The following is a 44,580-nucleotide window of genomic DNA, read 5'->3' as shown; positions in this document are numbered from 1 at the left end:
CCTCGACAATCCGTTCGGCACGAGGTTGTCACCCATGTCTTAGGTACGTTCCGTTACCTATGTGTCCGGGCTGGACACAGAGCGAAGTGGTGCCGCAAGAGGGATTCGAACCCCCGACCCCGTCATTACGAATGACGTGCTCTACCGACTGAGCTATTGCGGCGGACCGTTCGGCGACGGCCTTGTGAGGCGTGCCACCTGATATCGGGCATGGCCCCGATTGGCAAGGAAAACGCGGTTATCCAACCACGCCTTTAACTTCCCCAGCGTGACAAAAATCCCTTCCAGCCGCCCATTTGGGCCTTGGGCGGGCCGATTTGTTCCGCGAACTCGTCTACCGCGCCATCCTCGTCGATCCCGGGGTCGTCGGGGGCGCGGATGATGGGGATGACGGGCGGGATCGGGGCCGGCGTGGCCTTGGGCAGGTCGGCCCTCGAGCGGAACAAGGGGGCGGGGCCGGGAGCAGCTGATTCGGGCGGTGGCGCTGTTACGGCCGAAGCCGGGGCCAGCTCCGCATCGACGACGGCCTCGGGCGGCGGGGCGTTGTCCTGGGCGGCCGGGACCACCGGCTCGACCGGTTGCGTCTCTGCAGGTTCGGCCGGTTTCGCCTCGACCGGCTCGACCGGCTTCGGCGCCGGCGGCTCGACGGCCACCTCTTCCTTCGGCGGCTCGACCCGGCGCGCAGCCAGCATCGCCTCCTCGAACGGCGATGGCTCGATCGCGGCACCCTTGTCGGACGGTAGCGCCGCGACCGGGGTCTGCCACTGGAAGGCATCGAGCCGGCCGGAGACCGGAGAGACCGGCCGCCAGCGGTCCGAAACATAGCCGTCGGCGGTCCACACCGGATCGTGCAGCGCGCGCACCGCGCGCAGGGTCCAGGCTCGCGCCCGGCCGCTGTCGCCATGCTCGGTGCGCTCGATCTCGGCCATCAGCAGCGCGACGCGCTGCGTCGGCGTCGCAATGAACGGCTCCAGCGCGGCGCGTGCCCTGGCGAATTCGGAGGCGTCGATCGCGGCACGCGCGATCGCCAGCGCGCCCTCGATATTCCCCGGCGTCTTCGCTGCCAGCGTCTCGACGCGCACCAGGCGCTGGCGCGCGGAATCGCCGAGCCGCACATGCGCATATGCGTCGGCGAGATCGGGATGCGGCTGGGCAAGCCACGCGGTCTCGACGATGCGCATCGCGCGGCGCACCTGATGCGCCTCGCTCTCGAACCTGGCCGTCAGCGCCGCCGCCGGGATCAAGGTCGGCGCCAGCTTGATCGCTTCCATCGCGCTCTCGCGCGACAGGTCGCGATCGACGGTCTCGAGCTCCATCGCGCGCGCAGTCAGCAGTACGCCGCGCTGCCGGCGAAAGGTCGCCCTGTCGATCAGGCCCGAGCTCTGATTGTTGTCGAGGATTTTCAGCGCACCGGCCCAATCGCCCTTGGCGCAGCAGAAGCCGAGCACCGCATGCGACGCCCAGGACGACGACGGCGAGACCTTGAGCGCCTCTTCCGCCAGCATCACGGCGGCGACCGGATCGTCGGCGCGCTGCGCCTCGATGAAGAGACCGCGCAGGCCCAGGAGCCGCGTGTCCTCGCGCTCGGCCATCGCCCGGAACGCGCGCTGCGCGCCGTCGTGGTCGCCGTCGAGCTGCGCGGATTGCGCGTGCAGCAACAGCGTCAGCGGATCGCCTCCGGCATGGCGCCGCGCCACCACGGCATGGGCGCGGGCGGCCGAAGAATCACCATGACCGATCGCAAGCAGACCTTGCGTGACGGCATGGCGGCCGCGGGCATGGCGCCGCTCGCGCCGGCCGCGGCGGATATGCCCCGGCATCTTCCACAGCCCGCGCAGGATCACGCCTGCGAACATCGCGATGACGACGATGATGCCGAGCAGGAACACCGGCTGCTTGGACACCAGGTGCAAGCCGCCCCAGTTCATCACGAGGTCGCCGGGCTGATCGACCACCCAGGCCGCACCCGCCGCAGCAAGCGCGATCAACAGCAGAAACAGAATGATCCGGATCATCAAGGGACCTACTGCAAAGACTTACTGATTAACCGAGGCGAGGGTCGCCATCGCGTTGTCGGCGAATTTGCGCGACGCGCCGAGCGCGGCGCCGCGTGCATCCACCCGGTCGATCCAGGCCTGTGCAGCGGTGCGATCAGCCGGCGGCAGCGACTTCAATTCGCGCTCGGCCAGCGCAAGGTCATTATGCACGGCCGCCGACGTCATGCGCGCGACGATGCTGCCTCGATCGGTGCCCTTGGCGTCGGTCCGCTCGATGCGGATCAGCTCGGAGGCGCCGGCCTGCAGGCGATCGACGAGGCCTCCGCCTGCCGTCGCCGTCGCGGGCGGCGTCAACTTCGGCATGATCTCGACCAGCTCACGACACAGCTCGTTCGGGCTCGGCACGCCGGAGACGGCAAAGACCTCGAGCGGTTTCAGCGCGTCGGGATCATCGGAGAGCGTCTTCGCCGCTGATAGCGCGGAGGCATAGGGATCGCCATGGCGGACCGCGACGTCGAGCAGCGACGCCGCCACCACGCGGCGCAGCGGCGTGTCGTCGGCCGGCTTGGCGTCGGCCTTGACGTCGGCGATCCGGTTGTCCTGCTTTGCGATCTCGCTGCTCTGCGTCTTGACCGCGCTCTCGATCTTGTCAATACGCGCCGTGATGGCGGCCAGATCCACTGGCGCCGCACCGGCGCGGGGCGCTGCCTTGGCATCATTGACCGCGGCGGCGAGCTTGTCCGCCTGCGACCGTGTCGCGGCGAGATCGCTACGCAGCGCCCCGATCGATTTGTCGAGCGCATCGATATGCGCGGCTGCGGCGGGATCGGCGGCAGCCGGCCTGGCGAGCCTGGTCTCGAGGCCAGCGACGCGCGAGGTGAGATTATCGATCGCGGCGGCATTGGGCTGCGGCGCAGGCACGACCTGCGGCCAGCCGAGCAGCCAGCCGACGCCGATCACCAGCGCGGCGGCAACCGCGCCGGATACGGGCGCCACCACCCAGGGCGAAACCGGCCGCGGTGGCTCGGTCGCAGGTCCCGCCGAGGCGGGCTCAGGGTGCGGCTCGGGTTGGGGAGCGGCTTCGGGCGCTTCGGTATGCTCGGAGGACGTCGTCTCCTCGGCTTTCGGTGCCTCGCTGGTCTTTTGTGCCTCACTCACGACTTCGGTCGCCTCCAGATCGATGGTCGGCGGCGCGCGCTTGGGCCGGGAATCCGGCGACGGTGCTGTGTCCTCGGGCCTGTCGTCAGCCATCGCGGGGGGTCCTCAAACCAGAAGGTGGGGCATTGTAGCAGAATCGGCCCGCGTTCTTAGAGCACGTTCCAAAAAAGAGAGGGCTCGCCAACTTCATGCTCAGACGAAAGAATTAGGCCAGTCACTTCAGCACGGCGCGTGCCAGCGCGTCCAGCAGCGCCTCCTCGTCCATGGACGCCGCCACCACCACCTGGGTGGCGCCGGCGTCATGGAGCACGGAGGCTATCGACGCTGAAATGCAGCATTGCGGCAGCGCCAAGGCCGAAACCTCCAGCCCCCCGGCCCGCACCGCGTCCAGGAAAGCCCGCGCGCTGCGGCGGGAATAATGCAGCACCGCCGTGATGCCGTTCGCCATGAAGGCGTCGGAGACCTCGGGCGGGAAGCTTGTGACCGGCGCCATCCGGTAGGTTGTGTGGGTGACGACGGTCAAACCCTTCTCGCCGAGCTCACCGGCGAGATCGCGGGACAGGTCGGCGCCGGCAAGGTAGAGCAGCGTCGCGCCCTTCTTCAGCTTGCCGGCCTTGATGCGGCCGAGCACGAGATCGCGGAGCGCGCCGGCATCGCCCTTGCCCACGATCACCTTGCCGAAACCGGCGGTGCGCGCGGCGTCGGCGCTGTGCGCCCCGACCGCGAACAGCGGCAGATGCAACAGCCGCTGGCCGGCACTATCGATCGCGCGCAGCGCATTCGCACTCGTCAGGATCACCGCGTCATACTCGACGTCGTCGTCGTCATGGTACGGCAGGGGCTCGAAACGCAACATCGGGGCCAAAAGCGCGTCGAAGCCGCGCGCACGCAAGTTTGCGCGGGTTGCCTCATTGTCGGGATGCGGACGTGTGACCAGGACCGTCACGGGTCAGGGCTCCAGCTGCAGGTGAGACCTGTCTAGACGCGTTGTCTTGACGCGAACCGGTACCCACTTCGCTCGAAAACGCTCTGGCGATTGCACTTTGAGACCTCGCAATGCTACCCCGGAAGGAACATCTGATCGGAAGACCGGTTCCCGGTCCGGATCATGCTCGTAGCACAAGGGCCGAATTTGGGTAACGAACCATCGATGCTGGTGTTGGGTATAGAGACGACCTGCGACGAGACCGCCGCCGCCGTGATTGAGCGCCAGGGCGACGGCTCCGGCAAGATCCTGTCCAACGTCGTGCACTCGCAGACCGAGGAGCACGCCCGGTTCGGCGGCGTGGTGCCGGAGATCGCCGCACGCGCCCATGTCGACCTGCTCGACGGCATCATAGCTGCCGCGATGGTGCAGGCCGGAATCGGCTACGCGCAATTGTCGGCGGTCGCGGCCGCCGCGGGCCCGGGCCTGATCGGCGGCGTCATCGTCGGCCTCACCACCGCGAAGGCGATCGCGATGGTGCACGACACGCCACTGATCGCTGTGAACCATCTCGAAGCGCATGCGCTGACGCCGCGCCTCACCTGCGCGCTGGCATTCCCCTATTGCCTGTTCCTGGCCTCGGGCGGCCACACCCAGATCGTCGCGGTGGTCGGGGTCGGACAATATGTGCGGCTCGGCACCACGGTCGATGATGCGATGGGCGAGGCGTTCGACAAGGTGGCAAAGATGCTGTCGCTGCCATATCCGGGCGGGCCGCAGGTCGAGCGCGCTGCCGCGGGCGGCGATCCGGCACGGTTCGCCTTCCCGCGCCCGATGCTCGGACGTCCGGACGCCAATTTCTCGCTGTCGGGATTGAAGACGGCGGTGCGCAACGAGGCGAGCCGGCTGGAGCCGCTGGAACCGCAGGACGTCAGCGATCTCTGCGCGAGTTTTCAGGCCGCCGTGCTCGAATCGACCGCGGACCGCCTGAGCGTCGGCCTCAGACTGTTCCAGGAGCAGTTCGGCACGCCACGCGCGCTGGTCGCGGCCGGCGGGGTCGCCGCCAATCACGCCATCCGCAGCGCGTTGCAGGATGTCGCGGCGAAGGCGCAGACCACGCTGATCATCCCGCCGCCGGCGCTCTGCACCGACAATGGCGCGATGATCGCATGGGCCGGCGCCGAACGGCTGGCGATCGGACTGACCGATACGATGGAAGCCCCGCCCCGCGCCCGCTGGCTGCTCGACGCCAGCGCGAAGGCGCCGGCCGGCTACGCCAACAGCCGTGCCGGATATTGAGTTTGATCAGGATGAATATGGACCGCGGCATGCGCCCCGCTTCACCTCTCCTCGCTTGCGGGGAGAGGTCGGATTGCGGAGCAATCCGGGTGAGGGGGCACAGACCTCAATACTCGGCTCGCTCGCGGATGGAGCCCTTCACCCCATCCCTCTCCCCGCAAGAGCGGGGAGAGGGAGACTGAGAGAGCAAGCCCGATGCCCGCGCACAAGTCCGTCAGCGTGATCGGGGCCGGGGCGTGGGGCACCGCGCTGGCCGACGTCGCAGCGCGCGCCGGACGCAAGGTGACGCTGTACGCGCGCAATGCTGCCCATGCGGCACAGATCGAAGCGACGCGCGCCAATCCAAAACTGCCCGGCGTCCGGCTCGACCCCACAATCACCGTGACCTCGGATATCGCCACTGCCGCAGACGCGGAAATCATCCTGGCCGCAACGCCGGCACAGCATCTGCGCGCCGCCGTCATCCACGTCGCGCCGCATATAAAGCCTCGCACGCCCGTCATCGCCTGCGCCAAGGGGATCGAGCACGGCACGCACAGATTCATGACCGAGGTGATCGCGGAGGCTGCACCGCAATCCGTGCCCGCCATCCTGTCGGGACCGAGCTTCGCCGACGACGTCGCGCGCGGACTCCCGACCGCGGTGACGCTCGCCGCACAGGACGAGACCGTCGCGATCAGCCTGGTGCAGGCGCTCGGCTCGGCGACCTTCCGGCCCTATCACACGTCGGATGTGCGCGGTGTCGAGATCGGCGGCGCGGCGAAAAACGTGCTGGCGATCGCCGCCGGCATCGTGGTCGGTCGCGACCTCGGCGCCTCCGCGCTCGCCGCATTGACCACGCGCGGGTTCAGCGAGCTCGCGCGATTCGGCCGCGCCTGCGGCGCCCGCACCGAGACGCTGGCAGGGCTTTCGGGTCTCGGCGATCTCCTGCTCAGCTGCTCGACCGCGCAATCGCGCAATTTCGCGCTCGGCATCGCGCTCGGCCGCGGCGAGGCGGCGCCCAGCGGCAAGCTTGCCGAAGGTGCCTTCACCGCGCCGGTGCTGGTCGAGCTCGCCGCATCGAGGCAGATCGACATGCCGGTCTCAAGGGCCGTCGCAGCGATCCTCGCTCACAAGCTCACGATCGATGACGCGATCGAGGGCCTGCTGACGCGGCCGTTCAAGGCGGAAGGATGAGCATTCCAGCCACACGGTGAGCGGCCCTTCACGGCCCTGGTGCGCCGTAATAGCGTGCGGGCGCACCGCCGGATCCCGGTCTCGCGAGAAACGGATCCCAAAGGAGAAAATATGCGTCAACCGCATCGCGCCGTCCTCTCGTTCAGCCTCGCATTCGCCATCGCCGCTTCGTCGGCCGCGGTCCGCGCGCAGACGGCCGTCCCCTATGACGAACTCGCCCGGGGCGAGGCGGTGGCCAATTCCCAGGCTGGCAAGCGGGTCGCCCCGCCGAAGTCGATCGGGAATCCTGCCGATGACGTGTCTCCCGAGATGCAGGCGATCATCGGCGCGCCCTATCCGCCGCACTTCAATGCCGATCCGAAGATCGCCGGCGGAATGGAAGGAATTGATCGATCGCCGCGCCAAGCTCGCGATCGCAAATCTGCCGGCGATGAAGGCGAAGCTCGGCGTCAAGGTCGAGCAGACCAGGATCGCCGGCGTGCACTGCTTTATCGTCACGCCGAGCAAGATGCCGCTCGAGAATCGGCGGCGCCTGCTGATCCACGTTCATGGCGGCGGCTACGTGTTCGGCCCCGGCGAGGCGGCCCTGCCGGAGGCGATCATGATGGCGGGCTTCGGCGGCTTCAAGGTGATTTCGGTCGACTATCGGATGCCACCGGACTTCCCCTATCCCGCGGCGATGGACGATGCGATGGCGGTCTGGAAGGAGGTGCTGAAGTCGCACGAACGGCACAGGCTTGCGATCTTCGGCACCTCGACCGGCGGGGCGATGACGCTCGCGATGGTGTTGCGGGCAAGAGATGAGAAGCTGCCGCTGCCGGCCGCCATCGCGCCGGGCACACCATGGTCGGACATTGACAAGATCGGCGACAGCTACGCGAGCAATGAGTGGATCGACAACCAGCTGGTGACGTGGGACGGCTGGCTCGGCCGCGCAGCAAAACTCTATGCAAACGGCACGAGCCTCAGGAACCCTTACATCTCGCCGATCTACGGCGACTTCAGGGGCTTCCCTCCGACGATTTTGACGACGGGCACACGCGACCTGTTCCTCAGCAACACGGTTCGCACGCATCGCAAGTTGCGCCGCGCCGGCGTGATCGCCGATCTCAATGTCTATGAAGGACAGTCGCACGCACAGTACGAGGCCAATGTCGATGCGCCAGAGACCAGGGAAGCCTTCACCGACATCGCCAAATTCTTCGACAGGTATCTGAAGCAATAAGGTTGTTCGCCAATGCCGCGGCGACGCCCGCGCTTGTCGCGGGCATCTGCCTGCCTGTAACATCGCCGCGCAATGGACGTGCAGGAACGGGGTGAGCTGCGATGCAATACTGGCTGGTGAAATCCGAGCCGACCGTCTGGTCGTGGGATCAGCAGGTCGCCAAGGGAGCGAAGGGCGAAGCCTGGACCGGCGTGCGTAACTTCACGGCGCGGCAGAATCTCGTCAACATGAAGAAGGGCGACAAGGCATTCTTCTATCATTCCAACGAGGGCAAGGAGATCGTCGGCATCGCCGAGATCGTCAAGGAGGCCTATCCCGACCCGACCGACAAGACCGGCAAGTTCGTCTGCGTCGACATCAAGGCCGACAAGCCGTTGAAGACGCCGGTGTCGATGGCCGCAATCAAGGCCGACAAGAAGCTCGCCGACATGGCCCTGGTGAAATTTTCGCGCCTCTCGGTACAGCCGGTGACCGCGGAGGAATGGAAGTACGTCTGCAAGATGGGCGGGTTATGATGTCGTCCCGGCGAAGGCCGGGGACGGCTACAACTTACGCCCCCGCCGCCATCACCACCTGCGCCAGCAACTGCTCCCGTTTTGACTGGGTGCGGTAGCCGCCCATCGTTGCCGCGAAGCGTTCGAGGATGCCGTCCTCGAAGGCGGTGACGATGGTGTCGTGGACGTAGCTCTTGCGGCAGATCGCCGGCGTGTTGGAGAGCTGGTCGGCGGCGGCGCGGATCGCCTCCAGCACCTGGCGCTTGCGGCCGCGATGGCTGGTGGCCGGCGTGATCCGCGACAACGATTCGACGACGACCGCCGATGCCATCAGGGTTCGGAAATCCTTCAGCGAGATCTTGATGCCGGCGATCTCGCGCAGAAATGCGTTCACTGCAGTGGTCGAGGCTGATCGAACGATGCCCGAGCGGTCGTAATACTGGAACATGCGCTTGCCCGGCACGGTGCGCAGAATGCCGATCGCGCGTACCAGCTTGGCCGCGTCGCACTCCTTGCGGACGGCCTTGCCGCCCTTGGCCTTGAAGGTCAGCACCAGGCTGTCGTCTTCCAGCGTGACGTTGGACTTCAGCAGCGTGGTGGCGCCGCGGGTTCCGTTGAGACGGGCATAGGATTCATTGCCGGGACGGATCGCGGTGCGCGCGATCAGTTCGATCACCGCCGACAGCGCGAATTCGCGGGTCGGCTGCTCCTCCGACAGATAGGCCGAGACCTTTCGCCGGATCTTCGGCAGCGCGGCGACGAGCTTGGCAAGGCGATGCGCCTTGCGCTGCTCGCGGACCTTTTCCCAATCGGCATGATAGCGGTATTGCAGCCGCCCGGCGGCATCACGACCGACCGCCTGCAGATGCGAGCTCGGATCGCTGGAATAACGCACCTGGCGATAGGCCGGCGGCACCGCCATCGCGTGCAGCCGGCGGATGGTACGGGCATCGCGGATGCGCGAACCGTTGGCGCGAACGAATGAATAGTTCTTGCCGCGCTTGATGCGACGGATGGTCAGCTCGTTCTGGTCGCCGAGCCGCAGGCCCAGATCACGCGCAAGATCTTCGACCGAGGTCTTCGGGGCGGCGGACGCAAGAAATTTTGGCTTGGAAGGGGGCTGCTTCGGCCACTGACCCAGCGCCTTCGCCAAAGCGACGGCAGGATCGGCGGAAACGGGCCGCACAGCCACGATATTCTGCTGATCCGTCATCGTCGTCAGACGCCTTGTCCTACCTGTTCTTCCGGTAATGCCGTTTCTTGCGGCTTCGTTCCGGTCGGGCCGCCCGGCCTCGGCTTGGCCATTTAGGGGGTCCCGGCCGACATTGCGAGTCGCGAATCACTCGTTAAAGGTTTCTAAATACCTTTCATAGGTGCCATTCGTCCGATAACGTTGATGACAGCCTGCTTCGCTGCCGGAAATTTGAGGACCGGCGAAGCCCTTCGGGGCGGCCCGGACGTCACGATCACGGCCCCGACCAATCTTAACCGGGTCAGAACTCGTGTCCTTTCTCGCGAAGTTCCTTGATCGTCTGCTGCCGCATGTCCGCCGCCACCGGCTGGCCGAACCTCGTGGCCGGCCGGCACCGGTTGTTCCGTCAAGGCCGGCGTCTTCTCCTGGAATTTCTGCCCGACCCGGCGCTTGTGGGAACGCGATCAGCCTGCCCGGATCGTCGGGCACGAACTGGTTGGCATCGATGATCGCGACCACCTCCGACAGTTCATCGAAACGGGCCTGGAATCCGTCGGGCGACAGCGGCGTCGGCGCGTCGTGGTCGCGCTCGATGTCACTGCGGCCCTGAGCGATGGCAGGTTTGAGGCTCTTCATGATCGACGGCATCAGAGTCCTGAACTGGTCGGCGAGATGCGGGGGTCGCCACCAATTCCCGCGCAGCCGCCACGGCTTTCCGGCGATGGAGCTGGAGCAGTCGTCCGGACCCGCGCGAGCGTCGCCGTCAGCGGCATCACTACGACCAAGAGACCAGTGACCCGGAGCAGACGATGGAGCATAGGTTTCTCCAGGTCGATGCGTTGCGGCAAGCCGTCTTGTCATCGGTAAAGGCCGACGGGCCGCGCCCGATGACTCCTGCGCGACAAACGTAGCAGTCCTTTTCCCTTGCCGGGCCGGAATGCGGCAACGCATAATCGCCGATAAATGCGCAAGACGGCTTGCCGCCGCGTTGTTTGCGATCGGCAATGAGTGGAGGAAATGATGTCCGAGAAGATCTATGACGTGTCGGCCGACTGGGCCAAGCGCGCCTATGTCGATGACGCCAAATATCGCGAGATGTACGCGCACTCGGTCAAGGACCCCAACGGCTTCTGGGCCGAGCATGGCAAGCGGGTCGGCTGGATCAAGCCCTTCACCAAGGTCGAGAACGTTTCCTACGCGCCCGGCAACATCTCGATCAAATGGTTCGAGGACGGCGAGCTGAACGTCGCCTGGAACTGCATCGACCGTCATCTCGACAAGCGCGGCGACCAGACCGCGATCATCTGGGAGGGCGACGATCCCTCCGAGTCAAGGCACATCACCTACCGGCAGCTGCATGACGAAGTGTGCAAGATGGCCAACATCCTGCGCACGCGAAACGTCAAGAAGGGCGACCGGGTCACGATCTATCTGCCGATGATTCCGGAAGCCGCCTACGCGATGCTGGCCTGCGCGCGGATCGGCGCCATCCACTCGGTGGTGTTCGGCGGCTTCTCGCCCGACAGCCTCGCCCAGCGCATCAAGGACTGCGATTCGAAGGTGGTCATTACCGCCGATGAAGGCCTGCGCGGCGGCAAGAAGGTGCCGCTGAAGGCCAATGTCGACGCGGCCATTGCCAAGACCGGCGGCGTCGACTGGGTCGTGGTGGTCAAGCGCACCGGTGGCAAGATCGACATGAACCCGACGCGCGACCTCTGGTATCACGAGGCCGCGGCGATGGTGACCACGGACTGCCCGTGCGAACCGATGAATGCAGAGGATCCGCTGTTCATCCTCTACACCTCTGGCTCGACCGGAACGCCGAAGGGCGTGCTGCACACGTCCGCCGGCTATCTCGTGTTCGCGTCGATGACGCATCAATACGTCTTCGACTATCACGACGGCGACATCTACTGGTGCACCGCCGACGTCGGCTGGGTCACCGGCCACAGCTACATCCTCTATGGGCCGCTCTGTAACGGCGCGACCACGCTGATGTTCGAGGGCGTGCCGAACTATCCGGACAACTCGCGGTTCTGGAACGTCATCGACAAGCACAAGGTCAACATCTTCTACACTGCGCCGACCGCGATCCGCGCGCTGATGCAGTCCGGCGACGACCCGGTGAAGAAGACCTCGCGCAAGTCGCTGAGGCTGCTCGGCTCGGTCGGCGAGCCGATCAACCCGGAAGCCTGGGAGTGGTACCACCGCGTGGTCGGCGACGACCGCTGCCCGATCGTCGACACCTGGTGGCAGACCGAGACCGGCGGCATCCTGATCACGCCGCTGCCCGGCGCGACCAAACTCAAGCCGGGCTCGGCGACGCGGCCGTTCTTCGGCGTGGTACCCGAGATCGTCGACGCCGAGGGCAAGACTCTGGACGGCGCGACCGAGGGCAATCTGTGCATCGCCAAATCATGGCCGGGCCAGATGCGCACGGTCTATGGCGACCATGCCCGCTTCGAGCAGACCTATTTCTCGACCTACAAGAACAAGTACTTCACCGGCGACGGCTGCCGCCGCGACGCCGACGGCTACTACTGGATCACCGGCCGCGTCGACGACGTCATCAACGTCTCCGGCCATCGCATGGGTACCGCCGAGGTCGAGAGCTCGCTGGTCGCGCACGAGGCAGTCTCGGAGGCGGCGGTGGTCGGCTATCCCCACGACATCAAGGGCCAGGGCATCTACGCCTATGTCACCCTGATGAAAGGCACCGAGCCGACCGAGGCGCTGCGCAAGGAGCTGGTCGCCTGGGTCCGCAAGGACATCGGCCCGATCGCCTCGCCCGATCTGATCCAGTTCGCTCCCGGCCTGCCGAAGACCCGTTCCGGCAAGATCATGCGCCGCATCCTGCGCAAGATCGCCGAGGACGAGCCGTCGAGCCTCGGCGACACCTCGACCCTGGCTGATCCCGCCGTGGTCGACGATCTCGTCGACAACCGCCAGAACAAGAAGGGCGCGCCGGCCTAGAGCGCTCGCTACATCGAGCAGATGCAGGGCCGCGCGCGATCAACGCCGCGGCCCTCGCTTTTCACCGGCTGGCCGGTCACGGGATTGTCAGAGACGGGGCGGCTCCGCGGCGCGTTTGCGGGCCCGGTGTTGTTTTCAAGTCATTTACTTTGATCCGAACATTTTCTTTCTTCCCTCCATCAGGGCGTGTCTCCGGCCAGCGTGGAAACCATCCGGTTAAGCCGCGCGGTTAACATTGCGTGAGACCGGCAGGCCCGGCTTTTTCCGGGCGTGCACCTTCGTTTTGAAGCCCTCGCGAGGGGGCCGTTGGGCAGTGGAGAAGATTGATGTCGTTGAAGATTGCGGTGGCGTTGGCCATCGGGGCTGGTGTTTTGACATCGCAGGCCGCCGAGGCCCGGCCGGAATTGATCGGCATCCACGCGGAGAACTACTCGCCCGGCACCATCGTGGTGAAGACCAATGAACGGCGGCTCTATCTGATCCTCGATTCCGGCCACGCGATGCGGTACCCGGTCGGAGTAGGCAGGGCCGGCAAGCAGTGGGCCGGCACCACACAGATCGACGGCAAGTATCGCAACCCGGCCTGGTCGCCGCCTGCCGAGGTGAAGCACGACAAGCCCAACATGCCCGACGTGATCCCCGGTGGCTCGCCGCGCAATCCGATGGGCGTGGCCGCGATGACGCTGGCCGGCGGCGAATACGCGATCCACGGCACCAACATGCCTGGTTCGGTCGGCGGCTTCGTGTCCTATGGCTGCATCCGCATGCTGAACACCGACATCACCGACCTCTACCAGCGCGTCTCGGTCGGCACGACCGTGGTCGTGACCCGCTGATCTCTCCCTCGGAAGCGTCTTGAAAGCCGCGCAGCCGCGCGGCTTTTTTGCCGGCCGCATCAGCGCGTGACGTTGGCGCACCAGCCCAGGCGATGACCGCCATTGTAGGGTCGCGCGTGGCCGGCAGCGAGCATCGCGGCCGATACGTTGTCGGTTGTCCTGGTTCCGACATCAGCGACGATGCGTCCCTGATATTTGTCGGGACCGACATGGTAGATCGCGACATCGCCCTGGCCGAGCACCTCGCGCAGCGCTGATGTCGCGGCCTCGGCCATTTGCAGCTCCTGCGGACAGGCCGCCTTCAGCTCCGGCGCGTCGATGCCGCGCAAGCGCACGCGCGTGGTCAGGTCGGGGCCTGCCGGCAGATGCACTCGCGCGACGAAGGTGTCGCCGTCGATCGTCCTGATGACGTCGACCGGATGCCTGATTTCAGGCGCGCCGGCTTGCCTCAGGATCGTATCGGTATCTCGAGACCATCGGTCGAAGGCGTACGGCAGCCCCCAAGGCGCCCACTGCCGGATCGGCAGCATGGCGCCGATCGCGACGGCGAGAATGAACAGCCAGGGCAGCGTCCGACGTCCCTGGGATGACAGACCGAACGGCGCGCGGGCGAACATCTGCCGTCGTGGTGGACGACGAACGTTTGCTCTCTCGTAAGGAGACATCTTCGCGGAGTACGCCCGAGTCGGGCCACGCAGGCAAGTGCCTCAGAAATCCGAGGCTATGCCTTTGGTTTCCCAGTCGCCGTAGCGCGTCGGTTCCGGGCCTTTCGGCCCCTGATATTCCTTCGGCCGCGCCTCGACGTCAGCCTCGGCAGCCTTGCGGCGCGCCTCGGCCTCGGCAAGCGCGCGCTGCGCGGCCGGTGTCAGCGGCTTGCGCGGCGCAGGTTCCGCCGGCGATTTCCCAGAGATGTTATCCGACATGGCAAAACCTTCCGGCTGCGTGTCTCGTAGATTGATGTCGGCGCAGCGGCGGCATCACGATCGCAAAATCGCGCCTGGCGATTCTTACATTTGGCATATTCACATGCCAGAGGTGTTTCCAGTCAGGGCATGAGCGCCGAATGTAACTCAGCACCTTTCGAGATAACCCCGCTTCATGCCTCCTTCAAGATTTGCAGTTCCCTCAGAAGTGCCCGGTCTCGCAGCGCGCCGGATCGCGGCCGACATTCTCGACGGCGTGCTGCACAAGCATCGCACGCTCGACGACCAGCTCGATGGCGCCAGCGCCCATCCCGGCCTGAAATCGCTCGCCGACCGCGACCGCGCGCTGATGCGCCGGCTGGTGTCGACCATCCTGCGCCGTCTCGGCACGCTCGGCCATCTGCTGTCCCGCCTGCTCGACCGGGGCGTCCCCACCGACGCGCCGCGCGCGCAAAGCGCGCTGTTGATCGGCGCCGCGCAGATCCTCTGGATGGACGTGCCGGATCATGCCGCGGTCGATCTCTCGGTGCGGCTGGTGCAGTCGGACCGGCGCGCCGCCAAATATGCCGGCCTCGTCAATGCCGTGCTGCGCCGCTGCGCGCGCGAGGGCCAGGGCTTGATCGATGAGGTCAAGCTGCAAACCCTTGATCTGCCGCCCTGGATGCTGGCGCGCTGGACCGCGCATTATGGCGAGGAGACCGCGCGCGACATGGCGCTTGCCCTCGGCCACGAACCGTCGCTCGATCTCACCGTGAAGGCGGACGCGCCGCAATGGGCGAGCCGCCTGCATGGGGAAACGCTGCCGACGGGAACCGTGCGGACACTGCTGCAGGGCTCGGTGACGATGCTGCCCGGCTTCGCCGAAGGCCAGTGGTGGGTGCAGGACGCCGCCGCCGCGCTGCCCACCCGGCTGTTCGGCGACGTCAAGGACAAGGCGATCGCCGACCTCTGCGCCGCGCCCGGCGGCAAGACCGCGCAGCTTGCGCTCGCGGGTGCACGCGTCACCGCCGTCGACCGGTCGCCGGCACGGATGGCCCGGCTGCGCGACAACCTCACCCGCCTTGCGCTGCAAGCCGAAAGCGTCGTGACCGACTCAGCCGAATGGCCGGGCGCAACCGAAGGATTTGATGGCATCCTGGTCGATGCTCCCTGCACCTCGACCGGGACCATCCGCCGACATCCTGATGTCGCCTGGCTGCGGCAGGAAGCCGACATCGCGGCCCTGTCGGGGCTGCAGAAGCGGCTGCTGCAAAGGGCCGTCGCGCTGCTGAAGCCCGGCGGCACGCTGGTCTACTGCACCTGCTCGCTGGAGCCCGAGGAAGGCGAGCAGGCGATATCGGCGCTGCTGGCCGACGAACCGGGCCTCAAGCGCGTGCCGGTTGAGAAGGACGAGGTCGCGGGCCTCGAGGAGATCATCACGGCGGACGGCGATTTGCGTACCCTGCCCTGCCATCTGCCCCACGCCGACCCGCGGCTGGGCGGCCTGGACGGATTTTACGCCGCAAGGCTGGTCAAATCCGCCGGTTAGTCCTGATTTTACACTTGAATTTCAAACTCCGGCTGATTCGCTGGGTTTCAAGAGGGTGTCTTGGCCGCGTTTCCGGATTAAATAAGGATTCGTTGAACTTCTCCTCCCCACAAGGTTAGGCGTGTCGGTCGCCCGAAGCAGACGCATCTCGACGCTGATCGCTGGCCGCTTCGCGCGCAGCATGGTCGCACGCGCCAGCGGCGGCACCGTTGCGCTGTCGCGGCTGTGGCCCGGCCGTGCCGACCGGCTGATCATCGCCCCGCACGACCTTCGAACCGCCGACGCCACCCGCGCCGCCGAGATCTATGCCGGCCGATTCGTGTTCGCCGGAAAGATCGTCACCTGCCACGGCCGCTCGATCTTCGATCTCGAGCCGCCGTCGGAGGATTGGGAGGCCGCGTTGCTCGGCTTCGGCTGGCTTCGTCACCTGCGCGCCGCCGACACCGCCCTGACCCGCGCCAATGCGCGCTCGCTCGTCGACGACTGGATCTCGAACCAGGCGCGCAAGCGGCCGCTGGAACATCGGGCCGATGTGCGTGCGCGGCGCGTGATCTCGCTGTTGTCGCAGGCGCCGCTGGTGCTCGGAGACACCGACGGCAAATTCTACCGCAAATACCTGCGCGGGCTGGGGCGCGAGATCCGTTACCTGCGCTACTCCACGCTCGACAATGACGGCGTTCCACGCCTGCAGGTGCTGATCGCACTGTGCTACGCCTCGCTCTGCCTTGCCAACCAGGCGCGCAACATCAAGACGACCTCGCGAAAACTGTCCGACGAATTGCAACGCCAGATCCTGCCCGACGGCGGCCACATCTCGCGCAATCCCGGCGCGCTGGTCGAGCTGCTCAGCGATCTGCTGCCGCTGCGGCAGACCTTTGCCGCACGAAACATCCCGCCGCCGCCCGCGCTGCTGAATGCGATCGACCGCATGATGCCGATGCTGCGCTTCTTCCGTCACGGCGACGGCAGCTTTGCGCTGTTCAACGGCATGTCGACCGCGCCCTCCGACCTCGTCGCGACGCTGCTCGCCTATGACGACACCCACGGCGTGCCGATGGCGAACATGCCCCATACCGGCTTCCAGCGGATTGACGCCGGCGCCAGCACGGTGATCATCGACACCGGTCCGCCGCCGCCGCCGAGCGTCAGCCAGGACGCGCATGCCGGCTCGCTGTCGTTCGAGTTCTCCTCCGGCGTGAACCGCATCGTCGTCAATTGCGGCATGCCGAGCACCGGACGCGACAACTGGCGGCCGTTCGCCCGCACGACCGCGGCGCATTCGACGCTGACCTATCACGAGGCCTCGTCGTGCCAGTTCGTCGAGCTCTCGGCGATGAAGCGGCTGCTGCGCGGCGCGCCGATCACCAGCGGGCCCGGCAAGGTCGAAAGCCATCGTGAGGCGATCCCCGACGGTGACATGCTCACCACCTCGCACGACGGCTATCTCTCCCGCTTCGGCATCATCCATCGCCGCGTGCTGATGATCTCGCAGGACGGCACCCGCCTGGAAGGCGCGGACTCGCCGTCGCCCGCGCCCGGCGGCCGCATCAAGGGCGATGCCGATTTTGTTCTGCGCTTCCATTTGCATCCGTCGGTGAAGGCGAGCCGGCTGTCCGACGCACGCGGCGTGATGCTGGTGCTGCCCAACCGCGATGTCTGGACCTTTGAGGCTGTCGACGACAAGGTCGACCTCGAGGACAGCGTGTTCCTGGCCGGCAATGACGGCCCGCGCCGTACCTCCCAGATCGTGATCCGGCAGGACGCAAGGCAGGCTTCCTCGGTGCGCTGGAGCTTCGTCCGCTCCTCGACCTCGGCCTCGGCCACCACGGCCCGGCGCAACGCCCGGCGCGAGCCGGAACTGCCGCTGTAGGACTGCGGGCCGACTCTCGGTCCCGTCATCCTGAGGTGCGAGCGGAGCGAGCCTCAAGGTGACGGGACAGATTCCGGGGAATCGGGCCCGGGAACCGGTTTCATGCCGCACCAAACCATGCTACCCGGCTGCCTTAACAGCCAGGGAATTCCCCATATGACCGAACAGCTTCGCCGCGTGGCCCGCGCTCTGTTGTCCGTTTCCGACAAAACCGGACTGATCGATTTCGCCAAGGCCCTTTCCGATCATGGCGTCGAGCTGGTCTCGACCGGCGGAACTGCGAAGGCGATCGCCGCGGCCGGGCTCAAGGTCAAGGACGTCTCCGAGCTCACCGGGTTCCCGGAGATGATGGACGGCCGGGTCAAGACGCTGCATCCGAAGGTGCATGGCGGCCTGCTCGCGATCCGCGACAACAGGGAGCATGCGGCGGCGATGGCCTCGCACGGCATCGCGCCGATCGATCTCCTGGTCGTCAACCTCTATCCGTTCGAGGCCACCGTCGACAAAGGCGCCGGTTTCGAGGAGTGCATCGAAAACATCGACATCGGCGGCCCGGCGATGATCCGCGCCGCTGCGAAGAACCATGACGACGTCGCCGTCGTGGTCGAGGCCAACGACTACCAGGCCGTGCTCGAGGAACTCGCCGCGCACAAGGGCGCGACCTCGCTCGGCCTGCGCCGCCGGCTCGCCGCCAAGGCCTATGCGCGCACCGCGGCCTATGACGCGGCGATCTCGAACTGGTTCGCCGCACAGCTCGACACCAGGGCGCCGGACTTCCGGGCCTTCGGCGGCAGACTGATCCAGTCGCTGCGCTATGGCGAGAACCCGCACCAGACCGCGGCGTTCTACGCCTCCCCAGAAAAGCGGCCGGGCGTTGCCACCGCGCGGCAACTCCAGGGCAAGGAACTGTCCTACAACAACATCAACGACACCGACGCGGCCTACGAATGCGTCAGCGAGTTCGATCCGAAGCGCACCGCGGCCTGCGCCATCATCAAGCACGCCAATCCCTGCGGCGTCGCCGAAGGTCCGGATCTCGCCACCGCCTACGCCCGGGCACTCGCCTGCGATTCGACGTCGGCCTATGGCGGCATCATCGCGGTCAACCGCACGCTCGATGCGGATGCCGCCCGCGCCATCATCGGCATCTTCACCGAGGTGATCATCGCGCCCGATGCCACCGAAGAGGCGATCGCGATCATCGCCGGGCGGCGTAACCTGCGCCTGCTGCTGGCGGGCGGCCTGCCGAACCCGCGCGCGGTCGGCCTCACCGCCAAGACGGTGGCCGGCGGCCTTCTGGTGCAGAGCCGCGACAATGCCGTGGTCGAGGACATGAACATCAAGGTCGCGACCAAACGCGCGCCGACGGACGCCGAACTGCGCGATCTCAAATTCGCCTTCCGCGTCGCCAAGCATGTGAAGTCCAACACCATCATCTACGCCAAGGATCTCGCCACCGTCGGCATCGGCGCCGGCCAGATGAGCCGGGTCGATTCCGCGCGCATCGCTGCACGCAAGGCACAGGATGCCGCAGCCGAACTGAAGCTGGCGGAGCCGCTCACGAAGGGTTCGGTGGTCGCCTCAGACGCGTTCTTCCCGTTCGCCGACGGCATGCTCGCCTGCATCGAAGCTGGCGCCACCGCGGTGATCCAGCCCGGCGGCTCGATGCGCGATGACGAGGTGATCAAGGCCGCCGACGAGCACGGTATCGCCATGGTGTTCACCGGCGTCAGGCATTTCCGGCACTGATCTGATCGGTAGCCCGGATGGAGCGCAGCGAAATCCGGGACAGACCTCCGCCTGCACAAGACCCGGATCGCGCTTCGCTCCATCCGGGCTACACGTCGGCCGATCGCTCGCGCACCTTCCCCAGCAACACCAACCCCAGCACGAAAAACACCACCAGCACCGCCATGCCGGCCTTCTGGCTCGCGGTCGCGGCGGTGATCGCGCCGATCAGCAGCGGGCCGATGAACGACGTCACCTTCCCGGTGAGTGCAAACAGGCCGAAATACTGCGCGATGCGATCCTTCGGCGCCAGCCGGATCAGAAGCGAGCGCGAGGCGGCTTGCAGCGGGGCGCCGGTGGCGCCGATCAGGCAGCCCAGCACGATGTAAGCGCGCTCGGCCGCGCCGGCGAACAGCGGTCCTCCCGGAACCGGCGGCGCGACCGGCACGAACAGGATGGAATCCTTGTTCACGGTGAGGATCACGACGATCGCAAACAGCAGGATCAGCAGGCTCCCGGTGATCACGCGCTTCGGCCCGAGCGCATCGTCGAGCTTGCCGCCGAGCCAGCCGCCGAACGTGCCGGCAATCGCCAGGATGATCCCGAATGTGCCGATGCGGATCGTATCCCAGCCGAACGTTCCCGCGGCATAGATGCCGCCGAAGGCGAACAGCGAGACCAGTCCGTCGGTATAGATCATGTTCGCGAGCAGGAAGCGCGCGATCGACTTCTGCTTCGGCAGGCTCGCGAGTGATCGACGCAATTCGCGCAGGCCTTCGCCGAGCGCATCGCGCAACCTATGCCTAGCCGGATAGTCCGGCGTGAACAGGAACATCGGCGCCACGAAGATGATGAACCAAATCCCGGTCAGCGGCCCGGTGATGCGGTCGCCCTCATGCGTGGCTGGATCGAGGCCAAACAGCGGGGTGAAGCCGAACAGCGTGCGGCCGGTCTCGGCGTTGGCGGCGAGGAAGCCGAGCACCAGCACGAGGCTCAGGATACCGCCGACATAGCCGGTGGCCCAGCCGGTGCCTGATAGCCGACCGATCCGGTCCGGCGGCACGAGTGTCGGCATCATCGCATTGTTGAAGACGGTTGCGAATTCGACACCGACGCTCGCAATCGCATAGGCGAGCAACAGTCCAGGAATCACGTCGGGATTTCCGGGTTTGCCGATCCACATCGCGCTGGCTCCGATCACGAGCAGCACGCCAAAGCCGGCGATCCACGGCTTGCGGCGGCCGCTGGCATCGGCGATCGCGCCCAGCACGGGTGACAGGAGCGCGATCGCGAGCCCCGCGGCGGCCGTGGCAAAACCCCACAGCGCCTGCCCGCTCGCCGGATCCGACGCGACGAAGCTTGCGAAATAAGGCGCAAACACGAAGGTCGTGATCAGCGTGAAGTAAGGCTGCGCGGCCCAGTCGAAAAAAATCCAGCTGATGACCGCGGCGCGTCCCGGATAGGTCTTCGCGTCGTCCGCAGCCGTCGGTAGCGTTGCCGTCATCGCCAAAATAATCCTCACACCGCGCAACGAGCGGGCGTTTTGCCCCGCCGATCCGTTCCCATATAGCATGGGCCGGTTTTGCGCATGTCACATGCGGCGGGGGTTCGATGACACGTTCTGCAGTGATCTCGCGACGGGTGTTTGCAGCTTTGCTGGCGATCGCTCTCGTCGCGCCGGTGTTCGGCCAGGAGCAGCGCCACTTCTACACGCCGCCGGCCGCCGACGCGATCCACAGCGTTCCGGCCGAATACGGCATGGTGGTGGCGCAGGAGAAGCTTGCCGCGCAGATCGGCGCCGACATCCTGCGGCAGGGCGGCAATGCGGTCGACGCGGCGGTCGCCACCGGTTTTGCGATGGCGGTGACCTATCCGCGCGCTGGAAATATCGGCGGCGGCGGCTTCATGGTGATTCATCTTGCCGCCGATAACGCGGATGTCGCGATCGACTACCGCGAGACCGCGCCGCAGGCCGCAACGCGCGACATGTTCCTCGGCGCCGACGGCAAGCCCGATCCCGACAAGTCGCGCAACTCCGCGCTCGGCATCGGCGTGCCCGGCACGGTCGCGGGGCTATCGCTGGCGCTCGAGAAATATGGCTCCGGCAATTTCACGCTGGCGCAGATCCTCAAGCCCGCGATCGATCTGGCGCGCGGCGGCTTTGTCGTCACCGACGACACGGCGGACACGCTGCCCGACATGTATCGCCGGATGTCGCGCTGGCCGAATTCGGCCAAGACCTTTTCGCATGCCGACGGCACGCCGCTGCACGAGGGCGATCGCCTGATCCAGGGCGACCTTGCGGCGACGCTGTCGGCGATTGCCGAGCAAGGTGCGGGCGGCTTCTACCAAGGCGCGGTCGCCGAGAAGCTCGTCAGCGGCATCAGGACCGCCGGCGGGATCATCAGCCCCGACGATCTGAGATCCTATCATGCCGTGATCCGCACACCGGTGCGAGGCAGCTATCGCGGTTATGACATCGTCTCGATGCCGCAGCCCTCCTCCGGCGGAATCGTGCTGCTGGAGATCCTGAACATGCTCGAAGGGTTTCCGATGCCCGACATGAAGCAGGGCTCGGCCGCCTCGCTGCATGTCATGATCGAGGCGATGAAACGCGCCTATGCCGATCGCGCACGCTATCTCGGCGATCCCGCCTTCGTCGACGCACCGACACAATTGCTGACCGACAAGGACTACGCGGCGAAACAGCGTGCCACGATCGATCTCGCCCGCGCCACGCCGTGGACCGATGTGCAGGGCGGCCGGCAGCCGCGCGAGGGCAGCAACACCACGCATTATTCCGTCGTCGATTCCAGGGGCAATGCGGTCAGCAATACCTACACGCTCAACTTCCCCTATGGGCTCGGCCTCGTCGCCGAAGGCACCGGCGTGCTGCTCAACAACGAGCTCGACGATTTCACCGCCGCCCCCGGCGCCTCCAATGCCTTCGGCCTGGTCGGCTTCGAGGCCAATCTGCCCGGGCCGGGCAAGCGCCCGCTGTCGTCGATGGCGCCGACCATCGTGCTGAAGGACGGCAAGCCGTTGCTGGTGACTGGCACGCCGGGCGGCAGCCGCATCATATCAGCGGTGACCCAGATCATCGTCGATGTGATCGACTACAAGATGGACATCGCCGCCGCGGTGGCAGCACCGCGGATCCATCATCAATGGCTGCCCGACGAGGTCCGGATCGAGCGCGGCTTTCCCGACGACGTGCTGGCCGAGCTGAAGGCCAGGGGCCACACGCTGGTCGAGCCGCTCGGCTACTCCTCGGCCAACTCGATCCTGGTGACGCCGAACGGCCTTCTCGGCGCGCCCGACCCGCGCACGCGCGGGTCCGAAGCGTCGGGGCAGTGAACCGACCGCCGCAATTGCGCCTTTGCCCACCCTGCGGCATCGCGGTAAATTGCCAGCCTCCGCGCAAGCCCGGCCGCGGGTTTCAAAATGACCGGCAACAACTTTCCGGGGATACGCATGAGCACGGCCGAATCCAAGCCGACGATCGAGGTCGCCGCGATCGAGGACACCAGTCTCCTCGCCTTCTATCGCGACATGAATGTTCAGGAGCGGCGCACCTTCTGGGCCTGCGGCGCGGGTTGGGCGCTCGACGGCATGGATTTCATGATCTATCCGCTGGTGATCGGCAGCATCATTGCGCTGTGGAAGGTCGACGCCGGCACCGCGGGGCTCGCGGGCACCGTGACACTGCTGTCATCGGCCGTCGGCGGCTGGCTCGGCGGCTACCTCTCCGACCGCATCGGGCGGGTAAGGACGTTGCAGTTCACCATCCTCTGGTTCTCCCTGTTCTCGCTGATCTGCGCCGTCGTGCAGAATTTCGATCAGCTCCTGATCGCCCGCGCGCTGCTGGGCCTCGGCTTCGGCGGTGAATGGGCCGCAGGCGCCGTGCTGATGGGCGAAGCCATCCGGCCGCAATACCGGGGACGCGCCGTCGGCTCGGTGCAGTCGGGCTGGGCGATCGGCTGGGGCCTTGCCGTGCTGGCGCAGGCGGTGCTGTTCTCGGTCCTTCCGGCGGAGAGCGCGTGGCGCTGGATGTTCGTGATCGGCGCGCTGCCGGCGCTGCTGGTGTTCTATCTTCGCCGCTACGTCACCGAGCCCGAGATCTCGGCCGCGACATTGGCAACGCAGCGAGCCTCCGGAGTCGGACCCGCCGCGCTGTGGGAGATCTTCCATGGGCCGATCCTGAAGACCACGCTGCTGGCCTCCCTCGTCGGCACCGGCATGCAGGGCGGCTATTACGCCGTCACGTTCTGGGTGCCGCGCTTCCTCACCACAGAACGCAAGCTGTCGGTGGTCGGCTCGACCGGCTATCTCGCCACCCTGATCATCGGCTCGTTCATCGGCTATTTGGTCGGCGCCTGGCTCGCCGACCGCATCGGGCGACGCAACCTGTTCCTGATCTTCTCGCTCGGCGCCATCGCGATCGTGCTGCTCTACACCCAGCTGCCGCTGTCCAACGAGGTACTGTGGGTGCTGGGCTTCCCGCTCGGCTTCTTCGCATCCGGCTATTTCTCCGGCATGGGCGCGTTCCTCACCGAGCTCTATCCGACCCGGCTGCGCGGCTCCGGCCAGGGCTTCTGCTACAATTTCGGCCGCGGCGTCGGCGCGCTGTTTCCGTATCTGGTCGGCGCGCTTTCGACGACCACCACGCTTGCAAATGCGATCGCGATCTTCGCCGTGGCGGCCTACGGCGTGTTCTTCCTCGCCGCCTATGCGCTGCCGGAGACGCGCGGGCGCGTGCTGCATGCGGATGGTTAGGTGATGGACGAACGCTTGCTCCGCCTTGCCTCGCCACCCGGAGTACGTCCCTGACTGGAGGTTCGGGCCATGACATCCCTCAAAGCCAAGACGTTGTTCATTTCGGGTGCGAGCCGCGGCATTGGGCTAGCGATCGCGCTTCGGGCCGCGCGTGACGGGGCCAATGTCGCGATTGCGGCCAAGACGACCGAACCGCATCCGAAGCTGAAGGGCACCATCTACACCGCGGCCGACGAGGTGCGCGCCGCCGGCGGCCAGGCGCTCCCCGTGATCTGCGATATCCGCGATGAGGCCCAGGTGATGGCGGCGATCGACCAGACCGTCGCTGCATTCGGCGGGATCGATATCTGCGTCAACAATGCCAGCGCCATCAGCCTCACCACCTCGCAGGCGACCGACATGAAGCGGTACGACCTGATGATGGGCATCAACACCCGCGGCACCTTCATGGTATCGAAATATTGCATCCCGCATCTGAAGAAGGCACAGAATCCGCACATCCTGATGCTGTCGCCGCCGCTCGACATGAGGGCGAAATGGTTCGAGCACTCGACCGCGTACACCATGGCGAAGTTCGGCATGAGCATGTGCGTGCTCGGGCTTTCCGGTGAATTGAGATCCGCCGGCGTTGCTGTCAACGCGCTGTGGCCGCGCACCACGATCGCGACCGCCGCGGTCGGCAACCTGCTCGGCGGCGATGCGATGATGCGCGCGAGCCGCACGCCCGACATCATGGGCGATGCGGCCTATGCGATCTTCACGCGGCCGTCGCGCGAATTCACCGGGAACTTCTGCATCGACGACAAGGTGCTCTACGCCAACGGCGTACGCGATCTCGAGCACTATCGGGTCGACAATACGGTGCCGCTGGTGTCGGACTTCTTCGTGCCCGACGACGACGTGCCGCCGCCCGGCGTCACCGTGCAGCCGCTGCCGTCGCGCTAAAGGACGATCCGGAAAAGTGTGAAGCGGTTGTCCCTCGCGACAAACACGGAACGCGTTTGCGCGGAGACCATGCTCAAACAGGAAGCTGGAGCGGGATGACGATTCAACCTGATCTCGTCGCGCTCTAGACCGCCGCCGCATTCAGCTGGGCGCGCCAGTGCTGCACGCGCTCCTTGAGCAGCGCATCGCGCAGGTAGGCGAGCTCCTCATCCTCGATGCGCTCGAGCGTCTCGAGCGCGAAGCTCTCCTCGCCGTGCGTCGACCACGACTGCTGCAACTCGATCGCCCGGTGATTTCCCATGCGCAGCGTGAACCAGATGCGATTCCGGATCTTGTCGAGATCGAGCGCCTGCCCAACCCAGACCTCGCCGCTGGCGCGGCAGCGGATGGCGAACACCCCGGCGACGCTGGCGCGCTTCTTGTAGTCGGCGATGGCAAGCTTTCGGGTCTCGGTCCTCATCGTGGCTCCTCGGGTCGAGCCATTTATATCCGGGTGTTATTGACAAAGCAATTAAACCCGGGTAAAAAAATGTCGCCCAACGAGCCGAGCGACCGACCGTGAACCCCCCTTGCAACCCGGAATCGACCTTGGAGCCCACTTGGGGTGCCGGACGCGCCGTTGCCCAAACGCCTTTACCGTCCGACCTGGTAGGGCCCGCCCTTCTCCAGCGCCCGCGCATAGGCCGGGCGCGCATGGATGCGTGCGAGGAACGCGACGCATTTCGGATGGCCGTCCTCGAGCCCGCCTCGTGCCGCGGCGGCCTCGAGCGGGAAGCTCATCTGGATGTCGGCGCCGGTGAAGTCACTGCCGGCGAACCACTCGCTCTTGCCGAGCTCGCCTTCCCAATAGGCCATGTGCTGCTTGAGCTGCGGATTGACCAGCGCGGTGAGCGCCTGGTTCGACACCTTGCGCACCAGCGGCCGCAGCAGCGCCGGCGCGCGCTTCGGCATCAGCGTGAACAACAGCTTCAGCAGAAGCGGTGTCATCGCCGAGCCCTCGGCATAGTGCAGCCAATAGGTGTAGCGCAGCCGCTCCGGCGTATCGGCCGGCGGGATCAGCCGGCCATTGCCGTAGGTCCCGATGATGTATTCGAGAATCGCACCGGATTCCGCGATCGTGTTGCCGTTGTCGGTGATCACGGGCGACTTGCCGAGCGGATGGATCGCGAGCAGATCCTTCGGCGCGCGCATATCGGGCTGCCGCTGATAACGCACGATCTCGTAAGGCACGCCCAATTCCTCGAGCAGCCACAGCACGCGCTGCGAGCGGGAATTATTGAGGTGATGAACAGTGAGCATAGCGTCCCCTGGTGTGTCGCGGATTTGAGCGGCCGGGCAATATATCGAGCAAACGGAGAAGTCTGCAATGAACCCCGCCTATCTCGCCTTCGAGGGCGACCGCCGCATCGCCGCAGGGAGCCTCGCTGAGGTTGCCCGCGCCGCCAAGCAGCTGCTCGACAGAAGCAAGGACGCTGCGATCCTGGTGTTCAACGACCAGACCTCGACATTGGTCGATATCGATTTCCGCGGCTCGATCGACGACGTGCTGGCGCGCCTGCCCAAGCCGGAGAGGCCGGCCGACGCGGATGCACCGCCGGCGCCGCGCGGACCGGGCCGGCCCCGGCTCGGCGTCGTGGCGCGCGAGATCACCCTGCTGCCGCGGCATTGGGACTGGCTGGCGCAGCAGAAGGGCGGCGCGTCGGTTGCGATCCGCAAGCTGGTCGACGAGGCACGGCGCTCCAGCGGCGACAGGGATCGCACCCGCCTCTCCCAGGATGCCGCCTACCGCTTCATGACCACGATGGCCGGCAACCGGCCGCATTACGAGGATGCGATCCGCGCACTGTTCGCGCATGACCGGCGGCGCTTTGCGACCCTGATCGCGGACTGGCCGGCCGACATCCGCGATCATGCGATGAAGCTCGCCTATGGCGATCAGGCGGACTAGTTTTTTGAGGCGTTTTCTTCACGCGAACCGGCGTCCGCGTCGCTCGAAAACGCTCCGGTGCGCGATCCAGGCGCCTGATTTGACATCGTGCGCTTCGGCTCACATGATGAGTATCATATTCTACCCGTGGCGCCTGCAGTAGCAGGCCCATGCTGAGATCGCCGAGGGGAGAGACGTCCATGAGCCCAAATCCGCAATTCCTGTTCGATTTCGGCAGCCCCAACGCCTTCCTCAGCCATCAGGCGATCCCGGCGATCGAGCAGCGCACCGGAGTCAGGTTCGAATATGTCCCGATTCTGCTCGGCGGCATCTTCAAGGCTACGAACAACAAGTCACCGGCCGAGACGCTCGCGGGCGTCAAGAACAAGCCGGAGTTCCAGAAGATCGAGACCGAGCGCTTTCTCAAGCGCTTCAACGTCAAGCCCTACACCTGGAACCCGTTCTTCCCGGTCAACACGCTGAACCTGATGCGCGCGGCAGTCGCGGCCCAGCTCGAGGGCGTGTTCGAGAAATACATCGAGGCCGCTTTCCACCATATGTGGGTCGAGCCGAAAAAGATGGACGATCCCGAGGTGGCCGGGAAGGCGATCGCCTCATCCGGCCTCGACGCCGCAAAGCTGTTCGCCCGCGCGCAGGACCCGGACGTGAAGGCCAAGCTGGTGGCTTACACCCAGTCCGCCGTCGAGCGCGGCGCGTTCGGCTCGCCGACCTTCTTCGTCGGCAACGAGATCTTCTTCGGCAAGGAGCAGCTGCGCGAGGTCGAGGAAATGGTCTCGGGGAAGTGAGTGGCGGATTGCGAATGGCGCACTAGCTTGTCAATCGCCACTCCCGATTCAGCAATTCCTCTCAAAGCAACAAAGAAGGACCAACTCCCATGCGCGTTCTCGTGGTCGGTGCCGGCGCGATCGGCGGTTATTTCGGCGGCCGGATGCTTCAGGCCGGCCGCGACATCACCTTCCTGGTGCGGCCCCGCCGCGGCTCCGAGCTGGCGTCGGCCGGCCTCGTGATCAAGAGCCCGAACGGCGACGTCACGCTGAAGAACCCGCCGGCCGTGCAGGCCGACAAGCTGTCGGACAAGTTCGACGTCGTGTTGCTGAGCTGCAAGGCATTCGATCTCGAGGACGCGATCAGGTCCTTTGCACCGGCGGTCGGCGACAAGACCGCGATCATCCCGCTGCTCAACGGCATGCTGCACCTCGACACGCTCGACAGGAAGTTCGGCGCCGCGCACGTGCTCGGCGGGCTCTGCGCCATCGCGGCGACACTGAACGATGCGCGCGAGGTGGTGCAGCTTCAGCCGATGCAGTCGCTCGGCTTCGGCGAGCGGACCGGCGGACTCTCCGACCGGGTGCGCGCGATCGCGGACACTTTCTCCGCGATCAACGGCGCGGCCGCCAGTGATCACATCATGCAGGACATGTGGGAGAAATGGGTGTTCCTGGCCTCGCTCGCCGCGTCGACGAGCCTGATGCGAACCTCGGTCGGCAACATCCTCGCCGCGCCCGGCGGCAAGGATTTCCTGCTCGGCATCCTCGATGAATGCAGTGCGATCGCAGCGGACGCCGGTCACTCGCCCGGCGGCCCGTTCTTCCAGCGTACCCGCGGGATGCTCACCACCGAAGGCTCGCCGATGACCGCCTCGATGTTCCGTGACATCAAGGCAGGCCTGCCGGTCGAAGCCGATCACGTGATCGGCGATTTGATCGTGCGCGCCGATGCGGCGAAGATCCCGGTGCCGAAGCTGCGCACGGCGTATACGCATCTCAAGGCGTATGAAAAGCAGCGGGGGTAGCTCCGCTGTCGTCCCTCCGGGCTGCTCCGCCTCTCACAGATGCGCGAGATAATGCGCCAGCGCCGTGATCTCCTCATCGCTGAGCGGATAGGCCACGTCGGCCATCGCCGCTTGCGCACCGCCGGAGCGGGCGCCCGACTTGTAGTCATGCAGCGCCTTGACGAGATATTCCTCGCGCTGGCCGGCAATGCGGGCCACGGCCTTGGTGCCGGCGAACGTATCGGTGTGGCATGAGGCGCAGCGGCGCCCGGCTGCAGCCTGCTTGCCCTTCTCGGACAGTTCCGGATTATCGTCCTTCGGTCCCTTGAACGGCGTCAACGAAGCAAAATAGCCGCCGAGATCGCGGATGTCCTCGTTGGTGAGTTGCTCGACGATCGGCTGCATCTGTTCGTTCTTGCGCGCGCCGGCGCGGAAGAACACCAGCTGCCACTGGATGTACTGATCGAGCTGGCCGGCCAGCGAGGGGATATTCTCGGTCTGCGAGATGCCGTTCTCGCCATGGCAACCGGAGCACACCTCGGCCTTCTCCTTGACGGCGGCGTTGTCGGCGGCACGCGTTGGTGCGATCGCCAGGGCAAGCACGAGGCCAAGGACTGCACGAGAGACGGATGTGTTCAGCATGGGACGGCGCTTTCGCGATTGTTGTTGGGATGCGAACGGAGGGGACCGACCTCATAACCCCGATCGGGGATCGTGAGTTCCGGTCACTGTGCCGCGTCTGATCCGGCATCTAAAACCACGAGGCTGCGGCCGCCTGATCGGCCACCGCAGCCTCGCATTGGTTCAGCCCTTACTTCTTGCTGTAGCTGATGCGATAGATCGCACCGGCCCAGTCGTCGGCGACGAGGATCGAGCCATCCTTGTCGAGCAGGATGTCGGCGGGACGGCCGAGATAACCCTGGTCGCCCTGGATCCAGCCGTCGGCGAAGATCTCCTGCTTGGCGTTCTTGCCCTCGGGGCTCGCGGTGATGCGCACGATGCGGCCGCCCTGGTACTTATGCCGGTTCCAGGAGCCGTGCTCGGCGATCAGGATGCTGTTCTTGTACTCGGCCGGGAACTGGCTGCCGGTATAGAACTTCATCCCGAGCGGAGCCACGTGCGCGCCGAGATTGTAGACCGGCGGGGTGAACTCCGAGCACTTGTGGCCCATCGCGAACTTCGGATCCGGCAGGTCGCCCTGGTGGCAGTACGGATAGCCGAAATGTTCGCCGAGCTTGGAGATCATGTTGAGCTTGTCGCTCGGCAGATCATCGCTGATCCAGTCGCGCGCGTTTTCGGTGAACCAGTACTTGCCGGTGCGCGGATCGACGTCGCCGCCGACCGAGTTGCGCACGCCGAGTGCCCAGATCTCCGCGTTGCCGGTCTTCGGATCGACGCGGCGAATCTGCGACACGCTGGTCGGCGGGATGCCGACATTGAAGGGCGGGCCGAACGGGATGAAGAACCAGCCTTCCTTGTCGACGGCGATGTATTTCCAGCCATGCGCCGCATAGGACGGCATGTCGTCATACACCACCTTGCCGCTGCCGAGATTGTCCAGATTGGCTTCGGCGTTCTCGTACTTGATCAGCTTGTCGACGGCGATGACGTAGAGCGACCCGTCCCTGAAGGTCAGGCCGGTGGGCATATTGAGGCCCTTGAGGATCGTCTTGACCTCTTTCTTCCCGTTATTGTCCTTGATCGCGTAGACGTTGCCGAGACCGAACGAGCCGACGAACAGCGTGCCCTTGTCACCCCACGCCATCTGGCGGGCGGCGAGCACGTTCGAGGCATAGACTTCGATCTTGAAGCCCGGCGGCAGCTTGATCTTCTTCATCATCGTCGCGAGCTCGGCGTCGGAGGCGCCGGTTGGCGGACCGGACGGCGGAGCAAGACCCTTCTGCGCTTCGGTCTCGTCGCCGAGGAACCAGTCATCCGGCGGATGCGTCCAGAATTCCTTGGTGCCGGATTCGTATTTCTTCAGCGGACGGTTCTTGTCCGCCGCTTGTTGTGCGCTGGCGAAGGTGGTCCCCGCCAGGAGCGCGATCGCCGCAAACGCAAGTATCGATCGATTGAAAGCCGATTTCATCGCGTCACTCCCCTATGCAAGCCGTTGCAGCTTGCTGCCTGTTATTGATTTTGAACGCCCTGAGAGATGATTTGGCGGTCTGTGAGGTAGGTCAGACGGCAAAATGGTAGCACATCCGTCGACGGTGAGAAGCGCTGGCGTCGTGGTGCGCTGCGGTCAAAACAATTTGAAAGGAAATTCCGTGCGCGCAATGTGCTTGAGAATGAGGCAGTCGCGTTGCAGCGCAATATTCTGACGAAGTGAACGGACATGTTGCGTGCAGTTTGTGCGCACGAAGACACGGAGCATCGATTGCGCGTATTCGTCACAGGAGGGACCGGCGTGATCGGCTCGGCAGTGGTACGCGAGCTGGTCGCCCGCCGCCATCACGTCATCGGGCTGGCGCGCTCGGAGACCGCGGCGGCCCGGCTTTCCGCGCGCGGCGCCGCGTCGATGGCAGGCGACATCTCTTCACCCGAAACATGGGTCGCGCAGCTTCCCGATATCGATGCCGTGGTTCACATGGCCTGCGATCTCGCATCCGATATGGGCGCGATCGAACGGCGTCTGCTCGACAAATTGCTGCCGGCGCTGGCAGCGCAACCGGCGAAGGTGCGCTTCGTATACACCGGCGGCTGCTGGCTGTTCGGCGCAACGGGCGACGTGGTCGCGACCGAGCGGACGGGATTTGATCCGCTTCCCGCCTTTGCCTGGATGATATCGCATCTCGAACGCATCCTTGCCGCGCACGACGTCCACGGCATCGTGATCCATCCTGCCATGGTCTATGAGCCGGCCGGCGGCGTCTTCCGTCGCTTTGCGCGTGATGCGTTCGCGGAGCGCGCGGTTCGTCTCGTCGGGGGCGAGGCCGTGCGCTGGCCGCTCGTGCACAGCGAAGACCTGGCGGCGCTCTATGCGCTGGCGCTCGAACGCGCCCCGGCAGGGTCGAGCTATATCGGCGCCGCGGCCGAAGGCCGCCCGGTCGGCCAGATCGCGCGAGCCTTCGCGAGGCTGACAGGTGGACCGCAGGAGCCGATGATCGTGTCCGCCGACGCGGCTGCGGCTGAGCTCGGCGAATGGGCCAGAGGCTATGCGCTCGATCAATGCCTGAGCGGTGCGAAGGCGCGGCACGAATTGGGCTGGCAACCGAAGCATCTCGACCCCGAAGCCGAGATCGCGGCCCTCGCCTGAAAACAAAAAGCCCGCAGGGACGGCGGGCCTTCATCAGACAGTCAATTCGGCTGGCGAGAAAATCTGGAGCGGGCGAAGGGGCTCGAACCCTCGACCCCGACCTTGGCAAGGTCGTGCTCTACCACTGAGCTACACCCGCATCCGAGATGGCGGCGATCGCTCGCCGGCAACGGCAGACCTATGCCAAATGCCGTCAGTGAATGCAACACAAGAGCGCGGCCCCGAGTCGACGAAATCGCCCGGTTTCCTTAAAAAACGACGCCGAATGGGGCCGAAACCGGGCTGCGTCACGATTTCTTTGCCTGACCGGCACGGCACCGGCCTCAGGCGTCATCGCAGCGCAGCGCGATTCGAAGCGCGGCTCGGTCCAGCCCGCCAGTATCGGCACCCTGCCCCGCGGCCCGGGGAGCGATTGAAATTTGTTCGCTGACCGCCATTTAGCGAGACAGAACGGCTGAACCGGCCGGCCGGAGCGTGCTAGAACGCGCCCCAGGTTTTTGACCTCACAAGACCAGGCGAGGACGACGTGACGATAATGGAGCAGGGCGGCCCCACACCCCAGGCAGCGCCCGATCTGATCAAGGAAACGACGACCCAGACCTTCGTGAAGGACGTGATCGAGGAATCGCGCCGTCAGCCGGTCCTGATCGACTTCTGGGCGCCCTGGTGCGGTCCCTGCCGCCAGCTCACGCCGATGCTGGAAAAGGCGGTCCGCAACGCCAAGGGCCGGGTCAAGCTGGTCAAGATGAACATCGACGATCATCCGGCGATCCCCGGCCAGATGGGCATCCAGTCGATCCCGGCCGTGATCGCCTTCGTCAACGGCCAGCCGGCCGACGGCTTCATGGGCGCGGTGCCGGAGAGCCAGGTCAACGCCTTCATCGACAAGATCACCAAGGGCGTGCCTGCCGCCGGCGAGCCCAATATCGCTGAGATCCTGGCGGAGGCCGAGGCCGTGCTCGCAGAGGGCGATGCCGCCGCGGCCGCGCAGATCTATGCCGAGGTGCTGGCGCTGGACGCCACCAACATCCCGGCGCTCGCCGGCCTCGCCAAGTGCTACATCACGTCCGGCGCGGTCGAGCAGGCCAAACAGACGCTCGCGATGGTGCCGGAATCCAAGCGCGGCGACGCCGCGGTGAAGGCCGTGCAGGCCGCGATCGATCTCGCCGAGCAGGCGCAATCGGTCGGCCCGGTCGCGGAGCTGGAACAGAAAGTTGCCGCAAACCCGCTCGATCATCAGGCCCGCTTCGACCTCGCGACGGCGCTGAATGCGATGGGCAGGCGCGCTGAAGCGACCGAGCAACTGCTCGCCATCGTCAGGCGCGACCGCAAGTGGAACGACGACGGCGCGCGCAAGCAGCTGGTGCAGTTCTTCGAGGCGTGGGGCGGCACCGATGAGGCAACCGTCGAGGGGCGCAAGCGGTTGTCGACGATCCTGTTCTCCTGAAGTTCGCCCGTCACAGCAGCGGGACCGCAGATGCCGATTAATGCCGAATATCGTGGACCCGCGGAGCTCCCCGAGGTGATCCCGGTGTTTCCGCTCCCCGGCGCGCTGTTGCTGCCGCGCGGCCAGATGCCGCTCAACATCTTCGAGCCGCGTTATCTCGCGATGGTCGACGACTCGCTGCGTGACGGCCACCGCCTGATCGGGATGATCCAGCCTGACGTGACGCATTCCTCGAACGAGGCCAGGCCGGTGCTGTTCCGGATCGGCTGCGTCGGCCGCATCACGCAGCTCGCCGAGTCCGGCGACGGCCGCTACATCCTCGAACTCACCGGGGTCGCGCGCTTCAAGGTGGTCGAGGAGCTGACCGTGCTGACGCAGTACCGGCAGTGCAAGGTCGACTTCTTCTCCTTCACCGACGACTTCACCGCGCGCAAGGGCGAAGCGGCGGTCGACCGCAAGGCGCTGCTCGAGGTGCTCGCCGATTTCCTGGAAGCCAACAAGCTGAAGGTCGACTGGGAAGGCATCGAGGCTGCGCCCAACGAGGCGCTGGTCAACGCGCTGGCGATGATGTCGCCCTATGGCTCCGCCGAGAAGCAGGCGATGCTGGAGGCGCCCGACCTGAAGACCCGTGCGGAGATCCTGATCGCGATCACCGAGATGGATCTCGCCAAGAAGCGCACCAGCGGCGATCCGCCGGTGCAGTGACGGGTCTGCCTCGCACCCGGCTAGGCGCGATTGGCTACGGATCCATCATGAACCGGCGCCGGCCAGTGCGCGGCGTCCTGTTCTGCGTGCACCGGCGCGCGCCCGCCGCCTGATCATCTGCGCGACCTTGGCGCTGTCGACCGGCGGGCTGAAGTGGAAGCCCTGCGCCTCGACGCAGGCCTCGGCGCGGAGGATGTCGAGCTGCTCCCCGGTCTCGACGCCTTCGGCCGTCGTCGTCTTGCCGAGGCTGACGGCGAACCGCACCACCGCGCGCGCGATGCGCCGCGCCTCCTCGGCCGGTCCCGACAGCTCATGGACGAAGCTGCGGTCGATCTTGACCTTGTCGAACGGAAAGCGCTGCAGGAAGCTCAGTGACGAATAGCCGGTGCCGAAATCGTCGAGGGCGATCCGCACCCCGAGATCATGCAGCCGGCCGAGCGCCGCGAATACGGTCGCGCTGTCGTGCATCATCGCCGTCTCGGTCACCTCGAGCTCGAGCCGCTGCGGCGCGATCCCGCCGGCCGCCAGCGCGCGCACGATGACCGGTACCAGCTCCGGACTCCTGAACTGGGCCGGCGACAGGTTGATCGCGATCTTGAGATCGTCGGGCCAATTGGCGGCGTCCGCGCAGGCGGTTCGCAGCACCCATTCGCCGAGCGGCACGATCAGGCCGGTCTCCTCGGCAAGCGGGATGAATTTTGCCGGCGGCACCATGCCGCGCTGCGGGTGATTCCATCGCAGCAGCGCCTCGAAGCCGCTGGTCTCCCCGCTCGCGACGTCGATGAACGGCTGATAATGCAACGCGAACTCACCGTTCATCAGCGCGCTGCGCATGTCGCGCTCGAGGTTGCGCCGCGCGTGCAGCTGGTGATCGAGCTGCGGCTCGAAGAAGCGGAACAAGCCGCGGCCGCCACTCTTGGCCGAGTAGAGCGCAAGGTCGGCGCTGCGCAGGATCTCGTCCGAATCGGCGCCATCCTGCGGTGCGATCGCGATGCCGATGCTGGTCGCGGCGGTCACCTGATGATGGCCGAGATCGACCGGCCCGCTCAGCGCCTTGCCGATCTTCTCGGCGAGCAGGCTGGCGTCCGCGACCGGGTCGCTCACATAGTCGAGCACGGCGAACTCGTCGCCGCCGAGCCGCGCAACCAGCGCCGTCTCGCAGACGCACCGGCGCAGCCGTGCGGCGACCGCCTGCAGCAGCGCATCGCCCGCGGGATGTCCGAGCGTGTCGTTGACTTCCTTGAAACGATCGAGATCGAGCATCAGCACCGCGAGGCTTTGCCCGCCGCCGCGCGTGACGGACAGCGCGTGATCGAGACGTTCGCGCAGCAGCACCCGGTTCGGCAGATCGGTCAGCGCGTCATGCTGGGCCATATGGGTGATCTTGGCCTCGGAGCGGCGCTGCTCGGTGACGTCGAGGTGCGTCGCCACCCAACCGCCGCCGGCCATCGGCTGCCGAGTGACGCAGATCAGGCGTCCGTCCGCCAGCTCGTCGACCCGGCTGCTGATCTCGCTGGACGGCAGCGCATTCAGCGTCGCCAGAACCTGCGTCGCCGCGGTGGCGCTGGTGTCGCCCTTGAGCACACCGGTCGCGATGCGGTGGGTGATGATGTCGCGATGCGCCGTGCCGGGCAGCAGCAATTCGGGTGGCAACAGGTACATCTTGGCGTAGCGCTCGTTGCAGACGACGAGCCGCTTCTCCGCGTCGAACATGCAGAGGCCCTCGCCCATGTGGTTGATCGCGGTGTCCAGCCTGAGCTTCTGCTCCTGCAATTCGCGTTGCGAGACCTCGACCTGGTGGCGGGCGAGCGACAGCTGGCTGATGATCTCCTCGAAGCGGCGGGTTCGCCGCGCGAGGCGGCGGTCGGCCAGCACGCCGACCAGGCTCATCCCGAGCACCGACAGCGCGACGCCCGCGATCGCCACGGCGAGGAAGGTTGGAGAGAGCGACAGCGCCTCCGGCACCAGCGTCGGATCGGGGACGATGTCGACGGCACCCATCGCCGTGAAGTGATGCGCGACGATGGCAAGCGTCAGCAGCAGGGCGGCGGCGGATGTCGCCAGCCGGCTCTGGTAACGAACCGCGACCGCGAGCGCGGCATAGCCGAGCAGCATCCCGAATGCGATCGAGGCGACCACGAGATGCATCGCCCAGACCACATGGCCCGGCACTTCGAGCGCCCACATGCCGAGATAGTGCATGCTGGCAATCCCCGCACCGATGATGGCACCGCCAATCGGCGCTCGCCAGGGGTTGGTCTCTCCGAGGGCAAAGCCCAGTCCGCCCGAGGTCACGATCATCGCCGCGGCCAGCGACACCGCCGTCAGCGCGATGTTGTATCCGGTCGGAATACCGGGCTCGTAGGCGAGCATGGCAATGAAATGCGTCGCCCAGATTCCATAGCCGATCGCGGCGCCTGCGATCGCAATCCAGATCAGGCGAGTCCTCGCATGCACGGCCATCGCACGGTGGAAGATGTTGACCGCGGCGACGCTCGCGACGAAGCAGACGAGGCCGGCGAGCAGAACGAGCCGCCAGTCATGCTCGCCGGTCAGGCACGTAAAAACACGAAACATCTCGTCGGCCCACGATGGTTCAATCCGACGAATAGTCCGCTTGAATTGCCTTCTCGATAATTGCCTTGTCGATGAGATTCCGCAGCTTTCAGTGGCATGGTTATCCGCGCGTAAGCCGAACCCTCGTTGAAATTGATGACCCCATAAATCCCCGGCGCGTATGCACAAAGCCGTGCATAACGACGCAAACAATTCCGTCGTTGCGGCCTCAGCCGCGATTGGCCCGCACGCGATTCCGGTTCAGCCAATCGATCCATGACCGTGTGCCGCGGACGCCGCGGCTCACGACGAAACCCATGCCACGCGCAGACTTATCCGAAAGCGGCATGGGCAGGACGATGCGGCGCCGGCCCTGCGTCCTGAGATAGTCCCGCGCGATCGCGACCAAGCTCAGATCGTCCGGCCCGCCGATCTCGGCGCGCACGCCGCATCCGCCGTCGAAGGCGCAAGCGACGAGATGATCGGCGACATCGGACGTATCGACGGGATTGAGTATGGTCGTCGGCACCGGCCACGCCGGCAGCCACGACAGTCCGGCGAACAGGTTCTCGAGAAGATAATAGAACGGCATCGCGCGGACGACCGACCAAGGCAGGTTCGACCGACGTACCAGCTGCTCGCCCGCCAGCTTCACGCGGGAATAAGGCAGCGTGGCGTCTTCAAGTCCGACGATCGAGACGTGGACGAAGTGCTGCACTCCGGCATCCTGGCCGAGTGCGAGCAGCCGCGCGGTCCCGTCGACATCCACGACCGCGGGAGACTTGATGAAGTCGATCGGCCGCATGCTGCCGCGACGAGCGATCGGCGAACAGGTCGCGGCGTTGATCACGGTGTGCACCCCGCGCAATGCGTCGCGCAGCCCATCGCCGGTCGCGAGATCGCCCGTAGCCCACTGGACGCCGGGCGACGGCTGCGGCCTCCGCGTCAACACCCGCACGCGGTGCCCTGCTTCGACGAGGCGGCTGACGAGATCACGGCCAAGATGGCCCGTGCCTCCGGTGACGAGGACGAGGGACATGTCCAGTCTCCATTGATGATGACTCGATCAGGCTCCAAGCGGGACGAGCACCGTTTCGCCAGTCGCGACCGGCACCGTCTCCCCATCCTCGGTCTCCGCAAACAGCTCCGCTCGTGCAAACGCCTGTTTGCGGCCCGGCCGCACAATGGTGCCCCTGGCGACGAACCTGCGGCCAACGGCCGGCCGCAGGCAGTTCATCGAGAAATGCGATGCGGTGACGTTGCCGACGACGGTTGCCGCCGCGAAGCCGCAAGCGGTGTCGAGCAGGGCCGCGATGATGCCGGCGTGCAGATGACCGGCATATTGAGTGAGGTCATCGCGCCACGCCATGTGTAGCTCGACCTCGCCGTCGCCGGCCGCGACGACCTCGAGGCCGATCAGTCCGTTGAACGCGGCCGACGCATTGGTCGCGATCAGGCGCTGCAGATCGAATCCCGAACCTGTGGTCATGCAAGGCTCCATTTCGGTGTGCGACGGTCGAGATGGGCCCGGACGGCCTCGACGTGATTGGGCGAGCCGAGCAAAGCCTTCTGCGCCATGGTCTCGGCCTCCAGTCCGGCAGCCGCGTCGCGATCGGCGACGCGATTGAGCAGTCGCTTGGCGGCACGGATCGCATCAGGACTGCGGTCGGCGATGATGCGTGCCGTCTCCAGGGCGGCCTCACGCGGATTGTTTTCAATCCGCGTGGCAAAACCGTAGGCCAACGCGTCCTCCGCAGCGAAGATTCGTGCCGTGAAGGTCAGCTCGCGAATGATATCCTCGCGGGCGAGGTGCCGCATCAGCTGCGTGCCGGCCATGTCGGGCACCAGGCCCCAATTGGCTTCGATGATGCCAAGCCTGGCATCCGGTGCGACATATCGGATGTCGGCGCCGAGCGCGAGCTGAAAGCCGCCGCCCAACGCGACACCGTGCACCGCCGCGATGACGGGCATCGGCAGCTCGCGCCATAGCCACACCAGATGCTGTGCCCAATTGGTGATGCCGTGCGTCCGCTGGCCGAGGTCGGCGAATGGCAGGATCGATTCACCTTCGGTCGTCGCCACCAGCCGTTCCATATCGAGCCCTGCGCAAAAGGCCTTGCCTTCACCCGACAGCACCACGGCTCGTACGCGACGATCCTGCGCGAGCCGCTCGCCGATTGCCGCGATCGCCTCGAACATCGCTGGATCGAGGGCATTCAGCTTGTCCGGGCGGTTCAGCCTGACGTCGGCGACGCCATTGGCGACGCTGAACGTGATGCGGTTATCAATCATCTGGAGGCCTTCCGTTAATAGCCGGCAGCCGCGAGAGCGACGACGATGCTCATGCCGATCCAGCCGAAGTGACGTCCACGGGTGGCGATCGCATTGGCAAGCGCAGCGGCACCGAACACCACGGCGAGCGTGGCGACGATCCAGTGGCGCGCGGCAGCGTCAGTCGTCGAGGCTGCTGCGAGCAGCAGCACGCCGCCGCCGATCCAGGCGATCGTGCCGGCCTGCCAGACCAACCGGAGCAGGAGGCGCAGCCGGGGCGGCTCGACGGTGGCGCGCGCGAACACCCTGGTCTCGCCGAGCACGCCATGGATCAGGCTAATGACGATCACGATGACGCCTGCGGCTTGCAGCAAGAGATTTCCCATGGAAGTTCTCCATCTCACCGTACAGTACTGTATGGTGATATGTCGCGACGGTGGCGCCTGTCAATACACTTCTGTATGGTGGAACCGGGCACGGCGAGGAACAATGGCAGACCAGCTTTCGGCGCAGGATTGGCTTGACCAGGGCCTCACTACGCTGGCGAAGAACGGCTTCACGGCGCTGAAGGCGGAACCGCTGGCCAAGGCGCTTGGCGTGTCACGCGGCAGTTTCTACTGGCATTTCGCCGATATCGGCGCCTACCATGCCGCGATCCTCAAGCGCTGGCGCGACATCGCTGCCGAGCAGATCATCGCGGGCATCGAGGCCGCCAAGGGCGAAGACCCGGTGGCCGTGCTGCTGCGTCTGACCTTCATCAACAAGCTCGCACTGGAGCGCGCCGTGCGCAGCTGGGCCGCGCATGATTCCGCGGCGCGCGCCGCAGTGCAGGCGATCGACCGCAGGCGGCTCGATTATGTCGAGATCCTGCTGAGACGGGTCGGGCTGCCTGACGCCGTCGCGCGCGCCCGCGCGCAGATCCTCTATTGGACATTCCTCGGCTTCGCCCTGTCCGAGCAGACGTTGCCTCAGGACAGGCAGCGTGCCGTGCTCGACGAGCTGCTGCGGATGGCGACGCGACCGCCGCCATGACACCGCGTATCCGGATGTGATACACGACAGCGAGCCGGAGATTTCCATGAATTCCACGCCCGACCATCTCGAAAGCACCACCGACCCGAAGCTCCTGGAAATCCTGGTCTGCCCGATCACCAAGGGCCCGCTGGAATTCGACGCCGCACGGCAGGAGCTGATCTCGCGCTCTGCCAAGCTCGCCTATCCGATCCGGGACGGCATTCCGATCATGTTGCCGGAAGAGGCGCGGAAGATCGACTGACCCTCGGATGCGTGCGATCGCAACATGGCTGCTGTTGCTCGTCTCGCTGACGAGCGCGGCGGCCGACGAGAGCAACGTTCGCGTCGGCCCGATCGACGCGGTGCTGACGGTTCCGCCCAACGTTGCAAAGCCGCCGGTCGCGCTTCTGATCGCCGGTTCCGGATCGACCGATCATGACGGCAACGGGCCGCAGCTCAAGCCGGCGACTTTGAAGAAGCTGTCCGAGCAACTGGTCGCGCGCGGCATCGCGACGCTGCGCTACGACAAGCGCGGCGCCGGCGGCTGGAAGAAGGAGTTCGGCCGGCCGGAGGATTTTCGCTTCAGGGATCTTGTCGACGACGCCGCGTCGCTGGTCGGTTACCTGCGCGTCAGCGGCAGGTTCTCGCGCATCGCGGTGGTCGGGCACAGCGAAGGCGGCCTGGTTGCGATCCTCACCGCACAGCGCGAGCCGGTCGACCGGCTGGTGCTGCTGGTAACGGCGGCGCGCAAGCAGGGTGACCTCCTGAAGGCGCAGCTCGAAAAACAGCTGCCGCGGGACAGGTTCGAACCGATCGGCAAGGCAATCGACAGCATCATGGCCGGGCAGATCGTCGATCCGCCGCCGGTCGAGCTCGCGATCCCGCCCGCAATGCAGCCCGGCATGACGTCCGCCTTCACCGAGGATCCGATCGACCCGCTGAGGAAGATCACGGGGCCCGTGCTGGTCATCGCCGGCGGCCGCGACCATCAGCTGGTGCGGCTCGACTTCCTCGCGCTCACCACCGCCGACATCGCCGCGAAATCCCTGTGGCTGCCGGACATGAATCACGTGCTGGTCGACGTGACGGACGATGCTGACGATGTTGCCAGCTACAACCAGCCTGAGCGGCCGCTCGATCCTGACATGATCGACGCGGTGGCGAGCTTCATTGGGCAGGGTCGAGGCGATCGTGGTGAACAGTAGCCCGCTCCGGGGCAGACCATCCGCGGTCAGGCTTGAGCATGATCTATTCGGAAAACCGCTACACACTTTTCCGGATCATGCTCTAGACGCTCTTACAACGCCTCGCCCTTCAACAGCCGCGGCACCTCGCCCGACAATCCCGCGGCCTGGCGGATGAACATGCTCTTCAGCGGCGGCGTGCGATCGACCAGACCCAACCCGATGTCGCGCACGGTGCGCAGCAGGGTCGATTCGTTGGAGAACAGGAAATTCAAGGAGTTGGTGGCGAGGCCCATCGCCATCGTGTCGAAGCGGCGCCAGCGCTGATAGCGCTCGAGCACGTCGGCCTGCCCCGGATCCATGCCGAGCCGCGCCGCGTCGACCACGACTTCGGCGAGCGCCGCGACATCCCTCAGGCCCATATTGAGCCCTTGCCCTGCGATCGGATGGATCACATGCGCCGCGTCACCGATCAGCGCCAGTCGTTCGGCGATGAAGGACCGCGCCACGAAATAGCCGAGCGGAAATGCGCGTGGCTTGTCGAGCGCCTTGATCTCGCCGAGATGCAGCCCGAAGCGCTGCTCGAGCTCGGCGTGGAATTCCGCATCATCGAGCGCGACGATGCGCGTGGCATCCTTGCGCGTTTCGGTCCATACCAGCGAGGAGCGATTTCCGGTCAGCGGCAGGATCGCGAACGGGCCGGCGGGCAGGAAATGTTCCTCGGCGCGGCCATGATGCTCGCGCTCATGGCCGACGGTGACGACGATGCCGGATTGATCGTAATCCCAGCCATGGGTGGCGATGCCCGCCCGCTCGCGCAGCCTCGAGCGCGCACCGTCCGCGGCGACCAGCAGGCTCGCATCGATCACGGCGCCATCGGCGAGCGTCACGCTGACGCCGTCGGCGCCCGTATCGAAGCTCGACACCGCGGTCGCGCGCAGCTCGACGCCTTCGGCCTCCGCGCGCGCGGCGAGCGCGTCGATCAGATAGCGGTTCTCGACCATGTGCGCGAAAGGCTCGCCGGGCTCGACATTGCCGGCAAAGGTCAGGAATACCGGACGGGTGGCGTCCTCCAGCCTGGAGTCGGTCACGACCATGTCCGTGATCGGCTGCGCGGTCGGCGCGACCTGGCCCCAGACGCCAAGCGTCTCGAACAGCCGCCGGCAGGCCGCCACGATCGCGGTGGCGCGCGGATCGCGGCTTGGGCGCTGGCCGAGCGCCGGATCGGCCACAATAACGGGAACGTCGGGCCCAAGCCCCTGGCGCAAGGCCACGGCCAGCGCCAGACCGGCAAAAGCGCCCCCGCATATAACCAGACTTCGCTGACCCGGCATGCTCTTCCCTTACGCGCTCGGCGCACTCAGACTGTGCTTGCTACCTGATAATAGCTGGGCGAAACAGGGGCTTGAAACAAGGCCGACCGGTCATTCCGGGGCACGCGGAGCGTGAACCGGGAATGACCGGGATTCCCGGTTCGATGTTGCCGCATCGCCCCGGAATGACGGCCTCAAGCAATCGAAAGCCATTCATGTCCAAAAGCCTGATCGACCTGTTGTCCATCCTCGATCTCGAACAGCTCGAGGTGAATCTGTTCCGCGGGAACAGCCCGAAGACGAGCTGGCAGCGGGTGTTCGGCGGCCAGGTGATCGGGCAGGCCATGGTGGCGGCGTGCCGCACCGTCGAGGGCCGGCTGCCGCATTCGATCCATTGCTACTTCATCCTGCCCGGCGATCCGCAGGTCCCGATCATCTACGAGGTCGAGCGCCTGCGCGACGGCAAGAGCTACACGACCCGCCGCGTCACCGCGATCCAGCACGGCAACGCGATCTTCTCGATCATGGTGTCATTCCACGCCGAGGAAGAGAGCAACTTCAACCATCAGGAGACAATGCCCGACGTGCCGCCGCCGGAGAAGCTGACGGCCGAGGAAGTGTCGAAGCAGCCGATGTTCAAGGAGATGCCGGAGTTCATCCGCCGCTACTACGAATCCGATCGCCCGATCGAGCTGCGCCCGGTCGAGCTCGGCCGCTATTTCGGCCAGAAGATCGACGACGGCCGCATCCATGTCTGGATTCGGACGGCTGCGAAACTGCCCGACGACCCGGCGCTGCATCTGTGCGCACTGGCCTATGCGTCGGATTTCTCGCTGCTCGATGCCGTCATGGCACGCTACGGCCGCACGCTGTTCGACCGGCGGATGATGCCGGCGAGCCTCGACCACGCGATGTGGTTTCACCGCCCGTTCCGCGCCGACGAATGGCTGCTCTACGCGCAGGATTCGCCGAGCGCACAATCCGGCCGCGGCTTGACCCGCGGCCTGATCTTCAAGCCCGACGGCACGCTGGTGGCATCCGTCGCGCAGGAAGGCTCGGTGCGCGAGCGAAAGGTTTAGACACCCGGCTGCGATCCGCGCTCGACCAGCACGGTCTGGGACGCCAGCCATCGCCAGATCCAGCGATAGACCCACGGGATCGGAATGATGAAGGCGGCGCCGATTGCCGCGACGATCACGCGCCACAGGAACTCCAGTCCGCTGCCGTTGAAGATCACCTCATGCCGCGTGCCCTCGATGTTGCGGCAGAACCATCGGGTCGCCGCGGCGTAAACCCACGCCCAACCGATGATCGTGATGAAGGAGATGGTTGCCAGGAGTGCCCAGCCGATCAACGCCCAGGGCGTGCCGACGAAACTCAGTCCGAGCGGCTGCCCGTTTGAGGCGATGTTCGCGATCACCCATTTGAAGAACAGCCAGTACAGCGCGATCTCGGCCAGGAAGATCAGAATATCGAGCACCCGGATGTCGAGCAGCCGTACCGCGATGAAGAGCACGACGGCGCCGAAGAACCAGGGAACGACCGCCATCGCGGTCCCCTCGAAACTGAGGTTCGGCCGCCCGGGCACGCGCACACACGGAATCAGCCATTTGAGATACCAGACCAGCATCCATGGCAGCGGGATGACGAAGGCGCTGGCGATTGCGAACACGATGCTGCGCCAGGTGAACTCCCAAATCCCGAAATCGATCGAGAGCGGTCCGCCGCTATAGCCGCCGGAAGCCACCACCGGCGGCCCACCGGCCTGCGGAAACGCCGGCGGCGGCGCGGCGCCGGGAATGAGGCCCGGGATTTCGGCCGCCTTCTGCCAGCCGGACATGCCCTCGGTCCACACCAGCGTGTCGTGCCGTATCGTCCCACGGGCGATCAGATCCCGCAGCTGAACCTCGGGCAGGGGACCTTTTTGCTGGCCTTCGGATGCATAAAACCAGTTTCGGTTCGACATCTTTGTTTCCTCGAGGCGCGCGTGCACGCTGGGGGCGAAAACGGGCCGGCAGGACCGCCGGCGGGATCGAAAAGCCGCATTCTGACGGAGGGTTTTCGTCC

40 protein-coding genes, 2 tRNA genes and 1 pseudogene are annotated in these 44,580 nt (G+C 66.0%); 22 read left to right on the top strand and 21 right to left on the bottom strand.

Annotated elements, in window-relative coordinates; all coding sequences use genetic code 11:
* Nucleotides 1-87: 87 nt before the first annotated feature.
* The 4 genes from JQ586_RS17935 to JQ586_RS17920 all read right to left on the bottom strand — a co-directional run bounded on the left by JQ586_RS17935 (nucleotide 88) and on the right by JQ586_RS17920 (nucleotide 4,101).
* Nucleotides 88-163, bottom strand: a tRNA-Thr gene (locus JQ586_RS17935).
* A gap of 91 nt (nucleotides 164-254) precedes the next feature.
* Complete coding sequence (locus JQ586_RS17930; protein WP_212395922.1) at nucleotides 255-2,015, bottom strand: heme biosynthesis HemY N-terminal domain-containing protein; 1,761 nt, start codon at nucleotides 2,013-2,015, stop codon at nucleotides 255-257.
* A gap of 21 nt (nucleotides 2,016-2,036) precedes the next feature.
* The gene (locus JQ586_RS17925; RefSeq protein WP_212395921.1) at nucleotides 2,037-3,248 is read right to left on the bottom strand and encodes a hypothetical protein; all 1,212 of its coding nucleotides are present in this window, start codon (nucleotides 3,246-3,248) and stop codon (nucleotides 2,037-2,039) included.
* A 121-nt stretch (nucleotides 3,249-3,369) separates the two neighbouring features.
* On the bottom strand, nucleotides 3,370-4,101 hold the full coding sequence (locus JQ586_RS17920; RefSeq protein WP_212395920.1) for a uroporphyrinogen-III synthase: 732 nt from the start codon (nucleotides 4,099-4,101) through the stop codon (nucleotides 3,370-3,372).
* A gap of 204 nt (nucleotides 4,102-4,305) precedes the next feature.
* Between JQ586_RS17920 and tsaD the strand changes: the two genes are divergently transcribed.
* The 4 genes and pseudogenes from tsaD (at nucleotide 4,306) to JQ586_RS17900 (ending at nucleotide 8,295) form a co-directional block, all read left to right on the top strand.
* Nucleotides 4,306-5,379 (top strand): tRNA (adenosine(37)-N6)-threonylcarbamoyltransferase complex transferase subunit TsaD, encoded by a 1,074-nt coding sequence (tsaD, locus tag JQ586_RS17915; protein ID WP_212395919.1) that lies wholly within the window; start codon nucleotides 4,306-4,308, stop codon nucleotides 5,377-5,379.
* A 195-nt stretch (nucleotides 5,380-5,574) separates the two neighbouring features.
* Nucleotides 5,575-6,555: an NAD(P)H-dependent glycerol-3-phosphate dehydrogenase gene (locus JQ586_RS17910; protein WP_212395918.1), complete on the top strand. Its 981-nt coding sequence runs from the start codon at nucleotides 5,575-5,577 to the stop codon at nucleotides 6,553-6,555.
* A gap of 111 nt (nucleotides 6,556-6,666) precedes the next feature.
* Nucleotides 6,667-7,780, top strand: a pseudogene (locus JQ586_RS17905) (alpha/beta hydrolase).
* A gap of 101 nt (nucleotides 7,781-7,881) precedes the next feature.
* Nucleotides 7,882-8,295 carry an EVE domain-containing protein gene (locus JQ586_RS17900; protein WP_212395917.1) on the top strand — a complete coding sequence of 138 codons (414 nt, stop codon included), beginning with the start codon at nucleotides 7,882-7,884 and terminating at the stop codon, nucleotides 8,293-8,295.
* Nucleotides 8,296-8,329: 34 nt separating this feature from the next.
* Here JQ586_RS17900 and JQ586_RS17895 read toward each other — a convergent pair whose 3' ends face one another.
* Together JQ586_RS17895 and JQ586_RS17890 are read right to left on the bottom strand one after the other, a co-directional pair.
* A complete protein-coding gene (locus tag JQ586_RS17895) occupies nucleotides 8,330-9,487 on the bottom strand; it encodes a DNA topoisomerase IB (RefSeq protein ID WP_212395916.1) in 1,158 nt (385 codons plus the stop codon).
* 126 nt (nucleotides 9,488-9,613) lie between these two features.
* Nucleotides 9,614-10,114, bottom strand: coding sequence for a hypothetical protein (locus tag JQ586_RS17890; RefSeq protein ID WP_212395915.1), 501 nt, complete (start codon nucleotides 10,112-10,114; stop codon nucleotides 9,614-9,616).
* A gap of 372 nt (nucleotides 10,115-10,486) precedes the next feature.
* Between JQ586_RS17890 and acs the strand changes: the two genes are divergently transcribed.
* Nucleotides 10,487-12,439, top strand: coding sequence for an acetate--CoA ligase (gene acs, locus JQ586_RS17885; RefSeq protein WP_212395914.1), 1,953 nt, complete (start codon nucleotides 10,487-10,489; stop codon nucleotides 12,437-12,439).
* A gap of 326 nt (nucleotides 12,440-12,765) precedes the next feature.
* Complete coding sequence (locus JQ586_RS17880; RefSeq protein ID WP_212395913.1) at nucleotides 12,766-13,275, top strand: L,D-transpeptidase; 510 nt, start codon at nucleotides 12,766-12,768, stop codon at nucleotides 13,273-13,275.
* Nucleotides 13,276-13,334: 59 nt separating this feature from the next.
* Here the strand turns inward: JQ586_RS17880 and JQ586_RS17875 are convergent, their stop codons facing one another.
* Entirely contained in the window at nucleotides 13,335-13,892 is a 558-nt protein-coding gene (locus JQ586_RS17875; protein ID WP_249147718.1) for a thermonuclease family protein, read from the bottom strand.
* Nucleotides 13,893-13,982: 90 nt separating this feature from the next.
* The gene (locus tag JQ586_RS17870; RefSeq protein ID WP_212395911.1) at nucleotides 13,983-14,198 is read right to left on the bottom strand and encodes a DUF1674 domain-containing protein; all 216 of its coding nucleotides are present in this window, start codon (nucleotides 14,196-14,198) and stop codon (nucleotides 13,983-13,985) included.
* 175 nt (nucleotides 14,199-14,373) lie between these two features.
* Between JQ586_RS17870 and JQ586_RS17865 the strand changes: the two genes are divergently transcribed.
* The 3 genes from JQ586_RS17865 to purH all read left to right on the top strand — a co-directional run bounded on the left by JQ586_RS17865 (nucleotide 14,374) and on the right by purH (nucleotide 19,345).
* Nucleotides 14,374-15,726, top strand: a complete 1,353-nt coding sequence (locus JQ586_RS17865; protein WP_212395910.1) for an RsmB/NOP family class I SAM-dependent RNA methyltransferase — start codon at nucleotides 14,374-14,376, stop codon at nucleotides 15,724-15,726.
* Nucleotides 15,727-15,907: 181 nt separating this feature from the next.
* Nucleotides 15,908-17,596, top strand: coding sequence for a heparinase II/III family protein (locus JQ586_RS17860; RefSeq protein WP_212395930.1), 1,689 nt, complete (start codon nucleotides 15,908-15,910; stop codon nucleotides 17,594-17,596).
* A gap of 156 nt (nucleotides 17,597-17,752) precedes the next feature.
* The gene (gene purH, locus JQ586_RS17855; RefSeq protein ID WP_212395909.1) at nucleotides 17,753-19,345 is read left to right on the top strand and encodes a bifunctional phosphoribosylaminoimidazolecarboxamide formyltransferase/IMP cyclohydrolase; all 1,593 of its coding nucleotides are present in this window, start codon (nucleotides 17,753-17,755) and stop codon (nucleotides 19,343-19,345) included.
* Nucleotides 19,346-19,433: 88 nt separating this feature from the next.
* Here purH and JQ586_RS17850 read toward each other — a convergent pair whose 3' ends face one another.
* Nucleotides 19,434-20,828: an MFS transporter gene (locus JQ586_RS17850; protein ID WP_212395908.1), complete on the bottom strand. Its 1,395-nt coding sequence runs from the start codon at nucleotides 20,826-20,828 to the stop codon at nucleotides 19,434-19,436.
* Nucleotides 20,829-20,935: 107 nt separating this feature from the next.
* On the opposite strand from JQ586_RS17850, the gene ggt reads away from it, so the two are divergent.
* From ggt to JQ586_RS17835, 3 genes are all read left to right on the top strand, one after another.
* Nucleotides 20,936-22,681: a gamma-glutamyltransferase gene (ggt, locus tag JQ586_RS17845; protein ID WP_212395907.1), complete on the top strand. Its 1,746-nt coding sequence runs from the start codon at nucleotides 20,936-20,938 to the stop codon at nucleotides 22,679-22,681.
* A 117-nt stretch (nucleotides 22,682-22,798) separates the two neighbouring features.
* Complete coding sequence (locus JQ586_RS17840; RefSeq protein ID WP_212395906.1) at nucleotides 22,799-24,100, top strand: MFS transporter; 1,302 nt, start codon at nucleotides 22,799-22,801, stop codon at nucleotides 24,098-24,100.
* 69 nt (nucleotides 24,101-24,169) lie between these two features.
* Nucleotides 24,170-25,045 carry an NAD(P)-dependent oxidoreductase gene (locus JQ586_RS17835; protein ID WP_212395905.1) on the top strand — a complete coding sequence of 292 codons (876 nt, stop codon included), beginning with the start codon at nucleotides 24,170-24,172 and terminating at the stop codon, nucleotides 25,043-25,045.
* 124 nt (nucleotides 25,046-25,169) lie between these two features.
* Here the strand turns inward: JQ586_RS17835 and JQ586_RS17830 are convergent, their stop codons facing one another.
* Nucleotides 25,170-25,505: a GIY-YIG nuclease family protein gene (locus JQ586_RS17830; RefSeq protein ID WP_212395904.1), complete on the bottom strand. Its 336-nt coding sequence runs from the start codon at nucleotides 25,503-25,505 to the stop codon at nucleotides 25,170-25,172.
* 173 nt (nucleotides 25,506-25,678) lie between these two features.
* Nucleotides 25,679-26,344 carry a glutathione S-transferase family protein gene (locus JQ586_RS17825; protein WP_212395903.1) on the bottom strand — a complete coding sequence of 222 codons (666 nt, stop codon included), beginning with the start codon at nucleotides 26,342-26,344 and terminating at the stop codon, nucleotides 25,679-25,681.
* Between the two features lie 67 nt (nucleotides 26,345-26,411).
* Between JQ586_RS17825 and JQ586_RS17820 the strand changes: the two genes are divergently transcribed.
* The 3 genes from JQ586_RS17820 to panE all read left to right on the top strand — a co-directional run bounded on the left by JQ586_RS17820 (nucleotide 26,412) and on the right by panE (nucleotide 28,785).
* On the top strand, nucleotides 26,412-26,993 hold the full coding sequence (locus tag JQ586_RS17820) for a DUF2239 family protein (protein ID WP_212395902.1): 582 nt from the start codon (nucleotides 26,412-26,414) through the stop codon (nucleotides 26,991-26,993).
* A 179-nt stretch (nucleotides 26,994-27,172) separates the two neighbouring features.
* On the top strand, nucleotides 27,173-27,778 hold the full coding sequence (locus JQ586_RS17815; RefSeq protein ID WP_212395901.1) for a 2-hydroxychromene-2-carboxylate isomerase: 606 nt from the start codon (nucleotides 27,173-27,175) through the stop codon (nucleotides 27,776-27,778).
* 89 nt (nucleotides 27,779-27,867) lie between these two features.
* Complete coding sequence (gene panE, locus JQ586_RS17810; RefSeq protein ID WP_212395900.1) at nucleotides 27,868-28,785, top strand: 2-dehydropantoate 2-reductase; 918 nt, start codon at nucleotides 27,868-27,870, stop codon at nucleotides 28,783-28,785.
* Nucleotides 28,786-28,818: 33 nt separating this feature from the next.
* On the opposite strand, the gene JQ586_RS17805 is transcribed toward panE, so the two are convergent.
* Together JQ586_RS17805 and JQ586_RS17800 are read right to left on the bottom strand one after the other, a co-directional pair.
* On the bottom strand, nucleotides 28,819-29,406 hold the full coding sequence (locus JQ586_RS17805) for a cytochrome c (protein WP_212395899.1): 588 nt from the start codon (nucleotides 29,404-29,406) through the stop codon (nucleotides 28,819-28,821).
* A gap of 169 nt (nucleotides 29,407-29,575) precedes the next feature.
* Nucleotides 29,576-30,853 (bottom strand): sorbosone dehydrogenase family protein, encoded by a 1,278-nt coding sequence (locus JQ586_RS17800; RefSeq protein ID WP_212395898.1) that lies wholly within the window; start codon nucleotides 30,851-30,853, stop codon nucleotides 29,576-29,578.
* A gap of 291 nt (nucleotides 30,854-31,144) precedes the next feature.
* Between JQ586_RS17800 and JQ586_RS17795 the strand changes: the two genes are divergently transcribed.
* Nucleotides 31,145-32,023 (top strand): NAD-dependent epimerase/dehydratase family protein, encoded by an 879-nt coding sequence (locus JQ586_RS17795; protein ID WP_212395897.1) that lies wholly within the window; start codon nucleotides 31,145-31,147, stop codon nucleotides 32,021-32,023.
* Between the two features lie 64 nt (nucleotides 32,024-32,087).
* Here JQ586_RS17795 and JQ586_RS17790 read toward each other — a convergent pair.
* A tRNA-Gly gene (locus JQ586_RS17790) sits at nucleotides 32,088-32,162 on the bottom strand.
* Between the two features lie 387 nt (nucleotides 32,163-32,549).
* Between JQ586_RS17790 and trxA the strand changes: the two genes are divergently transcribed.
* Nucleotides 32,550-33,470 (top strand): thioredoxin, encoded by a 921-nt coding sequence (gene trxA, locus JQ586_RS17785; protein WP_212395896.1) that lies wholly within the window; start codon nucleotides 32,550-32,552, stop codon nucleotides 33,468-33,470.
* A gap of 30 nt (nucleotides 33,471-33,500) precedes the next feature.
* Nucleotides 33,501-34,175: an LON peptidase substrate-binding domain-containing protein gene (locus tag JQ586_RS17780; RefSeq protein WP_212395895.1), complete on the top strand. Its 675-nt coding sequence runs from the start codon at nucleotides 33,501-33,503 to the stop codon at nucleotides 34,173-34,175.
* Nucleotides 34,176-34,220: 45 nt separating this feature from the next.
* Here JQ586_RS17780 and JQ586_RS17775 read toward each other — a convergent pair whose 3' ends face one another.
* The 5 genes from JQ586_RS17775 to JQ586_RS17755 all read right to left on the bottom strand — a co-directional run bounded on the left by JQ586_RS17775 (nucleotide 34,221) and on the right by JQ586_RS17755 (nucleotide 39,388).
* Entirely contained in the window at nucleotides 34,221-36,752 is a 2,532-nt protein-coding gene (locus JQ586_RS17775) for an EAL domain-containing protein (RefSeq protein WP_212395894.1), read from the bottom strand.
* A gap of 208 nt (nucleotides 36,753-36,960) precedes the next feature.
* Nucleotides 36,961-37,770, bottom strand: a complete 810-nt coding sequence (locus tag JQ586_RS17770; RefSeq protein WP_212395893.1) for an SDR family oxidoreductase — start codon at nucleotides 37,768-37,770, stop codon at nucleotides 36,961-36,963.
* 27 nt (nucleotides 37,771-37,797) lie between these two features.
* Complete coding sequence (locus tag JQ586_RS17765) at nucleotides 37,798-38,220, bottom strand: PaaI family thioesterase (protein WP_212395892.1); 423 nt, start codon at nucleotides 38,218-38,220, stop codon at nucleotides 37,798-37,800.
* Nucleotides 38,217-39,020 (bottom strand): crotonase/enoyl-CoA hydratase family protein, encoded by an 804-nt coding sequence (locus JQ586_RS17760; protein ID WP_212395929.1) that lies wholly within the window; start codon nucleotides 39,018-39,020, stop codon nucleotides 38,217-38,219. The genes JQ586_RS17765 and JQ586_RS17760 overlap by 4 nt, the downstream gene beginning before the upstream one ends.
* 17 nt (nucleotides 39,021-39,037) lie before the next feature.
* Nucleotides 39,038-39,388: a hypothetical protein gene (locus JQ586_RS17755; protein ID WP_212395891.1), complete on the bottom strand. Its 351-nt coding sequence runs from the start codon at nucleotides 39,386-39,388 to the stop codon at nucleotides 39,038-39,040.
* Between the two features lie 103 nt (nucleotides 39,389-39,491).
* Between JQ586_RS17755 and JQ586_RS17750 the strand changes: the two genes are divergently transcribed.
* Genes JQ586_RS17750 through JQ586_RS17740 form a run of 3 tightly spaced genes read left to right on the top strand, consistent with a single transcriptional unit; the run spans nucleotide 39,492 to nucleotide 41,221 of the window.
* Complete coding sequence (locus tag JQ586_RS17750) at nucleotides 39,492-40,034, top strand: TetR/AcrR family transcriptional regulator (protein ID WP_212395890.1); 543 nt, start codon at nucleotides 39,492-39,494, stop codon at nucleotides 40,032-40,034.
* A 46-nt stretch (nucleotides 40,035-40,080) separates the two neighbouring features.
* A complete protein-coding gene (locus JQ586_RS17745; protein WP_212395889.1) occupies nucleotides 40,081-40,278 on the top strand; it encodes a Trm112 family protein in 198 nt (65 codons plus the stop codon).
* A 7-nt stretch (nucleotides 40,279-40,285) separates the two neighbouring features.
* Entirely contained in the window at nucleotides 40,286-41,221 is a 936-nt protein-coding gene (locus JQ586_RS17740) for a S9 family peptidase (RefSeq protein ID WP_212395888.1), read from the top strand.
* 92 nt (nucleotides 41,222-41,313) lie between these two features.
* On the opposite strand, the gene JQ586_RS17735 is transcribed toward JQ586_RS17740, so the two are convergent.
* A complete protein-coding gene (locus JQ586_RS17735) occupies nucleotides 41,314-42,534 on the bottom strand; it encodes a ubiquinone biosynthesis hydroxylase (RefSeq protein WP_212395887.1) in 1,221 nt (406 codons plus the stop codon).
* A 194-nt stretch (nucleotides 42,535-42,728) separates the two neighbouring features.
* Between JQ586_RS17735 and tesB the strand changes: the two genes are divergently transcribed.
* Complete coding sequence (tesB, locus tag JQ586_RS17730) at nucleotides 42,729-43,592, top strand: acyl-CoA thioesterase II (protein ID WP_212395886.1); 864 nt, start codon at nucleotides 42,729-42,731, stop codon at nucleotides 43,590-43,592.
* Here the strand turns inward: tesB and JQ586_RS17725 are convergent.
* Nucleotides 43,589-44,479: a GYF domain-containing protein gene (locus JQ586_RS17725; RefSeq protein WP_212395885.1), complete on the bottom strand. Its 891-nt coding sequence runs from the start codon at nucleotides 44,477-44,479 to the stop codon at nucleotides 43,589-43,591. The genes tesB and JQ586_RS17725 overlap by 4 nt on opposite strands.
* Between the last annotated feature and the right edge of the window lie 101 nt (nucleotides 44,480-44,580).

The sequence above is a fragment of the Bradyrhizobium jicamae genome (genome assembly GCF_018130215.1).
Lineage (GTDB): Bacteria > Pseudomonadota > Alphaproteobacteria > Rhizobiales > Xanthobacteraceae > Bradyrhizobium > Bradyrhizobium jicamae_A.
This window is presented reverse-complemented; position numbering and strand designations above follow the sequence as displayed.

Bases quoted from the DNA above. Each gene is read 5' to 3' on its own strand.
- JQ586_RS17930 (WP_212395922.1), bottom strand. From the start codon at position 2,015: ATGATCCGGATCATTCTGTTTCTGCTGTTGATCGCGCTTGCTGCGGCG.
- JQ586_RS17925 (WP_212395921.1), bottom strand. From the start codon at position 3,248: ATGGCTGACGACAGGCCCGAGGACACAGCACCGTCGCCGGATTCCCGG.
- tsaD (WP_212395919.1), top strand. From the start codon at position 4,306: ATGCTGGTGTTGGGTATAGAGACGACCTGCGACGAGACCGCCGCCGCC.
- JQ586_RS17910 (WP_212395918.1), top strand. From the start codon at position 5,575: ATGCCCGCGCACAAGTCCGTCAGCGTGATCGGGGCCGGGGCGTGGGGC.
- JQ586_RS17900 (WP_212395917.1), top strand. From the start codon at position 7,882: ATGCAATACTGGCTGGTGAAATCCGAGCCGACCGTCTGGTCGTGGGAT.
- JQ586_RS17895 (WP_212395916.1), bottom strand. From the start codon at position 9,487: ATGACGGATCAGCAGAATATCGTGGCTGTGCGGCCCGTTTCCGCCGAT.
- JQ586_RS17890 (WP_212395915.1), bottom strand. From the start codon at position 10,114: ATGCCGTCGATCATGAAGAGCCTCAAACCTGCCATCGCTCAGGGCCGC.
- acs (WP_212395914.1), top strand. From the start codon at position 10,487: ATGTCCGAGAAGATCTATGACGTGTCGGCCGACTGGGCCAAGCGCGCC.
- JQ586_RS17880 (WP_212395913.1), top strand. From the start codon at position 12,766: ATGTCGTTGAAGATTGCGGTGGCGTTGGCCATCGGGGCTGGTGTTTTG.
- JQ586_RS17875 (WP_249147718.1), bottom strand. From the start codon at position 13,892: ATGTTCGCCCGCGCGCCGTTCGGTCTGTCATCCCAGGGACGTCGGACG.
- JQ586_RS17870 (WP_212395911.1), bottom strand. From the start codon at position 14,198: ATGTCGGATAACATCTCTGGGAAATCGCCGGCGGAACCTGCGCCGCGC.
- JQ586_RS17865 (WP_212395910.1), top strand. From the start codon at position 14,374: ATGCCTCCTTCAAGATTTGCAGTTCCCTCAGAAGTGCCCGGTCTCGCA.
- JQ586_RS17860 (WP_212395930.1), top strand. From the start codon at position 15,908: ATGGTCGCACGCGCCAGCGGCGGCACCGTTGCGCTGTCGCGGCTGTGG.
- purH (WP_212395909.1), top strand. From the start codon at position 17,753: ATGACCGAACAGCTTCGCCGCGTGGCCCGCGCTCTGTTGTCCGTTTCC.
- JQ586_RS17850 (WP_212395908.1), bottom strand. From the start codon at position 20,828: ATGACGGCAACGCTACCGACGGCTGCGGACGACGCGAAGACCTATCCG.
- ggt (WP_212395907.1), top strand. From the start codon at position 20,936: ATGACACGTTCTGCAGTGATCTCGCGACGGGTGTTTGCAGCTTTGCTG.
- JQ586_RS17840 (WP_212395906.1), top strand. From the start codon at position 22,799: ATGAGCACGGCCGAATCCAAGCCGACGATCGAGGTCGCCGCGATCGAG.
- JQ586_RS17835 (WP_212395905.1), top strand. From the start codon at position 24,170: ATGACATCCCTCAAAGCCAAGACGTTGTTCATTTCGGGTGCGAGCCGC.
- JQ586_RS17830 (WP_212395904.1), bottom strand. From the start codon at position 25,505: ATGAGGACCGAGACCCGAAAGCTTGCCATCGCCGACTACAAGAAGCGC.
- JQ586_RS17825 (WP_212395903.1), bottom strand. From the start codon at position 26,344: ATGCTCACTGTTCATCACCTCAATAATTCCCGCTCGCAGCGCGTGCTG.
- JQ586_RS17820 (WP_212395902.1), top strand. From the start codon at position 26,412: ATGAACCCCGCCTATCTCGCCTTCGAGGGCGACCGCCGCATCGCCGCA.
- JQ586_RS17815 (WP_212395901.1), top strand. From the start codon at position 27,173: ATGAGCCCAAATCCGCAATTCCTGTTCGATTTCGGCAGCCCCAACGCC.
- panE (WP_212395900.1), top strand. From the start codon at position 27,868: ATGCGCGTTCTCGTGGTCGGTGCCGGCGCGATCGGCGGTTATTTCGGC.
- JQ586_RS17805 (WP_212395899.1), bottom strand. From the start codon at position 29,406: ATGCTGAACACATCCGTCTCTCGTGCAGTCCTTGGCCTCGTGCTTGCC.
- JQ586_RS17800 (WP_212395898.1), bottom strand. From the start codon at position 30,853: ATGAAATCGGCTTTCAATCGATCGATACTTGCGTTTGCGGCGATCGCG.
- JQ586_RS17780 (WP_212395895.1), top strand. From the start codon at position 33,501: ATGCCGATTAATGCCGAATATCGTGGACCCGCGGAGCTCCCCGAGGTG.
- JQ586_RS17775 (WP_212395894.1), bottom strand. From the start codon at position 36,752: ATGTTTCGTGTTTTTACGTGCCTGACCGGCGAGCATGACTGGCGGCTC.
- JQ586_RS17770 (WP_212395893.1), bottom strand. From the start codon at position 37,770: ATGTCCCTCGTCCTCGTCACCGGAGGCACGGGCCATCTTGGCCGTGAT.
- JQ586_RS17765 (WP_212395892.1), bottom strand. From the start codon at position 38,220: ATGACCACAGGTTCGGGATTCGATCTGCAGCGCCTGATCGCGACCAAT.
- JQ586_RS17755 (WP_212395891.1), bottom strand. From the start codon at position 39,388: ATGGGAAATCTCTTGCTGCAAGCCGCAGGCGTCATCGTGATCGTCATT.
- JQ586_RS17750 (WP_212395890.1), top strand. From the start codon at position 39,492: ATGGCAGACCAGCTTTCGGCGCAGGATTGGCTTGACCAGGGCCTCACT.
- JQ586_RS17745 (WP_212395889.1), top strand. From the start codon at position 40,081: ATGAATTCCACGCCCGACCATCTCGAAAGCACCACCGACCCGAAGCTC.
- JQ586_RS17740 (WP_212395888.1), top strand. From the start codon at position 40,286: ATGCGTGCGATCGCAACATGGCTGCTGTTGCTCGTCTCGCTGACGAGC.
- JQ586_RS17735 (WP_212395887.1), bottom strand. From the start codon at position 42,534: ATGCCGGGTCAGCGAAGTCTGGTTATATGCGGGGGCGCTTTTGCCGGT.
- tesB (WP_212395886.1), top strand. From the start codon at position 42,729: ATGTCCAAAAGCCTGATCGACCTGTTGTCCATCCTCGATCTCGAACAG.
- JQ586_RS17725 (WP_212395885.1), bottom strand. From the start codon at position 44,479: ATGTCGAACCGAAACTGGTTTTATGCATCCGAAGGCCAGCAAAAAGGT.